Raw genomic sequence first — 55,421 nt, 5'->3', positions numbered from 1 at the left:
TAACGCTGTAGAATTCGCCTCCCGCTAACGAGAGATCGGAAGCGCAAGTGGTTGAAGTTGTTGAAGAATTCTTCGAAAACTTCTGAAAATAATCACTTGACAGCAAATGAGGCTGCTGTAGAATGCGCGCCTCGGTTGAGACGAAAGATCTTAACCAACCGCTCTTTAACAACTGAATCAAGCAATTCGTGTGGGTGCTTGTGGAGTCAGACTGATAGTCAACAAGATTATCAGCATCACAAGTTACTCCGCGAGAAATCAAAGATGTAACCAACGATTGCTGAGCCAAGTTTAGGGTTTCTTAAAAACCCAAAGATGTTTGAACTGAAGAGTTTGATCATGGCTCAGATTGAACGCTGGCGGCAGGCCTAACACATGCAAGTCGAGCGGTAGAGAGAAGCTTGCTTCTCTTGAGAGCGGCGGACGGGTGAGTAATGCCTAGGAATCTGCCTGGTAGTGGGGGATAACGTTCGGAAACGGACGCTAATACCGCATACGTCCTACGGGAGAAAGCAGGGGACCTTCGGGCCTTGCGCTATCAGATGAGCCTAGGTCGGATTAGCTAGTTGGTGAGGTAATGGCTCACCAAGGCGACGATCCGTAACTGGTCTGAGAGGATGATCAGTCACACTGGAACTGAGACACGGTCCAGACTCCTACGGGAGGCAGCAGTGGGGAATATTGGACAATGGGCGAAAGCCTGATCCAGCCATGCCGCGTGTGTGAAGAAGGTCTTCGGATTGTAAAGCACTTTAAGTTGGGAGGAAGGGCAGTTACCTAATACGTGATTGTTTTGACGTTACCGACAGAATAAGCACCGGCTAACTCTGTGCCAGCAGCCGCGGTAATACAGAGGGTGCAAGCGTTAATCGGAATTACTGGGCGTAAAGCGCGCGTAGGTGGTTTGTTAAGTTGGATGTGAAATCCCCGGGCTCAACCTGGGAACTGCATTCAAAACTGACTGACTAGAGTATGGTAGAGGGTGGTGGAATTTCCTGTGTAGCGGTGAAATGCGTAGATATAGGAAGGAACACCAGTGGCGAAGGCGACCACCTGGACTAATACTGACACTGAGGTGCGAAAGCGTGGGGAGCAAACAGGATTAGATACCCTGGTAGTCCACGCCGTAAACGATGTCAACTAGCCGTTGGAAGCCTTGAGCTTTTAGTGGCGCAGCTAACGCATTAAGTTGACCGCCTGGGGAGTACGGCCGCAAGGTTAAAACTCAAATGAATTGACGGGGGCCCGCACAAGCGGTGGAGCATGTGGTTTAATTCGAAGCAACGCGAAGAACCTTACCAGGCCTTGACATCCAATGAACTTTCTAGAGATAGATTGGTGCCTTCGGGAACATTGAGACAGGTGCTGCATGGCTGTCGTCAGCTCGTGTCGTGAGATGTTGGGTTAAGTCCCGTAACGAGCGCAACCCTTGTCCTTAGTTACCAGCACATAATGGTGGGCACTCTAAGGAGACTGCCGGTGACAAACCGGAGGAAGGTGGGGATGACGTCAAGTCATCATGGCCCTTACGGCCTGGGCTACACACGTGCTACAATGGTCGGTACAGAGGGTTGCCAAGCCGCGAGGTGGAGCTAATCCCAGAAAACCGATCGTAGTCCGGATCGCAGTCTGCAACTCGACTGCGTGAAGTCGGAATCGCTAGTAATCGCGAATCAGAATGTCGCGGTGAATACGTTCCCGGGCCTTGTACACACCGCCCGTCACACCATGGGAGTGGGTTGCACCAGAAGTAGCTAGTCTAACCTTCGGGAGGACGGTTACCACGGTGTGATTCATGACTGGGGTGAAGTCGTAACAAGGTAGCCGTAGGGGAACCTGCGGCTGGATCACCTCCTTAATCGACGACATCAGCTGCTCCATAAGTTCCCACACGAATTGCTTGATTCATTGAAGAAGACGATAAGAAGCAGCCCGAAATTGGGTCTGTAGCTCAGTTGGTTAGAGCGCACCCCTGATAAGGGTGAGGTCGGCAGTTCGAATCTGCCCAGACCCACCAATTTTGTGTGGGAAACGCCTGTAGAAATACGGGGCCATAGCTCAGCTGGGAGAGCGCCTGCCTTGCACGCAGGAGGTCAACGGTTCGATCCCGTTTGGCTCCACCACTACTGCTTCTACGTTATGAAAGCTTAGAAATGAGCATTCCATCGTTATGATGGTGAATGTTGATTTCTAGTCTTTGATTAGATCGTTCTTTAAAAATTTGGGTATGTGATAGAAAGATAGACTGAACGTTACTTTCACTGGTAACGGATCAGGCTAAGGTAAAATTTGTGAGTTACTCAGTTTTGAGTATTATCGAATTTTCGGCGAATGTTGTCTTCACAGTATAACCAGATTGCTTGGGGTTATATGGTCAAGTGAAGAAGCGCATACGGTGGATGCCTTGGCAGTCAGAGGCGATGAAAGACGTGGTAGCCTGCGAAAAGCTTCGGGGAGTCGGCAAACAGACTTTGATCCGGAGATGTCTGAATGGGGGAACCCAGCCATCATAAGATGGTTACCTTACACTGAATACATAGGTGTATGGAGCGAACCAGGGGAACTGAAACATCTAAGTACCCTGAGGAAAAGAAATCAACCGAGATTCCCTTAGTAGTGGCGAGCGAACGGGGACTAGCCCTTAAGTGGCTTTGAGATTAGCGGAACGCTCTGGAAAGTGCGGCCATAGTGGGTGATAGCCCTGTACGCGAAAATCTCTTAGTCATGAAATCGAGTAGGACGGAGCACGAGAAACTTTGTCTGAATATGGGGGGACCATCCTCCAAGGCTAAATACTACTGACTGACCGATAGTGAACTAGTACCGTGAGGGAAAGGCGAAAAGAACCCCGGAGAGGGGAGTGAAATAGATCCTGAAACCGTATGCGTACAAGCAGTGGGAGCCCACTTTGTTGGGTGACTGCGTACCTTTTGTATAATGGGTCAGCGACTTATTTTCAGTGGCGAGCTTAACCGAATAGGGGAGGCGTAGCGAAAGCGAGTCTTAATAGGGCGTCTAGTCGCTGGGAATAGACCCGAAACCGGGCGATCTATCCATGGGCAGGTTGAAGGTTGGGTAACACTAACTGGAGGACCGAACCGACTACCGTTGAAAAGTTAGCGGATGACCTGTGGATCGGAGTGAAAGGCTAATCAAGCTCGGAGATAGCTGGTTCTCCTCGAAAGCTATTTAGGTAGCGCCTCATGTATCACTGTAGGGGGTAGAGCACTGTTTCGGCTAGGGGGTCATCCCGACTTACCAAACCGATGCAAACTCCGAATACCTACAAGTGCCGAGCATGGGAGACACACGGCGGGTGCTAACGTCCGTCGTGAAAAGGGAAACAACCCAGACCGTCAGCTAAGGTCCCAAAGTTATGGTTAAGTGGGAAACGATGTGGGAAGGCTTAGACAGCTAGGAGGTTGGCTTAGAAGCAGCCACCCTTTAAAGAAAGCGTAATAGCTCACTAGTCGAGTCGGCCTGCGCGGAAGATGTAACGGGGCTCAAACCATACACCGAAGCTACGGGTATCACGTAAGTGATGCGGTAGAGGAGCGTTCTGTAAGCCTGTGAAGGTGAGTTGAGAAGCTTGCTGGAGGTATCAGAAGTGCGAATGCTGACATGAGTAACGACAATGGGTGTGAAAAACACCCACGCCGAAAGACCAAGGTTTCCTGCGCAACGTTAATCGACGCAGGGTTAGTCGGTCCCTAAGGCGAGGCTGAAAAGCGTAGTCGATGGAAAACAGGTTAATATTCCTGTACTTCTGGTTATTGCGATGGAGGGACGGAGAAGGCTAGGCCAGCTTGGCGTTGGTTGTCCAAGTTTAAGGTGGTAGGCTGAGATCTTAGGTAAATCCGGGATCTTAAGGCCGAGAGCTGATGACGAGCTAACTTTTAGTTAGCGAAGTGGTTGATGCCATGCTTCCAAGAAAAGCTTCTAAGCTTCAGGTAACCAGGAACCGTACCCCAAACCGACACAGGTGGTTGGGTAGAGAATACCAAGGCGCTTGAGAGAACTCGGGTGAAGGAACTAGGCAAAATGGCACCGTAACTTCGGGAGAAGGTGCGCCGGTGAGGGTGAAGGACTTGCTCCGTAAGCTCATGCCGGTCGAAGATACCAGGCCGCTGCGACTGTTTATTAAAAACACAGCACTCTGCAAACACGAAAGTGGACGTATAGGGTGTGACGCCTGCCCGGTGCCGGAAGGTTAATTGATGGGGTTAGCTAACGCGAAGCTCTTGATCGAAGCCCCGGTAAACGGCGGCCGTAACTATAACGGTCCTAAGGTAGCGAAATTCCTTGTCGGGTAAGTTCCGACCTGCACGAATGGCGTAACGATGGCGGCGCTGTCTCCACCCGAGACTCAGTGAAATTGAAATCGCTGTGAAGATGCAGTGTATCCGCGGCTAGACGGAAAGACCCCGTGAACCTTTACTATAGCTTTGCACTGGACTTTGAATTTGCTTGTGTAGGATAGGTGGGAGGCTTTGAAGCGTGGACGCCAGTCTGCGTGGAGCCAACCTTGAAATACCACCCTGGCAACTTTGAGGTTCTAACTCAGGTCCGTTATCCGGATCGAGGACAGTGTATGGTGGGTAGTTTGACTGGGGCGGTCTCCTCCTAAAGAGTAACGGAGGAGTACGAAGGTGCGCTCAGACCGGTCGGAAATCGGTCGTAGAGTATAAAGGCAAAAGCGCGCTTGACTGCGAGACAGACACGTCGAGCAGGTACGAAAGTAGGTCTTAGTGATCCGGTGGTTCTGTATGGAAGGGCCATCGCTCAACGGATAAAAGGTACTCCGGGGATAACAGGCTGATACCGCCCAAGAGTTCATATCGACGGCGGTGTTTGGCACCTCGATGTCGGCTCATCACATCCTGGGGCTGAAGCCGGTCCCAAGGGTATGGCTGTTCGCCATTTAAAGTGGTACGCGAGCTGGGTTTAGAACGTCGTGAGACAGTTCGGTCCCTATCTGCCGTGGACGTTTGAGATTTGAGAGGGGCTGCTCCTAGTACGAGAGGACCGGAGTGGACGAACCTCTGGTGTTCCGGTTGTCACGCCAGTGGCATTGCCGGGTAGCTATGTTCGGAATAGATAACCGCTGAAAGCATCTAAGCGGGAAACTAGCCTCAAGATGAGATCTCACTGGGACCTTGAGTCCCCTGAAGGGCCGTCGAAGACTACGACGTTGATAGGTTGGGTGTGTAAGCGCTGTGAGGCGTTGAGCTAACCAATACTAATTGCCCGTGAGGCTTGACCATATAACACCCAAGCAATTTGACTACTCTAACGAGCATCAGATTGCGGTGTGTGAAGACGATAGAACCGAAAGTTCGATCTCACGAAAACACCGAAAGCTGTCACATACCCAATTTGCTGAAGCGAGGCCATCTGGCCACGACTCAGTACCCGAATTTCTTGACGACCATAGAGCATTGGAACCACCTGATCCCATCCCGAACTCAGTAGTGAAACGATGCATCGCCGATGGTAGTGTGGGGTTTCCCCATGTGAGAGTAGGTCATCGTCAAGATTAAATTCCAGAACCCCTGTTTGCTAACGCGAACAGGGGTTTTGTTTATGTAGAAGTCCATGAATTTCACTGGTACGTTGCTAACACAACGGTCTGGTACACAGAATTTCTTGACGACCATAGAGCATTGGAACCACCTGATCCCATCCCGAACTCAGCAGTGAAACGATGCATCGCCGATGGTAGTGTGGGGTTTCCCCATGTGAGAGTAGGTCATCGTCAAGATTGAATTCCGAAACCCCTGTCTGTTAACGCAGACAGGGGTTTTGTCGTTTAGATCAGCAATTTTGTATTGCTGACAGACCTGATTGATCACCGGGCATCCAGCCCGTAACTCGCTACATGATTGGTTGGTTTCATTTTCTATCGCAGGACCTAGACCAAGGTGCCTAAGCGCTCAAAGCGTTCGTTATCCAATCCTCGTACGACAACCACCGGTCGGTTTCCTACGAAAAATGGCGATCCGTCTTACATTTTCCTAAGTTTTGCCTCGGCTTGGCCGAAAGCCTGACGAGCCATGCGTGCACCGAAATAGAGCGGCCCAAGAGTCCGCCTATAACGTTACATGGAATGTTCCACTCGGCACGCTAACCCCCCTTTGGCAAAAGAAGTCGATGAAATGAATCTCAAGTTCAGTCATAAAATTCTGTTGGCCGCGTCAGGCGTTGTGGTTCTGGCCTTCGCGTTATTTACCCTCTACAACGACTACCTGCAGCGCAGTACCATCAAGCAGAACCTAGAGTCGTCCATCGAGCAATCAGGTGAGCTCACCGCCAGCAGTGTGCAGAACTGGCTTAGCGGACGAATACTGGTGCTCGAAAGCCTCACGCAAAACGTCGCCCATCAAGGCGGTGCTGCCGACCTCCCTGGTCTGGTCGATCAACCGGCGTTCACCTCAAACTTCCAGTTCACCTATGTTGGCCAAACCAACGGCGTGTTTACGCAACGTCCGGACGCGAAAATGCCCGACGGCTACGACCCCCGTCAGCGCCCTTGGTACAAACAGGCAGTGGCTGCGGACAAGCCCATGCTTACACCACCGTATATGGCCGCAGTGGGTGGGCAGATCGTGACCATCGCGATGCCGGTGAAAAAGAACGGTGAATTGCTCGGCGTAGTCGGCGGTGACCTGAGCCTGCAGACCTTGGTGAAAATCATCAACTCGGTAGACTTCGGCGGCATCGGCCATGCGTTCCTAGTCAGCGGCGACGGCCAAGTCATCGTCAGTCCTGATCAAGGGCAGGTGATGAAAAACCTCAAAGACATCTACCCCGGCACTCAGTTACGCATCGAGAAGGTCAGTCAGGAGGTCGTTCTCAACGGCCAGGACCGCATCCTGTCATTTACCCCGATCAGCGGCTTGCCCGGCGCAGATTGGTATATCGGTCTGTCGATTGATAAAGACAAAGCCTACGCAGCATTGGGTAAGTTCCGTACTTCCGCGCTGATTGCCATGTTGATCGCCGTGGTTGCGATTGCCGTGCTCCTGAGTGTGCTCATCCAAGTGCTGCTGCGGCCTCTGACCACCATGGGGGTGGCGATGCAGGACATTGCGCAGGGCGAAGGTGATCTGACCCGTCGCCTGGCTGTCACCAGCAAGGACGAGTTCGGCGAAGTCGGCAGCGCGTTCAATCAATTCGTAGAACGCATCCACGCATCGATTTCGGAAGTGTCTTCGGCAACGCGCCAGGTGCACGACTTGTCCCAGCGTGTGATGGCCTCGTCCAATGCCTCTATCATCGGTTCCGACGAGCAAAGCGCGCGCACCAACAGCGTGGCCGCTGCGATCAACGAACTGGGCGCCGCCACCCAGGAAATCGCGCGTAACGCCGCCGATGCCTCGCAGCACGCCAGCGGAGCCAGTGAGCAGGCCGATGATGGGCGCAAAGTGGTGGAGCAAACCATCCTTGCAATGTCGGCACTGTCGCAGAAGATCAGCCTGTCCTGCACACAGATCGAAACCCTGAACGCCAGTACTGACAACATTGGTCACATCCTTGATGTGATCAAGGGTATTTCTCAGCAAACCAACCTGCTCGCACTCAACGCCGCCATTGAAGCGGCACGTGCCGGTGAGGCTGGTCGAGGTTTTGCGGTGGTCGCCGACGAGGTGCGCAACCTGGCTCACCGCACCCAGGAGTCCGCCGAAGAGATCCACAAAATGATCACCTCACTGCAAGTGGGCTCGCGTGAAGCTGTTACCACTATGAATGCCAGCCAGGCCTCCAGTGAAGAAAGCGTCGAGGTCGCCAACCAGGCGGGTGAGCGCCTGGTCAGCGTGACGCAGCGGATCGTCGAGATCGACGGCATGAACCAGTCCGTCGCCGCCGCTACCGAAGAGCAGACAGCCGTGGTGGAAACGCTCAACGTCGACATCAACCAGATCAACCTGCTGAATCAGCAGGGCGTGGCCAATCTCAATGAGACCCTGAAGGATTGCGATGCACTGTCGCAGCAGGCCAATCGATTGAAGCAACTGGTCGATAGTTTCAAGATTTGACCTGCTGATTGATCGGGCAGGGGCGAGTAGCCTCGCTCCTGCCGCTCAGCCAAGCAACCGACGGACATTGTCCAGGGCGCTGTTGGCGAAGTCCTGCACAAACTGTTCAAACCCTGCGTTTGCCTCATCCATGGGCTGCGCAATAATCGTCCATGTCACCCTGGAACACTCCACTCCTAGTGCTTCAACGCCGATCGCCGCCCATAACCTGGCCACGCCCAAGGTGTTATAGATTGTGGTCCAGGTCATATGCATGGTCTGCTCGTCCCGGCTATTGAGCTGCTCCACCACACAGTTGCCATCGCGGAAAAATTTTGTACGCAAGGCGCCTACACCTGTGCCTGTCATTTCGATATGCGTCAGGTCAGGAATGAACACATCGAAGCCTGAAAAATTCCCGACCATGTTCCACAGACGGGAGGCATGGCAGTCGACCACGACCGACGCGACTATCGGCAGGCCGTCCGGGTTGCGAATTAACGTATCGGGTTGCAGTGGTTTCATGAGGTTGTCCTGAGGCGTTCAAAGAAAGCCAATGGCCTTGAGGTAATTGCAGCCTTTGCTCAACAGCGCCGAATCTTTTTCGGGGTAGTGTGCCCCCATCTGCTGGACGCCCTGTCGCGCGTTGTCGTGGCGGATCATTGAGGTGTCGCCGATGTCTTCGTCGAGGCGCTCGAGATAAAAACCAAGCACGCCAAACAGTGCGTTGTTCTGGCTGACCGTTCGTAGCGCCTGTTGCCAATGTGCAATGCTCACCCGCCTGAACCGGTGACCCGCTCGGCTGAAAGCATCCAGGTAATGCGCCCAGCTCAACGGTTGTGGGTTATGCAGGTTGAACACACTGCGATTGGCTTGAAAGCCGGCGCAGTGGAATGCAATGAAACGAGCCAGGAAGTCCACCGGCATCAGGTCGAAATTCAACGCCAGCCGCGGTACCAGGCCAAGTTGAAGTGAGCCCTTGAGCATCAGCATCAGCCGATTTTTCTGCGGCTGGCAGACCCCCGTGCGGCTGTGGAAACTGATATTGCCGGGGCGATGGATGTTCACCCAGGCTCCGCGCTCCACCGCACGTCCCAGTTGCCGCTCGGCGACCCATTTGGACAGGTTATAGCCATTCTTGATGTACAGCGGCAGCGTGGTCGCGGCGGGTGCCTCAAGGACATAGCCCTGGGTGTCCAAGCTGCTTGAGGCTGACAGCGTCGAGATAAAGTTGAAGACCTTCTTGCAGTGCGTCTCGCACAGGCGCAGGCATTCGAAGATGGGGTCAACGTTGTCCCTGGCCAGTGATGCGTAGTCCATCACATGGTTGACCCGTGCCGCGTTGTGCACCAGCACACCGAAGTCCCGAGTGAGCGTGTCGTAAGCGTCGTTGGCCAACCCCAATCGAGGCAGGCTGATATCGGCGGCGAATACCTGCACCCGGCTCAGGTCCAGATGATCCAGGCGGTACTCGCGCAACGCTTGGGTAAACCGCATCATCGCCGAATGCCCCGGCTCCTCACGCACCAGGCATGCCACCTGGGTTGCATGACCGGCCAGCAACGCCTCGACGATATGCACACCAACAAAGCTGTTGGCCCCTGTCACGATCACTTTGTGCGGGTCGCCTGCGCGGTTCTCGGGAAGGATGTTGAGTGACCACTCCTGTTGTGCGTCGCGAACCGCCTGACTAGAGGGCGCATCGGGTCCTTCCCCGTCCTCCACCCATGTTGCGAGGGTACGAATAGTCGGCGCCTCAATGAAGTGGCTCAACGAGAAGCTGCGGCCGAATTGTTCGCGAAAACGCAATAAGAGTGTCGACAGCAAAATCGAATGGCCGCCGAGTTCAAAGAAACTCTCATCGATGGACAATTCATCCACGGGCAACGCCAGCAGCTCGATCCACAAGCGGGTCAATCGAATCTGAAGTGGGGTTTGCGCCGCGTTGCTGGGAGTCTGCAAAACGGATTGAGCCGGTAATGCGAGCAATGCTGCCCGGTCGACCTTGCCGTTGCTGGAACATGGCATGTGCGGCAACAGGCTCCAGAAACCGGGGTGCATGTAATCCGGCAGCCACTGTCGCGCGTGTTGCTGCAGGGCCGCCAAGGTGGCCCCCGGTTCGGGTTGAGCGACAAAGCTACGGATCCTGCGGTCATGGTCGATCACCACTGCGACCTGGCGATACAGCCGGCTATTGCGCAAGCACTGCTCTATCTCTTGGGGTTCGACCCGAAAGCCGCGGATTTTCACCTGATCATCACGCCGCCCCCCCAGCACGATCCCGTCGGCGGTCCACTGTGCCAGGTCGCCGCTGCGGTAAGCCCGCAGCGGCTGGCCCCCTGGCATTGCCAGTTCCACGAAAGGGCTGGCAAGCTGTTGCAGCGCGTTCACATACCCCAGGCTCACCCCAGGGCCGATGATATAGACCTCGCCTATGACCTGTTCATCTACCGGCTGCAGGTTCTCGTCAAGGATCAGCACCTGGCTGTTGGCGATGGGGCTTCCGACGTTGCGGTTGCTATCACCGGGGAGCAGCGTGCGATGGGTGACCAGCACCGTGGCCTCCGTGGGCCCATAGAGGTTGTGAAACTGGCAGTGCCCCGCGAGGCGTTCGATCACATGGGGCTCGCACACATCGCCGCCGGTAAGCAGGTGCGTCAGGCCCAGCGGTTGATCGAGCGGCAGAATGCTCAGCAGCGCAGGCGGCAGGAAGGCGTGGGTGACGCGCTGCCGTTGAAGCAGATCCAGCAGTTGCTGAGGGTCCTGTCGTTGCTCTGCGCTGGGGACAATCAACTCGGCCCCTGCTAACAAGCTGGGGAAAATATCGATCAGCGAAGCGTCAACGCTCAATGGCGAAAATTGCAGGACGCGGCTCAGCTCATCCAGGCTCATACAGGACCTGAACCAGGCCGTGAAATGCGCCAGGTTGGTCTGGCTGAGCAGCACACCCTTGGGTTGACCGGTGGTGCCTGATGTAAAGAGCGTCATGCAAGGACCGTCGGGGCGCGGGCGAGTCTGCACCAACGGACGCATGACGTCGGCGCTCCGCGGGTCGACCTTGCTGACATCCAGTGCAGTGAAGCGTCCCCGCAAGGGATGCTGACCCGCGTCAAGCAATACCCTGGCTTGCGCGCTCTCAAGCATGGCCTGATGGCGTTGAACCGGGTGGTCCGGACCCATCGGCAGATACACGGCTGCGCAGCCCATCACCGCAAGAATGCTGGCGTACAACTCGATGGATTTTTCCAGGCACACGCCGACCACCGTTGGCGCCTGCCCAGTCGCCAGCAACGGCTGTAGTTGTTGCTGGATCGCCAAGGCGTGAAGCTGCAATTGACGATAGATCACTGTGTTGCCGGCGATGTTCAGCGCCGGCCGATCGGCGAAGGTGCGAAGGCTGGCCTGCAACTGTTCGATCACGGGCACCTGGGCTTCCCGCATGACAACAGGGTCTTCTGTGCGGTTGAATCGATGGACAAATGCCAGCGCGTCAAGCGCGTCCAAGCCTTGCTCGGGCCATTCATTGGCGGCCGCGCTCACAGAAAAATATCCAGTGTCCCGCGAGAATCCACTGACGTGCAGCGCGACCCACTCCACCAAGGCATGGGTTACCTGCTGGCGCAGCCGTTGGCCGTTGCCACTGGGTTCTTCGGTGATGCCAAGCACAGCCGATAATCGCCCGTTGGGCCCATAGGCGCGCAGTTGCAGCGCGGGTAGCCCGCATTCGGTTACCGGGCCAACACCCAGGCGCAGGCTGAACACCGGGAGTTGATCTGCTGGGTCCCGCAGCGACTGACTGCCGTCATCGATCAACAAGTCGATGCCTTCATCACTCAAGGCATGCCCATACTGTTCCAGCGCTTGCCTGATGGCGCCCAAGGCGCTGCTGGTGCCAGCAAACCCGATGGTCAGGCGCCTCATGTCAGCCTCCCGGACACCGGCAAGTAATTGCCCAACGCTTGCGCCACACTCGGCGTTTGCAGCAAGCCGCTGTGTTGCAGGAAACCCAGAATGTTGTCCATCAGCGGGTGCCGACGGGTGATCGGGAACGCCAGTGCCGTCACTTCATCGCGCAATGCGCTGCGCAGGCCTTCGCTGGCATCGAGGTGTTCGATCAAGTGCAGGTCGAAGTTTTTTTGCAGGTCGTTCGTCAGGTACTGAGCCAGGAATATCGGCAGCACCTGAGCGATGCTGTCGCGGTCTTCCGCGCTCGCCGTGTGCCAATACAGGCGTACGAGCCGTGTCCAGAATTGCGCATGGCGGCCCTCATCAAACAGGTGATCGGCCATCAAGCCACGGATCGACGCTTTAACACTGGTGTCCTTGGCGAACGCCGCCACATCGTGGGTCACGGTGTTTTCGGCAATGGCCACGCCAATCAGTGCTATTGCATCGCGCAGGTGGGCTGGCGCCTTGGCCTGGGCCGCAGGCAACGCACGGCTCAATTCAATTTCCCTTGGCGGTTGCAACGGTTGTATGCCGGTCATGGCTACGGTTTGCTGCAGGAAATCCAACGCAACCAGTGCGTGGTAGTCCTCGTCCACGACAACGGTCATCGCATCTACGCGGCAGGCAAGCGGGAAGGGCACCGAGAAGCGATTCTTGGCAATGCTGCGCGCAGTCTTGTCGACGATCTCAGTCTCGAAGATCACCACGTCGTTGATGAATTTGTAGAAGCTTTGCACCAGCACGAAATCGCGCCATTGCGGGCAGTGTTCGAGGAAGGTTGCACAGAGCACCAAGGGCTGGCGGCACATCGGGTAGATGAGCTTGTCATCGTCTTCCAGCAAACGGCGAGGGCGTGTGCGGATGGTTGCGCGGCGCTCCCAGTCGTCGGCAATGGCGTGGTAGTCGGCTGCGCTCATGGGTGCACCTCCAGCAGCGAGGCCTGAACCTCATCCCAGAATGCAATACGGCTTTGCACGGCCGCGAGGGCGGCATTGTTGGCCTGTTGCGGGTACGCCGGGTCTGCACTGACAAGGTGTTGGAGCAACTGCTCTGCTGCTGGGCCATGATCCTGGGCGTCCAATTCGATGTGACGCTTGAGGTAAGCGCACAGTGTCGGCGCGTGGCGATGGATAAGCTCATCAGATTGCAGGATGCGCTCGAATATCGTCGGGATGACATGCTCGCGACCGTGCAGGAATGTTGCCGCCACACAATGGGTAGGCGCGTTCAGCGCGAGATGCAATGTGTCGCTGACGAAGCGGGCCACGCCGGGAAGAATCTCTACCTCACGCAAGGCGGCAGTCGCTTCCATGCCTTGGCGTTGCAGCGCAACAAAGCGTTTGATCGGCGAGGTGCTGGCGCCCACTTCGGCCATGGCCTCCAGATAGAGTTCGAAGTGGCTGCAATAGCCTCCCTCGGGATGCTCGTCTGACTCCTCACTCAGCACGACCTCATTGATCAGGCGCGCGGCTTGCGTGTCGGCAGGTGGCAGCCAGGGCAGACGCGTGCAGGTCAGGTCCCGTTGCAGACGTTTGGCGAGGGTCATGAAGTCCCAGACGGCAAATATGTGGCTTTCCATAAAAAGTTGTAACTTGCGCAGGGAAGTTATTTCTGGAAATAACGAATGGCTGCATAACTGCAATTTTGCTGTTTCAAGTAACGGTTGATGCATGGTTGGTGCCTATAAGTTATTGCGTCTGCTGTGAAAAAACAGCGATGAGTTCTTGTAGTTGGCAAGAAGTGAATAGGTATGGACCAGCCGTACGCGTGCAAGGCGCTTCTAATGAGGCGACTGCAGCATCGAGTGAAGTGTCTGGTTTAGTAATAAAAGATGATAAGCGGGTTAAACAATTTGGCGAGCATACAAATGTGTTAGAAGTTTTTCTAAATAATATGGGCTGTAAGTTAGTGTCTTTATTGAAAGTGGGAAGTTTCGTGGGGCGGGGTACTAACCGTTAGTTAGGGAACCCCGCAACACTGCAAGATCGAGACAGGAAAGCTGGAAGGCTTATTACGTGCCTTTTTTGTCGCCGGCATCCAGGCCATTGAGGTATGCCGTGATTACCTCCATGCCTCGCATCAAGTGATTGCGCAGCGTCAGGATGCTTTCTTCGATTTTTTTCTGTGCCACCAGGCTCAGCAGTTCGCGGTGATCCTCCTGGGACGTCTGGCCCAACCCCATGGCCTCAAGGTTGTAACGCAGGAAACGTTCTTCCTCGTTCAAACCGTGCTCCACCAATTTGAGCAGCCGCTGGTTCGGGGCCTTGCCATACAAGGCCATGTGAAACAGCCGGTTGAGGCGACCAATCTCGGTGTAGTCTTTTTCCTGCTCCAAGGCGACGATGATGGCGTCCGCCTCGGCGATATCGGTTTCGGTGAGCAAAGGGATGGACGAGCGCAGCGCTTCAGACTCCAGCAGCATCCGCAGTTCATAGGTTTCGGCCGAATTATCCTCGATCAAGGGTGCGACGACAGCACCCTTGTGGGTCACCACATGCAGCAGTGACTGGGCTTCCAGCTGGCGCAAGGCTTCGCGCACCGGCATGCGGCTGACCCCGAACAGGCTGGCCAATTCCTGTTGGCGCATGGCGGTACCGCAGGGCAACCGACCGTCCAAGATGGCGTTGCGCAAGGTTTCTTCAATCACGGAGCGAGCGAGATGGGCGGGGATCGTTCCGCTGATCTTGATGCTGTTCAAAGGGGTCGGCTTCTGCGTCACGGTTACGTTATGCTCCTTATTAGAATGGGCATGGCTAATTGGATCCAATGCACACTAGAGACTGACCATAGGCTTGTCAAACGCGCACAGTTTCGGCTTGTAAGCGCTTCAACATAACGCTCTGAGCACCCACAGCCAGCCTCTATCGGGTCTTACGCATTCAGGTTCAACTCGCCTGCTATCGAGCGGGAAATTGCAGTACAGGCAGCTAAGCGCTCGTCACTTCGACACTGCAGTTTATTCCCTTGGCGCCAAGCGCGCGGGGTTTGGTCACCACATTCCCGTATATCGATATTCACTAACGGTATTTAAAATGCCGTTCTTATATCTATAAAGTCATTTCCCTGTCTGACCGGGAGTGACCTCATGTCCGCCACCTCTACTGTTCCAACAGCGACCGCAACCGCCCAAACGTTCGAGATTCGTCCATTTCCCGGTAGCGTTGGCGCCGAGATCATCGGCCTGGACCTGTCGCGCCCGGTCAACGATCAGGATTTCTCGCGTATTCACCGTGCGCACCTGGACCATCACGTCGTGGTGTTTCGCGATCAGCGCATCACCCCCCAACAACAGATCGCCTTCAGCCGTCGCTTTGGCGTGTTGCAAATCCATGTGCTCAAACAGTTCTTGCTGGCTGACCATCCGGAAATCCTGATCGTCTCCAACATTATCGAAAACGGCCAATCCATCGGCCTGGGGGATGCGGGCAAGTTCTGGCATTCGGACCTGTCCTATAAGGAGCTGCCCAGCCTGGGCTCGATGCTTCACGCCCAAGAGTTGCCTTCAGAAGGCGGCGACACCTTGTTTGCTGACATGCACAAAGCCTGGGACCAATTGCCGGAACACCTGCGCAAAGCCGTCGAAGGCCGCAGCGCCGCCCATTCCTACACGGCGCGTTACAGCGAAACCAAATTCGAAGGCAACTGGCGCCCCACGTTGACCCCTGAGCAGCTGGCCCAGGTGGCGGAAGTCGTACACCCCATCGTGCGCACCCACCCGGAAAACGGCCGCAAGGCGCTGTTCGTCAGTGAAGGTTTCACCACCCGTATCGTCGGCCTGCCGGAAGACGAAAGCCGCGACCTGCTGGCCCAGCTCTACGCCCACAGCGTGCTGCCCCACACCATCTACCGCCACCAATGGCAGCCCCACGACCTGGTGTTTTGGGACAACCGCTCGCTGATCCACCTGGCCGCCGGGTGCCCGAGCCACCTGCGCCGCAAGCTGTTTCGCACCACCATCCAGGGCGACGCGCCTTTCTGATACGGAGCATGACCATGTCCAGGAAACTTCCATTTGCACGGCTGGCCGCGACCGTCGGTCTGGGCGTCAGCCTGCTGGCTGGCGGCCTTGTTGCACCGGCGGCTGCGCAGGCTGAAGGCGAGATCCGCATCGCCGAGCAGTTCGGCATCGTTTACCTGTTGCTCAATGTGGTTCGTGATCAGAACCTGATCGAAAAATACGGTAAGCAGGAAGGTATCGACATCAAGGTCGACTGGACCCAATTGTCCGGTGGTGCAGCCGTCAATGATGCATTGCTCTCCGGCTCCATCGATATCGCGGGTGCCGGTGTCGGCCCGCTGTTGACCATCTGGGACCGCACCCACGGCAAGCAGAACGTCAAGGCGGTCGCTTCCCTGGGCAACTTTCCGTACTACCTGGTGAGCAACAATCCCCAGGTCAAGACCATTGCCGATTTCACCGAAAAAGATCGCATCGCTGTACCGGCAGTAGGCGTGTCGGTGCAGTCGCGCTTCCTGCAATACGCCGCCGCCAAACAATGGGGCGATAAAGCATTCAATCGCCTCGATAAGTACACCGTCGCTGTCCCGCACCCGGATGCCACCGCGGCACTGATTGCTGGCGGTACCGAGCTGACTGGGCACTTCTCCAACCCGCCGTTCCAGGACCAGGCCCTGGCCAACCCGAACGTGCATGTGGTGCTCAACACCTACGACCTGCTCGGCCCGAACTCGCCGACGGTGCTGTTCGCCACCGAGAAATTCCGCAATGACAACCCGAAAACCTACAGGGCGTTCGTCGAAGCATTGACCGAAGCGGCGCAGTTCGCCCAGAACAATAAAGGCGCCGCAGCCGACACTTACATCCGCGTGACCAAGGCCAAGATCGACCGTGCCGCGCTGTTGAAAATTATCGATAACCCGCAGTTCGAATTCAGCGTCACGCCGAAAAATACCTATCCGCTGGCGGAATTCCTCTACCGCGTCGGCGCCATCAAGAACAAGCCTGAATCGTGGAAGGACTACTTCTTCCAGGACGCCAAGCCCCTGCAAGGAAGTTGAGATGAACGCACCCTTGCAAGGCCACACGGCCAGCAACCTGCATACCACCGCCCCGTTACTGGCGGTGGATAACGTCAGCCTGGAATACCGCACGCCTGAGCGCGTGGTGCGGGCTACTCACCAGGTGAGTTTCGAGATCGACCCGGCCGACCGCTACGTGCTGCTCGGGCCTTCGGGCTGCGGCAAATCCACCTTGCTCAAGTCCATCGCCGGGTTTATCAAGCCTTGCGAAGGCGAGATCCGCCTGTTGGGCCAAAAGGTCGAACAACCTGGTCCGGATCGCATCGTGGTGTTCCAGGAATTCGACCAACTGCCGCCGTGGAAAACCGTCAAACAGAACGTGATGTTTCCACTGCTTGCGTCGAAAACCTTGAAGCGGCCTGAAGCCGAAGAACGTGCGTTGCATTATCTCGACAAAGTCGGCCTCACGGCCTTTGCCGATGCCTACCCACACACCCTGTCCGGCGGCATGAAAGCCCGTGTCGCCATCGCCCGTGCCTTGGCCATGCAGCCGAAAATCCTGCTGATGGACGAGCCCTTCGCCGCCCTCGACGCGCTGACCCGGCGCAAGATGCAGGAGGAGTTGCTGCTGCTCTGGGAGGAGGTGCGCTTCACCCTGTTGTTTGTCACCCACTCCATCGAAGAAGCGCTGGTGGTGGGCAATCGCATCCTGCTGTTGTCGCCCCATCCCGGGCGTGTGCGCGCGGAAATCCACAGCCATCAATACGACCTGCACAGCCTCGGTGGCGTGGCGTTCCAGGCGTCGGCGCGGCGGATTCATCGCTTGTTGTTCGATGAAGCGCCCGAAGCCGAACGTGAGTTGGGTTTTGCCGATATTCGCATCGCTTACTGAAGGGTCAACCCAATGCGCCAGGAATACGAAATTACCCTAGAACCGCTGCTCAGCATTCCCGTGGAACGCGAGCTGCCCCTGCGCCAACGCCTGTGGCAACAAGGCTGGCTGCGCAAGGGGTTGATCTTGATCGTGCTCGCGATCCTCTGGGAAGCCGTTGCGCGCTACCAGAACAACGACCTGCTGCTACCGAGCTTCCTGCAGACCTTTCATGCGCTTTACGACGGCCTGCTCAGTGGTGAATTGCTCAGCAAAGTCAGCATCTCGCTGGTGGTGCTGATCAAGGGCTACCTGATCGGCATCGTGCTGGCGTTTGCCCTGACCACCTTGGCGGTGTCGACCCAACTGGGCCGCGACCTGCTAAGTACACTGACCTCGATGTTCAACCCGCTGCCGGCCATCGCGCTGTTGCCGCTGGCGCTGCTGTGGTTTGGCCTGGGGCAGAACAGCCTGATTTTCGTGCTGGTGCATTCGGTGCTGTGGGCGTTGGCGCTCAACACGTACTCGGGGTTCCTCGGCGTGTCCGAGACCCTGCGCATGGCCGGCCGCAACTATGGCCTCAAGGGCATGCGCTTTGTGCTGTTCATCCTGATCCCGGCGGCACTGCCGTCGATCCTCGCGGGCCTCAAGATCGGCTGGGCGTTTGCCTGGCGCACGCTGATCGCCGCCGAGCTGGTATTCGGTGCAACAAGCGGCAAGGGTGGTCTGGGCTGGTACATCTTCCAGAACCGCAACGAGCTGTACACCGACAAGGTGTTTGCTGGCTTGGCGGTGGTGATCCTGATCGGGTTGCTGGTGGAAAACCTGGTGTTTGACACGTTTGAGCGGCTGACGGTGAAACGCTGGGGCATGCAACGCTGAATACGCTACGATTGCGCCAAGTTCACTCCCCACTGATCACGAGTGCCTGGCATGCAGCTACCGGACATGAACCTGTTGGTCGCCCTCGACGCCTTGCTTGATGAGGGCAGTGTGGTCGGCGCCGCACGGCGGATGAACCTCAGCCCGGCCGCGATGAGCCGCACCCTCACTCGGATTCGCGAAGCGGTGGGCGACCCGATTCTGGTACGCGCCGGTCGCGGCCTGGTGCCGACGCCCAAGGCGCTTCAGTTGCAGGGCCAGGTGCGCAATGTGGTGGAGCAGGCGGCGCTGCTGTTCCGCTCGGCGGACCAGGTTGACCTGAGCACCTTGCGCCGCCGCTTCAGCGTGCGCGCCAATGACTTTTTTATCGGCGTGTATGGCGGTCGCCTGTTCGACACCATGGAGCGCATGGCACCGCTGTGCGAGCTGTGCTTTGTGCCCGAAGGCGACACCGACGACGAGGCCCTGCGCGAAGGGCGGCTGGATTTGCGCGTGAGCAACACCACGCCGACCAGCCCCGAAGTGAAGGTGCAAAACCTGTTTTCCACGACCTTCGTCGGCCTGGCGCGGGAAGACCACCCGTTGTTCGACGAGGAAATCACCGCGGCACGCTTCGCCAGCTATTCCCATATCAGCATCTCGCGGCGCGGCATTGCCCGTGGGCCGATCGACACCGCGCTGAACGCCCAGGGCCTTGAGCGCCGGGTGGCGATGATCGCTCCGGGCTTTCACGGCGCGATGTTCATGCTGCCCGATTCCGACCTGATCCTGCCGGTGCCCAAGGAAGCGTTGTTGAGCGCCAATCGCCTGAAACTGCCACTGCGCGCGTTCGCCTTGCCGATCTCGCTGCCCACGCTGGTATTGGCGCAATCCTGGCACCCGCGATTCGACAAAGACCCCGCCCATAAATGGCTGCGCGAAACCATGCGCGAAAGCTGCCACGCCACTTGGCTCGAAGCCCAACCCACTTGAATCTAAAGCGAGCACGGTCCATGTGGGAGCTGGCTTGCCTGCGATAGCGGTGGGTCAATTAACCAGTGTGTATCAGACAGCCCGCCATCGCAGGCAAGCCAGCTCCCACAGGAGTTTGCGCAGATTTTTAGGATTGCGTCTGGCGCACTTATAACCTGCCAACAAGTAACTTTTTGTCATATGTGTGCCTGATTAAACTGCTCGGGTATTGACCATTCCGAGTTACCTGTTCATGACTTCCCTCGCTGCCCCCACCCTTGCGGCCGCAGCCAAGCCCACTGCCATCACCCCGCCCGTATTCGGCCCGCGCATCATCATCGGCCTGGTCGGCGTGTTGTTGGCGGTGCTGGTCTCCGGTCTCAACGAGATGGTCACCAAGGTGGCCCTCGCAGATATTCGCGGCGCTCTATACATCGGGTTTGACGAAGGCACCTGGCTGGTTGCGGCCTACACCGCCACCTCCGTGTCGGCCATGGCCTTTGCGCCCTGGTGTTCGGTGACTTTTTCGCTGCGGCGTTTCACCCTGTGCGCCATCGGCCTGTTCACCGTGCTCGGCATTTTGTGTCCGTTCGCGCCGAATTACGAAAGCCTGTTGGTGCTGCGCACCGTGCAAGGCCTGGCGGGCGGTGCATTACCGCCGATGTTGATGACCGTGGCGCTGCGCTTCCTGCCAGCCAGCGTCAAGTTGTACGGGCTGGCCGGTTATGCGCTCACCGCTACCTTCGGTCCCAGCCTGGGCACACCGTTGGCGGCGCTGTGGACCGAATATGTCGGCTGGCAGTGGGCGTTCTGGCAGATCGTCGGGCCATGCCTGTTGGCGATGGCCGCCGTGGCCTACGGCCTGCCGCAAGACCCGCTGCGCCTGGAGCGCTTCAAGCAATTCAACTGGCGTGGCTTGCTGCTGGGCTTCCCGGCGATCTGCATGCTGGTGATCGGCATCCTGCAAGGCAACCGTTTGGGCTGGTTCGAGTCGGGGCTGATCACGTTCCTGCTGAGCGGCGGCGGCGTGTTGCTGGTGCTGTTCATGGTCAATGAATGGTCGCACCCGATGCCGTTTTTCAAGCTGCAGATGCTTGGCCTGCGCAACCTGGCGTTCGCCTTGATCGTGCTGGCAGGCGTGCTGATGGTGCTGACCTCGGTGATCATCATCCCGTCGAGTTTCCTCGCCCAGGTCCAGGGTTACCGGCCCCTGCAAACTGCGCCGGTGATGTTGCTGATGGCGCTGCCGCAGTTGATTGCACTGCCGTTGGTGGCGGCGCTGTGCAACCTGCGGTGGGTCGATTGCCGCTGGGTGCTGGGCATTGGCCTCGGCATGTTGGTGCTGTGCTGCATAGGCAGCGCGCACCTGACCTCGGAATGGATTCGCGACGATTTTTACGGCCTGTACCTGCTGCAAATCTTCGGGCAACCGATGGCCGTGTTGCCGCTGCTGATGCTTTCCACCGGCAGCATCCAGCCAATGGACGGGCCGTTCGCCTCCGCCTGGTTCAACACCGTCAAGGGCTTGGCCGCCGTGATTGCCACGGGCGTGCTCGATGCGCTGACCACCCAGCGCCTGCACTTTCACTCGACGATGTTGGTGGACCGCCTGGGCAACTCGCCCCTGGTCGATGGCGACGCGTCGGGCCTGGCGCACCGCCTGCACGAGCAGGCGGTGGTGCTGACCTCTTCGGATCTCTATTACGTCATGGCCGCGGTCGCGGTGGCGTTGATCCTGCTGATTTTCTGGATGCCCACGCGGATCTTTCCGCCCCGCGCTCCGACTTGATTGAAAGGACTGTTCATGAAACGCAAAGACAAAATTGCCGTCTCCGTTATCGCCGTGTTTGCCGTTGGTGTGCTGGTGTACCTGGCCGCGCCGGGCCTGCTGGGCAGCAAGCGCCAGACCACCAACGACGCCTTCGTCGCCGCTGATTTCACCTTGGTGGCACCGCGCGTGGCGGGCTTTATCAAGGAGGTGCTGGTGGAAGACAACCAGCGCGTCAAGGCCGGGCAACTGCTGGCGCTGATCGACGACCGCGATTTCCGCGCCGCCGCCCAGGCGGCTGACGCCGACACGCTCGTCGCCCAAGCCCAACTGAAAAACGCCACCGCCACCCTCGAACGCCAAAGCTCAGTCATCGCCCAGGCCCAGGCCACTGTCGCGGCGGATCGCGCCGAAGTGGCCTTCGCCGAACACGAGTTGAACCGCTACAACCACCTCGCCGGTGTGGGCGCCGGCACCGTACAGAACGCCCAGCAGGCCAAGACCCGCATCGACCAGGCCACCGCGCGCCTGGCCAGTGCTACGGCGGTGCTGGCGGCTGAACGCAAGCAAGTGGAAATCCTCACGGCCCAGCGCGATGCCGCGGAAGGTGGGCTCAAACGCGCCCAGGCCGCGCTGGAATTGGCCAGTTACCAACTGTCGTACACGCGCATCGTCGCGCCAGTGGATGGCATGGTCGGCGAGCGTGCGGTGCGGGTCGGCGCCTATGTGACGCCGGGCAGCAAGATCCTCGCGGTCGTGCCGCTGGAACAGGCCTACGTGGTGGCCAATTTCCAGGAAACCCAGCTTTCCCATATGCACGCCGGCCAAGCCGTGCAGGTGCGCGTCGACAGCCTCGACGGTGAACTGCTCAACGGGCATCTGGAAAGCCTGGCGCCTGCGACTGGGGTGACGTTCGCTTCGGTCAAACCCGACAACGCCACTGGCAACTTCACCAAGGTGGTGCAGCGGATTCCCGTGAAGATCGTCCTCGAACCGGGTCAGGCGCTGACCGAGCGCCTGCGGGTCGGCATGTCGGTGGAAGCCAGCGTCGACACTCAGCCGGTCGCGCAGCAGCGTGAGGTGGCCCAGCAATGAAACAAATTGCCTGGCTCACGTTGAGCATCATCAGCCTGAGTGCCTGCACCGTCGGCCCGGACTTTCAGAAACCCCAGAGCCCGCAAGTGGCGCAATGGAGCGAACCCCAGGGCCGCAAGGCGGCCAGCCGCGCCGTCAGCGACCCGCTGCAGGAACGCTGGTGGGATGTGTTCCACGACGAGCAACTCTCGGCCCTCACGCGTCGCGCGCTCACCGATAACCTCGACTTGAAACTGGCCAGCAGCCGCCTGCAACAAAGCCGCGCCGTACGCCAAGTGACCACTGCCGAGCGCTATCCCAACGTCAATGCCACCGGTGACTACCAACGCCAACGCAACAGTGGCAAAGGCCTGAGCGACCCGTCCGGCAACAACGGCCGTTCGGCCTTCAATCAATGGGACATGGGCTTCTCCGCCTCCTGGGAGCTGGATTTCTGGGGCCGCGTCAAACGTGAAACCGAAGCCGCCGACGCCACCCTGCAAGTGGCTGAAAACGACCGTCGCGCTGTGCTGCTGTCAGTGTTGGCCGAGACCGCCCAGGACTACATCCAACTGCGCGGCGTACAGAACACCCGCGCCGTCACTGAGCAAAACCTCGACGTCGCCCGCCACAGCCTCAAGCTTTCGCAGTTGCGCTTGGCTGACGGCGTGGCGACAGATTTGGATGTGGCCGAAGCCGCTGCCCAAGTCGCCGCCATCGAAGCGCGCCTGCCAGATTTGCAACAGCGTCAGGACCAACTGATCAACGCCCTCAGCCTGCTGATGGGCGAGCCGCCGCAAGCCTTGCACGCGCAGTTGTCCAAGGACGCCGCCGTGCCGCAAACCCAGCGCCAGGTTGCAATTGGCTTGCCGTCGGAGTTGGCCGAGCGTCGCCCGGATATCCGCCAGGCCGAGGCCCGGCTGCACGCTGCCACCGCGAGCATCGGCGTAGCCAAGGGCGATTTTTACCCGCGCATCACCTTGTCCGGCAGCCTCGGTTCCCAGGCCATGCAACTCTCGGATTTCGGTTCCTGGGGCTCACGCGCGTTTGCCTTCGGCCCGCAGTTCAGCCTGCCGCTGTTCAATGGCGGGCGTTTGCAAGGCATGCTGAACCTGCGCGAAGCCCAGCAACAGGAAGCGGCGCTTGCCTACCAGCAAACCGTACTGCGCGCCTGGCATGAGATCGACGACCAGCTGACCCGCTACAACGCCAGCCAACTGCGGCGCGACAGCCTCGCTGAAGCCGTGCGCCAGAACCAGATCGCCCTGACCACCGCGCAGCATCAGTACGTTGAAGGGGTGGTGGATTTCGTCAACGTGCTGACCGTGCAAAGCGCGCTGCTGGCCACGCAAGAGCAGTGGGTGGAAAGCTCCACCGGTGTGTCCCTGGCGATGGTTGGCCTGTACAAAGCCTTGGGTGGCGGCTGGGAATCGGTGTACCCGCTGCAAGCCGCTGGGCGCTGAGTTACAAAGAGTTTTTGTCAGTCGCGAAATAAGGTGTAATGATAATTGCTCTCAATAGTGTATCTGAGCTTTTCATGGACACCGCGACTGACGGCCAGCAACAGCTTCATCTTTTGTACCGCGATCATCACGGCTGGCTCCAAGGCTGGCTGCGCAAGCGCCTGGGCGATCGCGAACACGCCGCCGATATCGCGCAAGACACCTTCCTGCGCCTGCTGGTGTCGGGACGCTTCCCCGGCGATAAGGAAAGCCGCAGCTACCTGGCGCAGATCGCACGCAACCTGGTGATCGACCAATGGCGGCGCCTGCGCATTGAGCGCGCCTATTTGGAAAGCATCGCGCACTTGCCCGAGCCGGAGTCGCCGTCCCTGGAAACCCGCGCGCTGATCCTCGAAACCCTGATGCGGATCGACGCCATGCTCGACCGCATGCCTGACAACGTGCGCCGCGCATTCCTGCTGTCGCAGTTCGAAGGCTTGAGCTATGCACAGATCGCCGAGCGTTTGGGCGTCACCGTCAGCTCGGTGCAGAAATACATGACCCGTGCGATTGTGGCTTGCTACCAAGTAGCTTACGAAGAATGAAACATGACGCGCCTATTGCCCAGGCCATTGTCGAGCAAGCCAGCGAGTGGCTGATGCTGCAATGGGGCGGCGACCTGCAAGGCGAACAACGCCAGGCCTTTGCCCGCTGGCAGGCCGCCGACCCGGAACACCGGCGTGCCTGGCAGCGTTTGCAGCACTTGCAACACACCCTTGGGACCGTACCCGCCGACAGCGCCCGCGCAGTGTTGCGCGACACACCGGACACCCAGCGCCGCGCGGCGCTAAAGCTGCTGGGCGTGTTGTTGATGGCCGGCGGCAGTGGTTACTTGGTGCAACGCAGCGAACCCTGGCAAGCCGCGTTCGCCGAATATCGCACCCACACCGGTGAGATTCGTCACGTCACCCTGAGCGATGGCACGCGCCTGGACCTCAACAGCGACAGTGCGGTGGACCTGCGTTTCAGCAGCACTGAGCGGCGTATCCGCCTGATCCGGGGTGAGATCTTGCTGACCAGCGGGCACGACCCGGTTCGACCTTTAATCGTCGAAACCCCAGCGGGTGATGTGCAGGCGCTGGGCACGCGCTTTGCCGTGCGCGAGCTGCCCGACGGCAGCCGTGTCGACCTGTTCGAAGGTCGCGTGCGCGTCACCCCGTTGCATGGCGCAGCCGTGCAGATGAATGCGGGCGACAGCCTATGGTTCAACCAGCGCCAAAGCTCGGCGCTGGCGGCGGTGAGCGCCAATGCCAGCAGTTGGACCGAACACCGCCTGATCGCCGAGCGCCAACCGCTGGGTGAGTTTGTCGCGCAACTGAGCCGTTATCGTCCGGGGTTATTACGGTGTGATCAGGCGGTGGCGGGCTTGTTGCTCACCGGCGTGTTTCCGCTGAACGATACCGACGCCATTCTCGCCGCGTTGGAGCGTTCGTTGCCGGTACAGGTGCAGGCGGTCACGCGCTATTGGGTGACGATCAAGGCGCGGGTCTGAACATTTTTTCAGGCGTGCTTGTCGGTTTTTGCGTCCCGCTCGGGATACCTCTTGAAAGCCAATCAAGAAGCGTTCTCACGGGGAGTCCTGCAATGCCGCACCACCCAATCCAACCCTTGGCCCGCGCCCTGCGCCGTGGCTTGTTTGTCAGCCTGTTGGCGACGGTGCCGATGGTACCGACTTTCGCTCATGCCGAAGAAAGCGCCGAGACGCTGCGCAGCTACAACATTCCGGCTGGCAGCCTCGACCAGGCGCTGAATCGCTTTGCCAGTGCCTCGGGCATCTTGCTGTCGGTGGACGCCACGCTCACCGAAGGCAAGCGCAGTGCCGGTTTGCAGGGGCGCTTCGGGGTCGGGTCCGGCCTGGAACGGCTGCTGGCGGGCAGCGGTTTGTCGGCGGTGCAATCCCAGGGTGGTTGGTCGTTGCAGGCGGTTCCCAATGGCGGGCCTTTGCAGCTTGGCGCCACCCAGATCAGCGGCCAGCAAGCGCAGGAAAGTGCCTGGGGCCCGGTGGATGGCATCGTGGCAACGCGCAGTGCGTCCGGCAGCAAGACAGACTCATCGCTGGTGGAAATCCCCCAAACGATCAACGTGATCACCGCCGCCGAAATCAAGGCGCGTGGCGCCCAGAGCGTCACCCAGGCGTTGCTCTACACCCCTGGCATGAGCGCTGGCGGCTTCGCCGACCGGGTCAAGTTGTTCGATGAGCCGACTTCCCGGGGCTTCTCGCCCACGCCGCTTTACCTCGATGGTTTGCACCTGCCCTACGGCGGCGGCAGTACCGGGGGCGCGTTGCAGATCGAGCCGTATTCCCTGGAGCGCATCGAAGTGCTCAAGGGCCCGGCCTCGGTGCTTTATGGGCAGAACCAGCCCGGCGGCATCGTCAATATGGTCAGCAAGCGACCCAGCGCAGCCCCGATACACCAAGTGGTACTGGAAGCCGGCACCTACGAGCATAAAAGCGCGGCCATCGACCTGAGCGGCCCGCTGGATGAGCAGGGGCAATTTCTGTATCGCCTCACCGGCCTGGCCAACGATGGGCAGGACGAAGTCAATTACGTCGAAAACAAACGCCAGTTCATCGCGCCCAGCCTCACCTGGCGGCCCAACGATGACACCAACGTGACGCTGTTCGCGCAGTACCAGAAAGACAAAGGCGTGCCCGAAGCCCAAGGCTTGCCGGCGTCCGGCACCTTGTGGGACAACCCCAACGGCAAGATCAAGCGCGACCTGTTCATAGGTGAACCGGGCGTCAACCAGTACAACCGCGAGCAATACGTGCTGGGCTACGAGGTTTCCCACCGCCTCAACGACACTTGGACCCTCAAGCAGAACGCACGCTACGCCGAGGTCGACGACCGCTACACCGCACCGTTGCACGGCTACCGTTTTGTCGCCAACCCGGTCACCGGCGTGCAGGACCAACGCTACCTGCAACGCTTCGGTGTGGACTGGGCGCAGAACAACAAAGTGTTTGGCGTGGACAGCATCGCCCAGGCCGAATTCGACACGGGTGCGTTCTCCCACACCATGATCTTCGGCCTGGATTACTACCATTCCAACTCGCAGTTCCATGGTTTGTACGATCGCAACCCGCCGATCATCGACCTGTTCAAGCCGGTCTATGGCCAGCGCTTGAACTTTGGCCAGCCGTATCGCTGGGACCGCACCATCACTCAGACCGGCCTCTACGTGCAGGACCAGATCAAGTGGGACAAATGGGCGTTGGTCCTCGGCGGTCGCTACGACTGGGCCAACGTGGTCAATAAAGAACCCCTGACCGATACCCGCTTCGCCAGCAAAGACCAGGCGTTCACTGGGCGTGCGGGACTGGTGTACCTGTTCGATAACGGCCTGGCACCCTTCGTCAGTTATACGGAATCCTTCCTGCCGTTGGCGGGCACCGATGCGAACCAAAAGCCGTTCGAGCCGTCCACCGGCAACCAATACGAAGTCGGCGTGAAGTACCAGCCGCCCGGCCAGAAGAGTTTCGTGCAGGTTTCGGTCTACCAACTGGACCAGGAAAATGTGCTCACCACCAATCCCGTGGACACCACCTTCAGCACCCAAAGCGGCGCCATGCGTTCACGCGGAGTGGAGCTGGAAGCCAAGGCTGCGCTTAGCGACGCTTGGGACATCGTCGCATCGGCGTCGCGCAACGACATCAAATACACCAAGGACAACGACGGCCGCCAAGGCCGCCACCCTGCCGGCATCTCGCCGCTCACCGCATCGATGTGGGTCAATTACACCGTGCTCGGCGACACTCCACTGGCCGGCCTCGGCGCAGGCCTGGGCGTACGCTACGCGCGCCAAAGCCTGGGCGACTACTACGAAGGCGCCTTCAACGTGCCGTCCTACAGCGTCTACGACGCCAGCCTGAGCTACGACCTGAGCCGTTCGCCGCTCAAGCTCAAAGGCGTGAAACTGGCGATGAACGTGCAGAACCTCACTAACAAAACCTACGTGTCGCAGTGCACCAGTAATCTGGATTGCTACTACGGGGAAGGGCGCACGGTGGTGTCGAGCCTGACCTACGACTGGTAGGTAATCGGTTGTAGGAGGCCTCCTGATTGAGTGGGGTGTGAACTTTGAACGTCTCGCGAGCGTTAGCTTCGGCTGGCAACCCTCGCGAGATACTGCCCATGTCCATCGCCGAAAATCCCTATGCCACACCGCGCTCCAGCCTGAGCTGGATGCCGGTTCGTGAACCGATGTTTCTGGTCGTGGCCCCGCGCAAATTCCTCGTCATGATGCTGCTGACGCTGGGCGGCTACTTCGTCTACTGGCTCTACCGACAATGGACGTTTTATCAGCGGGCCACGGGCAAGAGGCTATGGCCCTGGGTTCGGGTGCTATTTCCGGCGTGCTATTTCTGTTCGCTGATCCTCAGCGTGATGCGTGAACTGGAGCAGGGCGAGTCCGCCTACCACTGGTGGCCACGTTGCCTGGCGGTGGCGATTTTTGTGTGCGGGTGTTTGCCCTTCACGGTGTTGTGGCTGCTTTCACCGTTCGCCGCACTCGCTGTAGCTGCCTGCATCGCAATGTTGCAGGTCGCGCTGGCGTTGCAGTTGCAAGATGCGATTAATCATTTGGAGCATGACCCCGACGGGGCGAGAAACACGCATCTCACGAGCGCCAATTGGGTTGCAATAGTGGTTGGGCTGCTGGGATGGGGGTGGGTTGTGACAGGCGTGGTGTGGGGCGCCGGTTGAGGGGGAGTGTTTCAAGGGTTCTGCAAAAATACCACATACCCCCGAAACCACTCACTCCGCTGCAAATACCCAGGTTCCTCCCACGTCCCGCCTTGAATCAGCCCGATCTTGAACGGCAACCCCAGCCTATTCATTCGTGGCAGGTACGCCGCGTAATCCGGAATGCTGTGCCGCCCTTGATAGGTCTGCACTACCACTTCATCCACCACGCCTTTGAGCTGCGCAATGGCGGCCGGGTCGGCGTTGCTGCTCCAATCCATCAGGCCAGTGATGCTCAAGCGCAGGTCGGCCGGCAGGCGTTGGCGCAGGTCGCGCAGGAAGTCGGCGTATTCGTGCAGGTATTGGGTGCGGGCGTCGAAGTCGATCTGGATCCCGACGACCGGGTTGCCCGCTTCACGCCAGCGTTGCACCTGGCCGAGCAGTTGACGGTAGACCTGTTCTGGCCAGCGCAGGGTGTGGGCGCGGTAGACGATCCAGATTTCACCCTGAGTGATGCGCGGCACGCTGATGCCCTGCGCGATCATCTGCACGCCGCGCCCTGGCGCGCGGCGGGTGGCGTTGATCTGGCCCTGAAGGATGTACAGGGTTTTGGCCTGCTTGAGCACCGGTTGTGTGGTGACGCCGCTCCACAGCCAAAAGGCGTCATAGTTGCGGGCGTCGACGGCGCCGAAGGCCGGGCTTGCCAGTAACAGCAAGCCTAGCCACAGGTGTTTCACCAGTAGTACTGCAGCGACTTGCCCCACTGGGTGTCGGCAAAGCTGCTTTTCAACTGGCGGAACCAGGCTTTGCGCACGGCGGGCTCAACGTCTTGCCCGCCGCAGCTGTTGTAGCCGGACGGCCCATAGCAGTTGATGGCGCGGAACAGCGCGTAGGCCCTGTCATTCTTCGGCGCCTTGGTATTGCCGATCACCTGTTTGTAGCCGTCCAGGCGCGAGAAGGTTTCGCCCTTGAAGTCCGATGCGGTGCTGCCCAGGCTGCCGGCGGCGCGCGCCTGCTCCAATGGCATGCCGTCCAGGCCGTTACGCAGGATGAATTCACCCAGGCAGTTCAGGCCCTGTGGATTCTTCGCGTCATTTTGCAGGACGGCGGCGGTTTGCGTGATGGCTGGGCAGGCGTAGCCGGATTCGGCTTTATCGCCATTCCACTGGAACAGCTTCAAGGTCTGGCTGGCGCTGTAGACGTAGCCCAAGCTGGTACCCAGCTTATCTTCAGGGGCAGCGACCGGCAGTTGCTTGAGGTCCTCGGCGAATGTCGCGTACTGGCCGCGCAGCAGGTCTTTGTAGAGCAGCACGAATTGCGCGGTCTGGCGTTCCAGCGGGTCGCTGGCCTGGGCGATCTGCTGGCGCAGCAGCTCAGGGCCTGCAACGTTGCGCAGCAGAATGTAGCGCACCTGCTTGGCGCTGATCGGCGAATCGGCGGCGAACACTTTGGCCAACTGGCCGCTGCGCTCGTAGTTCATCGCCAACGCCAGCTCAAGCTGGTCGCGTTGCAGCGGCATTTTCGCCAGGGGCAGCAGTTGCAGCCATAGTGCTTCGGCGCCTTTCCAGTCTTGCTTGGCTTCCAGGGCCAGTGCGCGCAGGGTCTGTTGGCTGAAGGCGAAGTAGTTCAGGCTCGACGGCACGCTCTGGGGCAACTGCTTCAAGGCGGCGTCCGGTTGATGCTCGATGTACAACGCACACACCGCCAGCAAGTAGTCGTACAGCTCCGGCGCGCTGGCGAATGCGGCTTTTTGCTTCTCCAAGTCGGCGCGGGACAGGGCAGGCTGGTTGCCACCGCGCATCACCATCAGGTCGCTGACAAGCTGGATCATCGGCGTGGTGACGGTCTCGCTATTAACCATCAACAGCTTGAGGTCGGCTTCCTCCACCAGTTCGTCCACCGACACATTGCGCTGCGTATCAGTCGCCTGAGTCATCGCCCAGGCGTAGGCCTCGGCGAGCTTGGTGTTGTCACCCGCCAGCCAATACACGCGGCGCAACAGGCCACGGGCGGAGGCCACGTAATCGCCCTGTGGATAAGTTTTCAGGTAGTTGAGGAATCCTTCTTCGGCATCGCTCAGGGCGGACTTATCCACATGCTCAAGACGCGGCATGCCGTATTCGTCGAAGGCTTCAGCCTGGGCCTGGTTCAAAGAAGTGCGCGCCGTCATGTACAGCGCGGTTTCCTGCAGCCAAGGCACATTGCTACTGCTGGCAGCGGCAAAACCGCGTTCGGCGTCACTGAAACGACCGCTGTAGAAGTCGGCGGCGGCCTGCAGGTAAGTGCGAAACAGCTGGCCGTCGGCGGACTGGATCTGCTGGGCGTCCGCCACTTGGCCGTCCCAGGAGCAGGCGGTCAGCAACTGCAAACGCGCCTTCACCAGCACCTCGCGCTCGGCCGCCGGCATGTCAGCCTTGATCACCTGGCTGATAAATGCGGTGGCGCTGTCATCGTCATTGCTGCGGCAGCGGCTGCCCTCGCCATTGAGGAACGCTTCACCGGCGGTTTTGTACTCGTCGCGCTTGATGCCCAGAGCTTGGAGCAGCGTGTCGAGTTCGGCGGTGCGCGAGTCGTCCGGCTTGTTGTCGGGTTCTTCGTTTGTGCTGCGCATAGGCGCCAGTCGATAGACCGGGAAGGGCACCGGGCCAAAGCCCTGGACCAGGTCGTCTTCGCTCAAGGCATTGGGCGCCAGGGGCGCAGCCTTTTTGTCCGCCAGCAGCAGGCGCAGGTTGACGCGGCTGTCGTTGCCCGGGTTGAGGAAGGGTTGGTTGCTGCACGCGTCGAGACTGTCACGCGAGACCCGCCAATCGGGGTAGCACGAGTCGTCGGAGCTGGCCTGGGCCTGTTGGGTCATACCCGCGAGCAGTGCCAGTGCCAGGGGTGACAGAAAACCGATGCGCATGACGTGTCCTTGATCCTGAGTCCTTGGAGGAGGGCAATAATAGCGTGTTCCTACGGTCGCTTCGGAGAAGCCCTGCACAAATTGCCGATTTATCGGGTTATAGAAGCGAATCAGGGGCTTTTGTCCTAGAGTGGCGGTGTTTGCACTCAGGCAATCAAGGGCAGGGGAATCGAGGTGCGTCGGTCTGTGGTAGAGCAAAACGAAAAGGTCGGGACGTTACCCGCACTCAACCGCCTCTCTTGGGAAGGTGCCGGTTGGATCAGCCGACTCTGGTGGGTGCCGATTCTGGCGCTGGCCATGGCCCTGCGTTTTTACAACCTGACGGCGGCGGCGATCTGGGGCGACGAAGGCTCCAGCCTGTTGCTCAGCGAATACGCCGTGGCCGACCTGTGGTTCCACGCGGCGCATGATGTGCACCCGCCGCTGTATTTTTTTCTGCTGCGCGGCTGGATTGAGCTGTTCGGCGACAGCATCTGGTCGATTCGCAGCATGAGCGCCGTCCCCGGTGTGGTCGCCGTGGGCCTGGGCGTCTGGCTGACGCAGCAATTGTCCAGCCGTCGTGCGGCGGTGCTGGCGGGCATTTTGCTGGCGCTATTACCTACGGCGGTGCGCTACAGCCAGGAAGTGCGCATGTACTCGCTACTGGGCGTGTGGTTGCTGGGCGCCACGCTGGCGCTGGTGTATTGGGTGCGTCAACCCGAGCGCACGCGTTATCTGGCGGCCTATGTCGTGTTGATGAGTGCTGGTTTCTACACCCATTACTTCACGGCGCTGTGTGTGCTGGTGCATTGGGCCTATCTGGGTGTGCTTTGGGGTACGGCGCCGCGAGACCGGCGCCTGATCACCCGCCCGGCATGGTGGGCGGCTAACGCCGCGATTGTGCTGTTGTATCTGCCTTGGCTGCCTAACCTGTTGGACCTGGTGCAACACGTCGAACAGCTCAAGGTGGGCGGCGACATAGGCTGGGAAGAACCGGTCAGCCTGTTCTCCCTGCCTTCGATGATCTGGCAGTTCGTGCTCCAGGATGAAGGCGTTGGCTTCTGGCCGCCGTTGTTCTGGCTGTTTCCGCTGCTGCTGGTGACTGTTGTTGTGATCACCGCTTGGCGAGATCGCGAACGCTGCCGACCGGCCAGCCTGCTGGCGCTGCTTTTCCTGTTGCCACTGCTGCTGGTCTACGGCGTGTCATTTGTTTCCCCGGTGTTTATCGAGCGCTACCTGACGGTATACGCCTTGGGCTTGCCGGTTCTTGTGGCGATGGCTATCGACCGCCTGCCGTCGCGGTTTTCACTGCTGGGGGTGGCGCTGTTTGTGCTGTTTGTCGGCGTCGAACTGGTGGGGTTGAAGAACAACTTTGCCGTGGATGAACACGACCAGTTCAACGTGCCGGTGGAGTTCGTCAACCGCAACTACCAGGAAGACGACCGCATCGTCCTCAGCGACATGATGTGGTACCTCAGCTACGTGTATTACGACCAGACCGACGCCCAATTGCAGCTCTACACCCCGCCCAAACCGGACGGCACGCCTACTCGGCCGAATGCGTATGGCTTCGGTACCTTGGTAGACCAGGACGGCGGGCGCATCTATCTCGACCGCCTGTCAGCACTGCCCGCCGAGACCCGGCGCGTGTGGTTGATCAGCAGCAACGAAGCGCCGGATGAATTCGCGCCGCTGCCCGTCGGCTGGCGCGAACTCAGTCGCCAGGATGGCGGCGGTGCCAGGGCGCGGTTGTTTGTGTTGTGCAACGTACCGTCGGCGCAACCCGAGGGCTGTCGCTAGACTGGGTTAATTCTTTTCTTTCAGGAGCCCGTCATGGAATCGCCCGTGCATAGTTTGCCGTCATTGTTCAAACAGCTGGGTCTGGAGAATGACCCGGTGAGTATTGAGCGGTTCGTGGCGGTTCATTCGCCGCTCAAACCGGAGTTGAAATTGGCGGATGCGTTCTTTTGGACGGACAGCCAAAGGGCGTTTTTGCGCGAGGAGATTCTGGAGGATGCGGATTGGGCGGTGGTGGTGGATGAGTTGAATCTGATGTTGCGGGGTGGACGAGGGGTTTAAGCCAGACAGTAAGCTTGAAGCCAGCCCGGTCTAAACGTGGGAGCTGGCTTGCCTGCGATAGCGGAGTGTCAGTCGACATCTACCTCGACTTGATCAACGCCATCGCAGGCAAGCCAGCTCCCACATGTGTTTTGCAGCGACTCAAATGACTCGCCCGCGCTCAAGCCCGCTTTCTCCATCCCCAGCGCCCACCACCCATCCGCTAAATTGTTTCAAAACTTGACGATGGTGGCTTCATCTACCATATTGATAGTTAGCAAACTAACTGTATGCGAACTATCCAGTGCCTCAATCTCTCGAACAACTCCAGATGAACCTGAGCAGCAGCATGGTGGTGGGCGCCCGTCACTGGCGCAAAATCTGCCAGACCACGCTGGTGAGCTACGGCATCTCCGAAGCCTGCGCCGTGCCGCTCTTGATGATCGGCCGCTTGGGCGATGGCGTGCACCAGGTCAAAGTGGCCCAGGCCTCGGGCATGGAAAGCCCGTCGCTGGTGCGCCTGCTCGACCGGCTGTGCACAGACGGCTACGTGTGCCGCACAGAAGACGTCCACGACCGTCGCGCCAAGTCCTTGAGCCTCACCGAGCGCGGCCGTGAGCTGGTGCAAGCGGTGGAGGCGCAATTGGTGCGTCTGCGTAAGGACGTACTGGCGGATATCGCCCCCAACGATCTGGAAGCCGCGCTGCGGGTATTGCGCGCCTTCGAGGCGGCGACGCTTTGAACGGATTTTTTACCGGTTTCCCGCCCGCCCGTGACTGGTTCTATGGGGTGCGTACCTTCGCGGCGTCGATGATCGCGTTATACATCGCCATGCTTATGCAGATGCCGCGTCCGTATTGGGCGATGGCCACGGTGTATATCGTCTCCAGCCCGTTTGTCGGCCCTACCAGTTCCAAGGCGTTGTACCGCGCCATCGGCACCTTCATGGGCGCGGCGGCGGCGGTGATTTTCGTGCCGATGTTCGTGCAGTCGCCTTATATGTTGGTGGTGGTGATTGCCTTGTGGACGGGCACGTTGCTGTTTCTGTCCATGCACCTGCGCACCGCCAACAACTACGCGTTGATGCTGGCCGGCTACACCTTGCCGCTGATCGCCTTGCCGGTGGTGGATAACCCCCTGGCTGTGTGGGATGTGGCCGAAGCGCGTACCGAAGAAATCTTCCTCGGCATCGTCGTCGCGGCGTTAGTGGGCGCGATGTTCTGGCCGCGCCGTCTCATGCCGGTGTTCGATGGCTCGGTGACCAAGTGGTTTGCCGACGCCCAGGTTTATAGCCAGCGCTTTCTGGCCCGCAATGTTGAGCCTGAAGAAATCAGCACGCTGCGCGGCGGCATGGTCGCCACCTTCAACACCCTCGAACTGATGATCGGCCAGTTGCCCCACGAAGGCGCAAGGCCACAGACGGTGCGTAATACCAAAGAGCTGCGCGGGCGCATGATTCACCTGCTGCCAGTGGTGGATGCACTCGACGATGCGCTGTATGCCATCGAGCATCGCGCGCCGGAGTTCCTGGATAAAATCACGCCATTGCTGGAAGCGACCCGCCAATGGCTGGAAAACACCCAGGACAGCGCGCCGATGGACAGCTGGCGCGCCCTGCGTGACCAGGTCGACGCCCTGCAACCCCACGGCGAAGCGCTGGACGACCGCCACACGCTGCTGTTCTCCAACGCCCTTTACCGTTTGGGCGAATGGATCGACCTGTGGCAAGACTGCCGTAGCCTGCAAGCCGCTATCCAATGTGAAAGCCAGGACAGTTGGCGCGCCGTCTACCGCCACTGGCGCCTGGGACGCCTCACGCCCTTCCTCGACCGTGGCCTGATGTTCTACTCGGCGTTCTCCACCGTCAGCGCGATCATCGTTGCTTCGGTGCTGTGGATTTTGCTGGGTTGGACCGACGGCGGCAGCGCAGTGATCCTGGCTGCTGTCGCCTGCAGCTTCTTTGCAACGATGGATGACCCCGCACCGCAGATCTACCGGTTCTTTTTCTGGACCGCCATGTCGGTGTTGTTCGCCAGCCTCTATCTGTTTTTGGTGCTGCCCAACCTGCATGACTTCCCGATGCTGGTGCTGGCGTTTGCCGTGCCGTTTATCTGCATCGGCACGCTCACCGTGCAGCCGCGATTTTACCTGGGCATGCTGCTGACGCTGGTGAATACCTCGTCGTTTATCAGCATCCAGGGCGCCTATGACGCGGACTTCCTCAACTTCGCCAACGTCAACCTGGCTGGGCCGGTGGGCTTGCTGTTTGCCTTCGTGTGGACACTGATTGCACGGCCGTTCGGTGCTGAACTGGCGGCCAAGCGCCTGACGCGTTTCAGTTGGCGCGACATCGTCACGCTCACCGAGCCCGCGACCCTGGCCGAGCACCGGCACATGGCCGTGCAAATGCTCGACCGCCTGATGCAACACCTGCCGCGCCTGGCCCTGATCAACCAGGACACCGGCACCGCCTTGCGCGATTTGCGCGTGGCGCTGAACCTGCTCGACCTGCTGGCTTACTCACCGCGCATCCTCGGTGTGCCACGGGTGCTGCTCAATCAGGTGGTGGAAGGCGTGGGCGCTTACTTCAAGGCGTGCCTCAAGGCCGGTGAACGCTTGCCGGCGCCCAGCGGTCTGCTGATGACGCTGGACCGCACGCGTCGCGCCCTCAACGGCCAGGGTTTGCAAGACGAAGATGACACCCGCCTGCATCTGCTGCACGCGCTGGCTGGTTTGCGCCTGTCACTGCTGCCGGGCGTGGAATTCATTGGCGGCGCCGAGGTGCAAGCGCCGCTACCCGATGGAGCGCCTTTATGATCGGTGATCTGGATATCAGCGGGGTGTTCCTGCCCACGTTGCTGGTGCTGATGGGCATTACTTATGTGTTGTTTCTGGTGGTGCACGGGTTGTTGACCCGCGTCCACTTCTATCGCCTGGTCTGGCACCGGGCATTGTTCAACGTGGGACTCTACGCGCTGTTGCTGGGCGCGGTGGACTCACTCAGTCGATACCTGATGACATGAAAAAACCTTTTTTGACCATCGGCCGTGTCGTCCTGACGCTGTTGATCGTGACGTTTGCGGTCGTCGTTGTGTGGCGCATGGTTATGTACTACATGTTTGCCCCCTGGACCCGTGACGGCCACATCCGTGCCGACATTGTGCAGATCGCCCCGGACGTGTCCGGGCTGATCCAGCGCGTCGACGTGCGCGATAACCAGTTGGTAACCAAGGGCCAGGTGCTGTTCGCCGTCGATCAGGACCGTTTTAAGCTGGCCCTGCGCCAAGCCCAGGCCGCCGTGGCCGACCGCCAGGAAACCTTGGCCCAGGCCCAGCGCGAGTACAAGCGTAACCGTGGCCTCGGCAACCTGGTGCCCAGCGAGCAACTGGAAGAAAGCCAATCGCGCGTGGCCCGGGCCCAGTCTGCCCTGGCTGAAGCCCAGGTGACGGTGGACTCTGCCCAGCTCAACCTCGACCGCTCGGTGATCCGCAGCCCCGTGGACGGTTACGTCAACGACCGTGCGCCGCGTACCCAGGAGTTCGTCACCGCCGGGCGCCCGGTGCTGTCGGTGGTGGACAGCAATTCCTTCCATATCGATGGCTACTTCGAAGAAACCAAGCTCGACGGCATCCACGTCGGCATGAGCGTGGATATCCGCGTGATTGGCGACAACGCTCGTCTGCGTGGCCATGTGCAAAGCATCGTCGCCGGTATCGAAGACCGCGACCGCAGCAGCGGCTCCAACCTGTTGCCCAACGTCAACCCGGCGTTCAGTTGGGTGCGCCTGGCCCAGCGGATCCCGGTGCGCATTGCGTTTGACGATGTGCCAGCGGACTTCCGCATGATCGCCGGGCGTACGGCGACTGTCTCGATCATCGGCGATAAGGTTAAAGACGGAGACAAACCATGAAGCAGCTGTTGGCGACCGCCGCGCTGGGTTTGCTGCTGTCGGCCTGCCAAGTGGTGGGCCCGGATTACACACTGCCGGATAAAGCCGCCGTCAACCGTGGCGATCTGCAAGGGCAAATTGTTGGGGAGGGTAACAACGTGGTGTCGGCGCCGGTGCCGGCCGACTGGTGGAAACTGTACAAAGACCCGCGCCTGGATGAGCTGGTGCGCCAAGCGATGGCGTCGAACACCGACTTGCGCGTGGCGGCTGCGAACTTGCAGCGTGCGCGCTTTCAGACCCAGCAAGCGGAGTCCGCAGGCGGCTGGAGCTTCGGCGCGAAGGCTGAAGCCCAGCGTCTGCAAGAGTCTGGCGAAGCGTTTTTACTGACGGAAAAAGTCCCGGTGGGCAATATTGGCAGCGTGGGTATCACCACGTCCTACCAGTTCGATCTGTTCGGTACGCTGCAACGCGGCATCGAAAGCGCCCAGGCCAGTGCCGACGCGGCCCAGGCGGCTGCTGATATTGCGCGCATCACCCTGGTAGCCGATGTCGTGCGCTCCTATACCCAGGTCTGTGCCGCGAACGAAGAGCTGGCAATTGCCAATGAGTCCCTCGACCTGCAGGCCCAGAGCACTAAGCTCACCCAGCGTCTGCGTGACGCCGGGCGTGGCGATGAAACCCAGGTGACGCGCTCGCAAACCCAATACAAATCCTTGCGCGCCGACATGCCGCGCTACCAAGCATTGCGCCAGGCCGGGCTGTTCCGCCTGTCGATGCTGTTGGCCAAGCCGGTGGACCAACTGCCGGCGGGCACTGGCACCTGCGCCGAGCTGCCGCTCATCGCCCAACTGCTGCCGGTGGGCGATGGCGCGGCGTTGCTCAAGCGCCGTCCCGATGTGCGTCAGGCCGAACGTCAACTGGCCGCCGCCACCGCGAGGATCGGCGTGGCGACTGGCGCGCTTTACCCGGATATCAGCATTGGCGCCACCGTGGGCACCGTTGGCCTGCTCGAAAACCTTGGCCAGCCTGCGACCAACCGTTGGGGCTTTGGCCCAATGATCAGTTGGACAGTGCCGACCAACGGCGCCCGCGCGCGCGTTCACGAAGCCGAAGCCGCCACCCAGGGCGCTCTGGCGCACTTTGACGGCGTGGTGCTCAATGCCATCCGCGAAACCCAGACCGGCCTGGCGCAGTACACTGCGCAACTGCAACGCCGCGATGCATTGGCCGAAGCCGGCGAATCGGCCAAGGAAGCAGCAGGGCAGACCCACCGCTTCTTCCAGGCCGGCCGCGCGTCGTTCCTGGCCGACCTGCAAGCCACCCGCACCTACACCGATGTGCGCGCGCAATTGGCGGCGGCCAACACCCAGGTTGCCATGAGCCAGATCGATCTGTTCCTGGCCCTGGGCGGCGGTTGGGAAAGCGGACGAACGCACGCGTCACAACCCGGCAAACCCTGAGCGAATAGCTATGCTTTGACAGGCGGACCGCCGTGACGATCCGCTTGTCACTGCTCGCGTTTGCTCATGGGGATTCCAATAATGAAAAACCCTTATGCTCCCGCTTTCTGGTGCGTGTGTTTCGCACTGGTGTTGTTATCGGCGACCTATTTCTACGGCGTGATGCTCGCCCATCAGCTCGACAAGGCGATGGTGTTTCTCGACAGTGCCTGCCTGGTGATCGGCACCCTGTCCATCGGCGTCGTGGCGTGGGCCTCTTACCAGAATCAACGGGTGAAGAAAAAACTCCTCGAACAAGGCAAGACCCGCGTGGCGATCTGGGACACCAAGGTCGCCCTGCGCCGGGTCGAGACCGTGTTCGACCGCTATTTCTGGGGCAGCTATTGGCAGCCGGGGCGGACCTTCCAGGAAGTCATGGGTGACCTCACCGGCACGCCTCTGGAGAAAAGCCTCGAAGTCCTGAAAAAACAGTGCGTGGCACTTGATCAGCAGGTTGCTGACGGTAGGCACTGGCTGAGTAACGCGCGGGAACTGTCCGACGTTGCCACGCAAATGGCCCGCGAGCGCTACCAGCTGGACTTCTGCGACCCCAAGTCGGACACCCCCGGCAATGCCGTCATACACCGCGAGTTTGAGGTGCTGGTGTACACCTGGACGGCACGCCTGAAGAGTTTCGACCACCAGTTGGATGAAATAGAACTGGAGTATTCGTGAACTAGTGCTGAACTGATCCCTCTGAAAGGCTGGGCCGTTTGTGGCCGCCAGTGCTAATCTTCCCCCGTTTTCGGCGGGCTTGAGCCAATCCCCTTCGGGGTTCAAGGAAGACAGCCCACTTCTCACAGGATTTGATCAGGTCACTTCATGAATAAGCCAGCCGTTGTTCTTTTGGGTTTCGTTGTCGCCGTTGGCGTCGTCAGTGCAGGCGGTGCCTGGTACACCGGTAAGCAGCTGGAGCCCGTGCTGCAAACGGCGGTGCAGGACGCCAACAAGGAACTGCAACGTTCCATGGCCGGCGTCGACGGCACTGTTGCCCTGGAGCTGGTGTCCTTGGACCGTGGCCTGTTCAGCAGCACCGCGCACTATCGCCTCAAGGGCCAGGGCTCGTTCTTCGGCGAGCAGAACCCGAACCCCGAGCTGCTGATTGTCGACCATATCGAACACGGCCCGCTGCCGTTCTCGCGCCTGGTATCGCTGAAATGGCTGCCGGTCATGGCGACCAGTCACTACGCGCTGGAAAAGAACGCCACCACTGAGAAATGGTTCGCCGCCGCCAAAGACGTGTCACCGCTCAAAGGCGTGGCCAATATCGGCTACAGCCGTTCGGTGAGCGGTAATCTGGAACTGCTGCCGCTGGAGTTCAAGGACGAGACGGCTTCGGTGAATTTCTCTGGCCTCAACCTGGATTTCGACAGCACCGCCGAGGGCAAGAAGGTCAAGGTCGACGGCTACATGAACAGCCTCAAACTGGCTGTGGTCGATGCCAATGGCGCACCCTTCGACGCTGAATTCGCCGGCCTGACCGTGGCCAGCAACCTGGAGAAATCCACCTTCGGCTTCTACACCGGGCAGAACACGATAGAGCTGACCGACACCAAGCTCACCTTCGGCCCACAGAAAGCCGTGATGACCCTCAAGGGCTTCGAGCAGAAAGACACCAGCGAAGTCAAAGACAACAACATGTCTGGCCGCGTCGACTACAAGATCGACGAGATCGGCTATCAGGGCAAACCCGTGGGCTCTGCCGCCATGGCCCTGAGCGTGAAGAACATCGATGTGCCCTCTGGCCTGCTGCTGACCAAGCTGTATCAGGACAAGATGCAGCCGGTGCAAGCTGCTGCCGCCGCCGGCCAACCGGTGCCGGAGCTGCAACTGACTGAAGCCGAGCAGGCCCTGGCTGAAGCCAACGTCGGCCAGTTGCTGGCCGCCAAGCCACACGTGGCGCTGGAAAACCTGTCGCTGAAAACCACCCACGGTGAAAGCAAGTTCAACCTGGTGCTGGACCTGGCCAAGCCGACCTCCATGGAATTGCCGCCGGTTGAGTTGGGCAAGCAAATGGTCGCGCTGCTGGACGCCAACCTGACCCTGTCCAAGCCAATGATCGCCGACGTTGCCGCCCTGCAAGCGCAGGTTGGCGGTGTGACCGATCCTAAAGCCATCGAGCAGCAATCCCAGATGGCCAGCGAAATGGTCAGCGGCATGGCCGTTGGCACACAACTGGCGACCCTGGTGGGCAGCGACGTGGTTTCCAAGCTGCATTACGCTAACAATGAAGTGACCTTCAACGGCCAGAAAATGACGGTCGAGCAGTTCATTGGTTTCGTTATGTCAAAAGTCGGTGCGGTCGGCGGCGCACAGTAAAAACTGGGTCATCGCCCAGAAATAAATAATGGGGGAGTGGGGTTGCCCGCGATAAGGGTCAACGGTCGGCACTCGTGCTGATGGGTTACCCGTTATCGCAGGCAAGTCTGCTCCCCCATTCATTTTCAGATTCACAGGGCAATTCTGAACAATTGTTATGCATTGTCCTTTTTCGTACCTGCGTCGGGGATAGTTCATACAGGAAAGCTAGGTCGGGTCACGAGACGCCGACACCCTGATGCAAATCGCTCAGGACCACCCATCGTTACAGCTTTCCGTGTGTAAGGAAGCTCACGATATGCTGCGAAATCTCCCACTCAGTGCCTCAGGCCGGTTACGGCTGCTCATCGGGGTAACCTTGTGCAGCCAGTTGCTGATGCCCACCTTTGCCATGGCCGACCCGGCCTACGACGCCCTGATCATCCAGGCGCGCAACGGCAACTTCACACCCGCCCTGACTCAACTGCGCCAATTGCCTGCCGAGCGCCAGACGCCAGGCCAGATCAGCGACCACGTGGTGATCGCTGGCTGGGCCGGCCAGGATGCCGAAGTGCTGAAGGTGTACGAGGCACAGGGTCAGAATCGCAACTTGACCGCCCAGGCGCTGGCCACGGTTGCGCGAACCTATCGCAACCAGAAGCAGTGGGCGCAGGCCGAGGCGGTCTATCGCAAAGCGCTGTTGCGTGAACCGAACAATGTCGACCTGCAACTGGGCCTGGCCCTTACCCAGGCTGACGGCGGCAAAACCAGCGAAGCCGTGCAACGCACCCGCGCGCTGGTAGCCGCCAAGCCCGATGACCCCAACCGGCGCATGGCTCTGGGCTACGCGCTGACCCGCGCCGATTTGAACTACGACGCGCTGTTTGAATTCGACCAGGCCTTTATCCGCGCCGGCGACAAACCTGAAGTCGCCCGCGAATACATCGTCGCCCTGCAAAAGGCTCGCCTGCCGGAAGCCGCCTTGCGTCTGTCGGCCAAGCGCCCGGGCCTGATCGATGCAGTCACGCAGCGCCGCCTCGAGGGCGACCTGGCCGCCGAGCGCGTGCGTATGGCCGAGTTCGCCACGCGTACCGAGAAAGAACGCTTTGTGATCGCCGACCGCGCACTTGAGGCCTACGACAAACTGCTCGCGCGCTGGACCCCCGACGCCAGCGCCAAGGGCGACGTGGTGGTCTGGCGCATCGACCGCCTCGGCGCGCTCAAGGCGCGGGCGCGCACCGCTGAGGTGATTCGTGAGTACGAAACGCTCAAGGCCGAAGGTGTGCAACTGCCGACCTATGCCGTGCGCTGGGTCGCTGCCGCCTACCTCGACCAGCGCTTGCCGGAAAAGGCCGCACCGCTGTATCGCCAGGCGTTGACAGCTGCGGATGCCGACCCCGGTGATCACGTTAAAGACAGTTCTGCCTTGTTCTACGCCTTGTTGGAAAACGACCAGGTGGCAGAGGCACGCGTTGTTGCCGATAAATTGGCCAGCACCGAGAAACCTCGGGTTGAACTCAAGGGCCTGCCCATCGGCAACCCTAACGACGAGTGGATGGACGCCCAACAATTGGCCGCCCAAGCCGGTACCTATGGCGATGACCTGAACGCCAGCGAAGCAAACCTGGAGGCTTTGGGAAATAAAGCCCCAGGCAGCATCGGTGTGCGTTTGGCGCAGGCGGAGATGTACCGTGCCCGTGAGTGGCCAAGACGCGCTGAAGATTCACTCAAGGAAACTGAAAACCAGAGCCCGCGTGACATCGGCGTGGAAATGTCCCAAGGCTTCACGGCGCTGGACCTGCAGGAGTGGCGCCAACTCGACATGCTCACCGACGACGTCGTCGCCCGTGCCCCGGAAAACCGCCAGGTACAGCGCCTCAATCGCCTGCGCAATGTGCACGACATGGCCGAAGTCCGCGTCGAGGCCTACACCGGTAAAAGCTACGGTGGCAGCAATAACGAGGAGGCCGGCGCGATAACGGGTAGCCGTGACTGGGGCATTGAAAGCGTGGTCTACACGCCGCCCATCGACGAAGACTGGCGCCTGTTCGCCGGTGTGGGCTACGGCACCGCCGACTTTACCGAAGGTACCGGCCATCACCGTTGGCAGCGCGTGGGTGTGGAGCGGCGTACCCGTGACATGACCCTTGAAGCCGAGGTGTCCAACCACTCCTACGGCTTTGGCTCCAAACAAGGCGCGCGCGTATCGATTGCCCGCGACATCAACGACCACTGGCAATACGGCGGCAGCCTCGACTACCTCTCGGCGACCACTCCGTTGCGCGCCCTGAATACCGATGTCACGGCCAACGGCGGCAGCGGTTTTATCCGCTGGCGTGCCAACGAAAGCCGCGAGTGGAAACTGGCCGTGAGCCCGTCGCATTTCAGCGATGGCAACGACCGCATCGAAGCCTTGCTCACTGGCCGCGAGGGCATTTACAGCTCACCCAAGGTGCAAGTGGAGTTGGGCCTGGAAGTCAGTGCCAGCCGCAATAGCAAGGAAGACACGCTGTACTTCAACCCGAAGTCGGATTTCGGCGTGATGCCCACCGTCAACGTCAACCATGTGCTTTATCACCGCTACGAGACCCAGTGGAGTCAGCAGTTCCAGATCGGTGCGGGTACTTATCGCCAACAGGATTACTCCGCCGGCGGTGTCGGTTTGATCGGTTACGGCCAGCGTATTCGCTGGAACGACGTACTGGAAGCCGGCGCCAACCTGAGCCTGGTCAGCCGAACGTATGACGGCGATCGCGAACGCGATCTGCGCCTGCTCGTCGACCTCACTTACCGTTTCTAGAAGAGCCTGATCATGACCCTCCTCAGCCGTTGTTTGTTGGTCCTGGGCGTATTGCTGGCCAGCGCCTGCGCCCAGCAACCCGCGCCATTCACGCCACCCGCCGAGCGCCCGATACTGGCCAATGAAGCGCCGTGGCCGAAAAACCATTTCCTGGGCATCGCCTACCACGACGTCAATGATACCGACCCCGACCAGGCGGTGGTGGCGGTGCGCACCGAGCGTTTGATCGAGCAGTTGGCTTGGCTGCGGGAGAACGGCTACCAGGCGGTCAGCGTGGATCAGGTCCTTGCCGCTCGCCGGGGTGGGCCGCCACTGCCAACCAAAGCCGTGATGCTCAGTTTCGACGATGGCTATTCCAGCTTCTACACCCGCGTGATGCCGATTTTGCGTGCCTATAACTGGCCGGCATTGCTCGCGCCGGTAGGCAGCTGGATCGATACGCCGTTGAACCAGCCGGTGGACTTCGCCGGTACGCCACGGCCACGGGGCGACTTCCTGACCTGGCAGCAGATTCGGGAAGTGTCCCGCTCCGGCCTGGTGGAAATCGCTGCCCATACCGACGCCAATCACAAGGGCATCCTGGCCAACCCCCAGGGAAACCTGGAGCCTGCCGCCACGACGCGGCGCTTTGATCCGGCGACCAATCGCTATGAAACCGAAGCGCAGTTCCAGGCGCGGATGCGGGCTGACGTGGCCGCGATATCAGACAAGATTCGTGCAGTCACCGGCAAGGCGCCCCGGGTGTGGGTATGGCCGTATGGCGCAGCCGACGGCACCTCGCTCGCGGTCGTAGGTGAGCACGGTTATGAGATGGCGCTGACCCTGGACGACGGTCTCGACGACTCGAACAAGTTGATGAACAGCCCGCGCTTTCTGGTGGACTCCGATCCAGACGGCGAGCACTTTGCCAGCAGTATCGTCTCGGTGCAGGCCAAGGCCCCGCTGCGCGTCCTGCATGTGGACCTGGACCACGTCTACGACCCCGACCCTGTGCAACAGGCGCGCAACCTCGATGTGCTGGTACAGCGTGTGGTGGATATGGGCTCCGTGACCGTATTCCTGCAAGCCTACGCCGACCCCAAGGGTGACGGCCTGGTGCATTCGCTGTACTTCCCCAACCGCCACCTGCCGATGCGTGCCGATCTATTCAACCGTGTCGCCTGGCAGTTGCACACCCGTGCCCGCGCCAGCGTGTTTGCCTGGATGCCGGTACTGAGTTTCGCCCTCGACTCCAAATTGCCGCGCGTGACGCGTTGGGACCCGGAAACCGGCAAGGTGAGCATCGATCCGGATCAATACCAGCGCCTGTCACCGTTCGATCCGAAGGTGCGGCAGATGATCGGCGAGATCTACCAGGACCTGGCGAGCACCGGCAACAGTGCTGTCGACGGCGTGCTGTACCACGATGATGCGCTGCTCAGCGACTTTGAAGACGCCAGCCCCGCAGCGCTAAAGGTGTACGCCGCCAACGGCCTGCCAAACACCATCGCCGCCCTGCGCGCCGACCCGGCAGTGATGCAACGCTGGACCCGCTTCAAGAGCCGCTACCTGATCGACTTCACCAACGAATTGACCGCCAAGTTCCGCGCCATCCGTGGTCCGCAGGTGTTGACCGCGCGCAATATCTTCGCCGAGCCGATGCTCAACCCCGGCAGCGAAGCCTGGTTTGCGCAAAACCTCGATGATTTCCTCCAGACCTACGACTGGACGGCGCCTATGGCCATGCCGCTGATGGAAGGCCAGACCTTGAAGAACTCCAACGCCTGGTTGGAAAAACTGGTGGCCACGGTCAAGGCTCGCCCCGGTGCGCTCGACCGGACCGTATTCGAACTGCAAGCCAAAGACTGGCGCACCAAGGCCGCGCCGGATATCAGCGCCACGCAGTTGGCTGAATGGATGGGCGTACTCAAGCGCCAGGGTGTTACGAGTTTTGGTTATTACCCGGACAACTTCCTGGAAAACTCCCCGGACCTGAAGACTGTGCGTCCGGCCCTTTCCAACCAATGGAACCCTTGACCATGTTCGACAGAATCCTGGCTTTATTCGTGCTGGCATTGGTATTGGGTGTGCCCCTGGGCCTGATCTTCCTGGTCACCGGGCAGTTCCTGATGGACTTTGTGTTTTTCTACCCGCTGTTCATGTCAGGGTTGTGGATTGCAGGCGGTTTGTATTTCTGGCTGCACTGGGAGCGCCACTGGCCCTGGCAAGAGGACACGCCGGCCCCAACGTTGGCCGGCGACCCGCTGATCTCGATCATCATCCCTTGCTACAACGAAGGGGAGAACGTCGCCGACACCATGGAGGCCGCGCTGGCCCAGGTGTACCCGAACATTGAAGTGATCGCCGTCAACGACGGTTCCTCGGATAACACCGCAGCGGTACTGGATGCCCTGGCCTTGCAGCATCCACGCTTGCGCGTGCTGCACCTGGCGCAGAACCAGGGCAAGGCGGTGGCCTTGCGCATGGGCGCCGTTGCCGCGCGCAGCGAATACCTGGTGTGCATTGACGGTGATGCGCTGTTGGATAAAAACGCGGCCGCCTACCTGGTCGCGCCGATGCTCGACAACCCACGCCTGGGCGCCGTGACCGGCAACCCACGCATCCGCACACGCTCGACCCTGATCGGCCGCGTGCAGGTCGGCGAGTTCTCTTCGATCATCGGCTTGATCAAGCGCACGCAGCGGGTAATCGGTCGGATCTTCACGGTGTCCGGTGTAGTGGTGGCGTTCCGTAAAAAGGCGCTGGACCGCATCGACTACTGGAGCACCGACATGATCACCGAAGACATCGATGTCAGTTGGAAGCTGCAACTCGATCACTGGAGCATCTTCTACGAGCCCCGTGCCCTGTGCTGGATCCTCATGCCCGAAACCGTCGGTGGCCTGTGGAAACAGCGTCTGCGCTGGGCCCAGGGCGGCGCCGAAGTGCTGTTCAAGAATATCCGCGGCATTTGGCAATGGCGTCACCGCTACCTGTGGCCACTGCTGTTCGAATACTGCCTGTCCACCGGCTGGGCCTTCACCTTTTTGCTGTCGGTGATCTTCTGGGGCGTGGGCAAATTCATCCCGCTGCCACAAGCGATTGCTGTCGAGTCGTTGATGCCGCCGGCGTTTACCGGGTTGGTGTTGGCGATGGTGTGCCTGCTGCAGTTTGCGGTGAGCATCCTGATTGACCGCCGCTACGAGAAAGACCTGTGGAAAACCCTGTTCTGGACAGTGTGGTACCCGATGGTGTTCTGGCTGGTCAGCCTGTTTACCACCCTGGTCAGTTTTCCAAAAGTGCTGTTCAACCAGCATCAGAAGCGTGCGCGCTGGGTCAGCCCGGACCGTGGTATCAAACCGCTCGAAAATGAGGAGGCGTGATCATGAAACTGGTCAGAACCCGCCAACGCTCCGTGATGTGGGTCATCGATGTACTGTTGACCCTGATGGCCTGGGCCGGCTTGATCTGGTTGTTGGCACGTGGGATTACGTCGATGCTGGAGACACATGGTGGCCCTCGATTCGAGGCGCCGATTTTCGCCGCGCTCAATACCCTGCAGATCTACCTGTGGATCGCCCTGTTCAACGCCGTCATCCTGATCAGTTGGGCGCGCTACCAACAACGCCGAGGTCGCAAGTTCGCCCAGCGCCGGGCCGAGGCCAAGGCGCTTACTGACAAAAACCTGAGCGAGAGCTTCAGCCTCGGCGAAGGTGACCTTGAGCAACTGCGTCGGCCTGGGGTGTTGGTGATCCATAACGACGAGGAAGGCGGTGTCGCGGAGGTGAAATCCCATGTCTCCCGTGATGTAGAAAAACCTGGGTTGACCCTGGTGCCAGGCAAGGATCAGAACAAAGACGCCAGCTAAGAAGAACGCTGGAAAATCGTTCCCATGCAACGTGGGAACGATTTTGGTAAATACCGATAAGTGGGATCCAATTCACAAAACCTCCGCGAACTTTTCTGACTTTTTCGGTACTAACTTATCTCGGCAAGAACTTGATGGCCAACTAGTGGCAATTATTAAGTTCTCCGGCGAAATCGTCATCAATACAGCTGCCGCTTGTCGGAATATAACTTCCAGTAATAAGTCGTATGTCTGTTTGATAGTTTTTAATTGTTAATAATCAATGAGTTGCGCGAACAGCTTGAATAATTATTCAACTCGCTCTGTTCTTTGAGTGAGCGGAAGTTCGATGTTAGTTTGCCGCCCTTGATTTTCGATGGATCGAACATGTCTTTGTTATCGCCACGGACTCGGTATCTGCTATGCACTTTCCTGCTCGCTTATTTGAGCTTGAACAGCGCCACGGCCGCCCCTACGCCTGGGGATCAAGACCTGATCCGCGACCGCCAGAATCGCCTTCTCGAAGAGCAGCGCCGACGCCTGGAAGAACTCCAGGACCTGCCCGGCAAAGATACCAAGCCCCAGGCCCCCGCACTGCCGGCGGATACCCGCTGCTTTCCCATCCAGGACATCGAACTCAAGGGCGCCGACAGCCTGTCCGGCGGCGACCGCACACTGCTGCTCAAACCCTATGTCGGCCAATGCCTGGGGGTGGCGCAGCTCAATGAACTGCTCAAAGTCATCACCGACTACTACATCGCCAAAGGCTGGGTCACCAGCCGTGCCTACTTGCCGCAACAAGACCTCTCCAGCGGTCATCTCCAGGTGCTGGTGGTGGAAGGCAAACTCGAAGGGCTGAAGGGCGCACAGGGCAGCAGCGTGACCGACCGCGAGCTGGCCATGGCGTTTCCCGGCAAGGTCGGCGAAGCACTCAACCTGCGCGAAGTCGAGCAGCTGGTGGACCAGCTCAGCCGCTTGCCGTCCAAGCAGGCGCAGATGGAATTGACCCCTGGCAGCCAAGTAGGCGGCAGTGAAGTGCTGGTCAAGAACGTGCCGCAAAAGCCCTGGCGCGCCAGCCTGTCGCGTAACAACGACGGCCAGCAAAGCACCGGCGAACAGCAGTGGGGCGCGGGACTTGAATGGGACAGCCCGTTGGGCCTGGCCGATCAACTGATCCTGCGCGGCGGCCACGACGCCATCAGCGACCATCAGAAAACCTCGAAAAGCAGCATGCTCTACTACAACCTGCCGTGGGGCTGGTGGAACTTCAGTTACACCTACAGCGAAAGCGAATACCGCACCTTCTTCATGCTGGATGACCTCAAACTCAAGCAGAACGGCGACAGCCAGAACCATCAGCTGCGTGCCGAACGCGTTATTCATCGCGACGATGTGAGCAAGACCTCGGTCAACGTCGGCCTGTCGCACCTGCGCACCAACAACTACCTGCTTGACTCGCGCCTGTCGACCAGCAGCAACCGCCTCAGCGAATTTCAAGTCGGCCTCACCCATGGCCGACGTATCGGCAATGCCTTCGTCAACCTGGACGTCGGCATGCAAAACGGCATTGGCGCCTTCGACGCGCAAAGCAATCAACAAGAGCGGGATGCCAACGGCAACCTCACGGCGACCCCGCGCTATCGCAAGTACACCGCCACGGTCAGCTACCTGCAGCCCTTCACGCTGTGGGGCGAGTCGCTGAGTTTTTCCAGCCTCGCCACCGGGCAGCGCAGTGAAGACGTGCTGTACCCGGCGCAACGCATGAGCCTGGGTGGTTCTTACTCGGTGCGCGGCTTCAAGGACCAGCAACTGAACGGCGACAGCGGCGGTTACTGGCGTAACGAAGTGCGCTGGGCGCGCCCGGTCACCCTCGACTGGATGCGCCCGGCCTTTGCCGAGTACGGCGCCAGCGTCGGTTATGACCAGGGCGTGATTCGCAACGATCGCTACAACGATGACGAGCATGGTCGCGTGTCGAGTAACTCCCTGGAGCTGTTCGCCCGCGGTAAAAACGTCAGCACCAGCGTGACCTTTGCCCATTCCCTTGAGCGACCTGGCGTGGTGACCGAGCGCGAAGCGCCGATCTATTTCCGCCTGGATTTTTTCCTGTAATCAACACCGCTGCCTTGAGATTTTGAATATGGACGCTCGCCCTGCTACCGCCCTGAAAAGCCTGACCCAACGCGGCCTGGCACTGATCCTGGCCAACGCGCTGTTCTGGCAGCCGCTGCTGGCCCAGGCCGACGGCATTGCGGTCAGCGGCCCGGGCACTACGGTTGGCCAGGCAGGGAATGGCGTGCCGGTGGTGAACATCGCCACACCCAATGGCAGCGGCCTGTCCCATAACCAGTTCAAGGACTATAACGTCGGCCCCAATGGCGTGATTCTCAACAATGCCACGGGCGCGGTGCAGAGCACCCAACTGGGCGGGATCATCGTCGGCAACCCCAACCTCAAGGGTGGCGCGGCGAACGTCATCCTCAACGAAGTCAACGGTGGCAGCCCCAGCCAGTTGCGTGGCTACACCGAAGTGGCGGGCCAGTCGGCCAAGGTCATCGTGGCCAACCCCTACGGTGTCAGCTGCAACGGCTGCGGGTTTATCAACACGCCCAACGTCACCCTGACCACCGGCAAACCCGTCATCGATAAAGTCGGCCGCCTGGATCACTACCAGGTCGATGGCGGTGCGGTGACCATCGACGGCCAGGGCTTGAACGCCAGCAACGTCGACCGTTTCGAGATCATCACCCGCACCGCCAAGATCAATGCAACGATCAACGCACGCCAGCTCACCGTGATTGCCGGGCGCAACGATGTCGACGCGCAAAGCCTGAAAACCACCGTGCGCGCCGATGACGGCAGCGCGAAACCGGAACTGGCGATTGACTCCTCGGCCCTGGGCGGCATGTACGCCGGCGCCATCAAGCTGGTGGGCACTGAAGCCGGCGTGGGCGTAAAGCTCGACGGTACGTTGGCCGCCAGTGGCGGCGATATTCAGCTCGACGCCAGCGGCCACTTGAGCATGGCCCAGGCGGCCGCCAGCGGCGCGGTGGATATCAAGGCCGCGAGCCTGGAGACCAAGGGCGCGGTCTATGCGGGCACCCGCCTCAAGGCGCAGACCAAGGGCACGCTGAAAAACAGCAAGACTCTCGCCGCTCGCGACAGCATCACCCTGGCCAGTAACGGCCAACTGACCAACACCGGCATCATTGAAGCCGGGGTCAACGCCGACAACACCCGCAATGCCGTTGGCGACGTCACGTTCGACAGCCAGCACATCAGCAACACTGGCACGGTGATCGCCAATCGCACCCTCACCGCGACCGCCGCTCAGGTGGACAACCAGGGCGGCACACTGAGTGCCAAACAGGCGCTCAACATCACCGCCGACAGCCTCGACAATCGCAAAGGCCAACTGCTCAGCGATGGCATTCAAACCCTCACCGTCAACGGCCTGCTGAATAACACTCAGGGCGGCATCATCGACAGCACCGGCGCGTTTACCCTGCACGGTAGCCGCCTCGACAACAGCGCCGGCAACCTCACCGGCGGTGGCTCGATCACCCTGGATTTGCTCGGCGACCTGATCAACCGCAACGGCAAGCTGGCGAGTGTCGGGCCGTTGCTGGTGCAACGCGCTGCCCACATCGACAACCAGGGCGGCAAGCTCGCCAGCCAGGGCCTGCTGACGCTGTTCGCAAACAGCATCGATAACCAGAACAAAGGCACCCTCGCCGCCAACGGCGGGGTGGCAATCACCACGACGGGCCTGCTGCAAAACGGCGCCGACGGCTTGATCCACAGCGAGCAGGGCGGCCTGAACATCACCGCCGGTACCCTCGATAACAACGGTGGGCGCATCGCCGCCAAAGCCGGTAACGCAGTGGTTGACGCGATCAACTTCAATAACGGCAACGGCACACTGTTCGCCGGCAGCGGTGTGAGTCTTACCGGGGTCAATGTCGACAACGGCGGCGAGATCGCCGGCAACCGGATCGACGTCAACCTGCGCGGTATCCTGACCAACCGCAGCTTGATCGAAAGCGCCACGACCCTCGATGTCGCGAGCGCCGGCCTGAACAACAGCGGCCAGATGCGCGCCCTGGGCAACACAGGTAAAACCCGCTACGCCATCGGCGGCCTGTTGAATAACAGCGGCAGCCTGGAAACCGCCAACGACCAGTTGAGCCTCGCTGCAAACACCTTCCAGAACACCGGCGGCAAGGTGTTGCACGTGGGCACCGGCGTGCTCGACCTGAGCGGCATCAGCCTGGATGACGTGGGCGGCAGCCTGGTCACCAACGGCGACCTGACCCTCGACAAAACCGATTGGACCAACAGCACGGCGATCCAGGCCGGGCGCCTGACCGTCAACGTCGACAACCTGAACCAGACCGCCACCGGCCAATTGCTCGGCACTCGCAGCCTGGCCGGCAAAGGCCTGGACTGGACCGTCGGCGGCACCGTCGCCAGCCAAGGCAACCTCGACCTGTCCGTAGACAACCTGCTCAATGACCACGGTTTGATCTTCAGCGGCGGCGACATGAACCTGCGCACCGACCGCCTGAAAAACCTCGGCGCCACGATTTACGCCATGGGCAACCTGCGCGTCGATCGCGACGGGCAAGGCGCGGCGGCCACCAGCATCATCAACAGTTCGGGGACGATCGAAAGCGAGCGCAACCTGATCCTGGCCGCCAGCACGATCGATAACATCCGTACCGTGCTGACCACCCAATCGGGCATCTACAGCGCTTCGATCACACCCACTGCCTGTATCTTTGGCGTGACCGGTGGCGACTGCGACGGCGGCAAGCAGAACCGACCGTTCCAGATCACCGTGCGTGATCACTTTATCGTCAGCGACGCGACCGCAAGTTCCAGCATCACCTCCGGCGGCGACATGCTGCTGAGCGGCGGCGACCTGCTAAACAGCAGCAGTAGCATTGCCGCCGGCGGCGCCATGACCGTGCGCGTCAATCAACTGAGCAACGTCGGCCTGGTGACTCACGACACCCAATACGACCGGGTCTTTACCTCCGAACGTGAGCGCAAGCCGGGTGGTTGGTACCGCGAAGCGGCTGCGTTCACCCAGCGCTATGCGGCGGGCCAGAACATGGACGGTGTCGAAGCCGGCCTGGCTTCGTTCATCGGTAAGATGCAAGACGAAAAGACCGCCCTGCGCAAAACCACCCAACTGATGGCGCCCGACCAAAACTACGCCGCCGTCATCCAGGCCGGTGGCGCCGCGGACGTAAAGGCCCAGGACGGCATCGATAACCGGGTCGTGAACCGTGGCTACACCTATGTCGGCAGCGGTGCCAACACCCATGCGCCCGGCTACTCGACCGAGGTGAAACTCAACCCGCAATTGCCGCCGGACCTCACCCAGCAACAGGTCAATCCCTTGAGCCTGCCGGGATTCGACCTGCCCACCGGGCAGAACAGCCTGTTCCACCTCAACGACGGCAAAGGCGCCAACGGCCTGCCCACCAGCCAGTTCGCGGCCAGCCCGCACAAGTACCTGATCGAAACCAACCCGCTGTTCACCGACATGCGCCAGTTCCTCGGCTCGGACTACATGCTGACCCGGCTCGGCTACGACCCCGAGACGGCACAACGTCGCCTCGGTGATGGCTTCTACGAACAGCGCCTGATCCAGCAAGCCGTCCTCGCCCGCACCGGCCAGCGTTTCATCGACGGCCAGACCAGCGACGCCGACCTGTTCAAGCACCTGATGGACAACGCCATCAGCAGCAAAACCGCGCTCAACCTGTCAGTGGGCGTCAGCCTCACCGCCGAACAAGTCGCGGCCCTGACCCACGACATCGTGTGGCTGGAAAACACCACCGTCGCCGGCCAACAAGTGCTGGTGCCGGTGCTGTACCTGGCCCAGGCAAACAACCGCCTGGCGCCCAATGGCGCGCTGATTTCCGGCAGTGACGTGAGCCTGATCACTGGCCGCAACCTCAATAACGCCGGCACCCTGCGCGCCACCGGCAGCCTGCTGGCGAACGTTGGCGGCGACCTCGCCAACAGCGGGTTGATGCAAGCGGGCGGCCGTCTCGATGTGCTGGCCGGCAACAACATAAGCAACCGTGCGGGCGGTGTGATCAGCGCGGGCAACGTCAACCTCGCCGCCGGCGCCGACCTGCTCAACGAACGCAGCGTCACCACCCACGAAAGCGCGAGCAGCTACCGCACCGAACGCAGCGACTTCGTCGACAGCGCCGCGCGCATCGAATCGGCCAACGATCTGGCCTTGAAAGCCGGTGGCAACATCAACAACGTCGGCGGCGTGCTCAAGAGCGGCGCTGACATGGCGGTCCAGGCCAAAGGCGACGTCAACATCACCGCCTCGAAGAGCCTCGACAGCGGCGCCATCGGCACCCGTTCCAACTTCACCACCATCGCCCAGCAAGGCTCCGTGGTCGAGGCTGGCCGCGACCTGCACGTGATCGCCGGGCGCGACATCAGCGCCGTGGCCAGCCAGGTCGAGGCCAAACGCGACGTCAACCTGATTGCCACCCGCGACCTCAACGCCATCGCGGCAGCCAACGAACAGCACTCGACCTACAACTCGAAAAAGATCAAAAGCATCGAAGACCACGTGCAGCAAGTCTCCAGCGTGATCAAGGCCGGCGGCGACGCCACCCTGAGCGCCGGGCAGAACCTGCAACTGGTCGCCAGCGTGATCAAGGCCGGCAACGAGGCGTACCTGGTATCCGGCAAAAACCTCGAGCTCAAAGCCGCCGAAAACCAGGACTACAGCTTCTACAGCAAGACCAAAAAAACTTCCCAGGGCAAGAAATTCCGCCTCGACGAAACCGACGCCATGAACAACGTCGGCAGCCTCGTCAGCGCCGGCAAAAACAGCACCGTCGTGGCCGGTGAAAACCTGCTGCTGGCCGGCAGCGCCGTTACCGCCGAAAAAGGCGCCACGCAACTTGCGGCCGGCCAGGACGTGAGCATCCTCGCCGTCACTAACTCAGACAGCGCCCGTCACGAACGCAAGGAAAGCAAAAGCAGCTGGGGCGGCCTCAAGTCGAGCAAAGTCCAAGACAAAGTCGACGAAAAACGCACCACCGCCCTGGGCAGCATGGTCTCCGGCGAAACCGTCACCGTCGCCGCCAAGCGCGATGCCATCGTCACCGGTTCCAACCTGGTCAGCACCGGCGACCTCGCCGTGCAGGCTGGCCGCGACCTGACCATCGACGCGGCGCAAAACACCTTCGCCCGCACCGACATGCACAAGGAGAAGAACCGCGACCTCACCGGCGTGTTGACCGGCAACAAGCTCGGTCTGGACGACATGACCGGCAACCAGAAGCTGTACATCAACAGCTCCAAACACAACGGCACAGCCAATGAAATGACCTTGACCGGCAGCACGATTGGCTCTAGCGCGGGCAACGTGTCGCTGACGGCGGGGCGTGAGTTGAAGGTGGTGGCCAGTGATTTGGTGAGCACCAAGAACATGGAGTTGAGCGGGGC

Annotated in this window: 35 protein-coding genes, 2 tRNA genes and 4 rRNA genes; 34 read left to right on the top strand and 7 right to left on the bottom strand. The window is 60.1% G+C overall.

All coding sequences use genetic code 11. The features are described from left to right. Positions 1 to 321: 321 nt before the first annotated feature. The 7 genes from BFP95_RS24325 (at position 322) to BFP95_RS24295 (ending at position 8,036) form a co-directional block, all read left to right on the top strand. Positions 322 to 1,858: ribosomal RNA gene (locus BFP95_RS24325) — 16S ribosomal RNA — on the top strand. A gap of 82 nt (positions 1,859 to 1,940) precedes the next feature. Beyond that, positions 1,941 to 2,017, top strand: a tRNA-Ile gene (locus BFP95_RS24320). A gap of 30 nt (positions 2,018 to 2,047) precedes the next feature. After that, positions 2,048 to 2,123, top strand: a tRNA-Ala gene (locus BFP95_RS24315). Between the two features lie 249 nt (positions 2,124 to 2,372). After that, positions 2,373 to 5,264 (top strand): 23S ribosomal RNA (locus BFP95_RS24310). Between the two features lie 156 nt (positions 5,265 to 5,420). Further along, positions 5,421 to 5,536: ribosomal RNA gene (gene rrf / locus BFP95_RS24305) — 5S ribosomal RNA — on the top strand. Between the two features lie 109 nt (positions 5,537 to 5,645). Next, a 5S ribosomal RNA gene (gene rrf / locus BFP95_RS24300) occupies positions 5,646 to 5,761 on the top strand. Together the 16S, 23S and 5S rRNA genes with 2 tRNA genes alongside form the textbook arrangement of a ribosomal RNA operon. Before the next feature lie 394 nt (positions 5,762 to 6,155). After that, a complete protein-coding gene (locus BFP95_RS24295; RefSeq protein WP_065872836.1) occupies positions 6,156 to 8,036 on the top strand; it encodes a methyl-accepting chemotaxis protein in 1,881 nt (626 codons plus the stop codon). 45 nt (positions 8,037 to 8,081) lie between these two features. On the opposite strand, the gene BFP95_RS24290 is transcribed toward BFP95_RS24295, so the two are convergent. The 5 genes from BFP95_RS24290 to BFP95_RS24270 form a co-directional block, all read right to left on the bottom strand. Beyond that, positions 8,082 to 8,540, bottom strand: coding sequence for an SRPBCC family protein (locus tag BFP95_RS24290; protein ID WP_065872835.1), 459 nt, complete (start codon positions 8,538 to 8,540; stop codon positions 8,082 to 8,084). An 18-nt stretch (positions 8,541 to 8,558) separates the two neighbouring features. Next, positions 8,559 to 11,936 carry an amino acid adenylation domain-containing protein gene (locus BFP95_RS24285; RefSeq protein ID WP_065910836.1) on the bottom strand — a complete coding sequence of 1,126 codons (3,378 nt, stop codon included), beginning with the start codon at positions 11,934 to 11,936 and terminating at the stop codon, positions 8,559 to 8,561. Beyond that, positions 11,933 to 12,880 carry a diiron oxygenase gene (locus BFP95_RS24280; RefSeq protein WP_065872833.1) on the bottom strand — a complete coding sequence of 316 codons (948 nt, stop codon included), beginning with the start codon at positions 12,878 to 12,880 and terminating at the stop codon, positions 11,933 to 11,935. The genes BFP95_RS24285 and BFP95_RS24280 overlap by 4 nt, the downstream gene beginning before the upstream one ends. Continuing rightward, the gene (locus BFP95_RS24275; RefSeq protein WP_065872832.1) at positions 12,877 to 13,635 is read right to left on the bottom strand and encodes a DUF3050 domain-containing protein; all 759 of its coding nucleotides are present in this window, start codon (positions 13,633 to 13,635) and stop codon (positions 12,877 to 12,879) included. Before BFP95_RS24275 ends, BFP95_RS24280 begins: the two co-directional genes overlap by 4 nt. Positions 13,636 to 13,974: 339 nt before the next feature. Continuing rightward, complete coding sequence (locus tag BFP95_RS24270; protein WP_065872831.1) at positions 13,975 to 14,682, bottom strand: GntR family transcriptional regulator; 708 nt, start codon at positions 14,680 to 14,682, stop codon at positions 13,975 to 13,977. 366 nt (positions 14,683 to 15,048) lie between these two features. Between BFP95_RS24270 and BFP95_RS24265 the strand changes: the two genes are divergently transcribed. The 12 genes from BFP95_RS24265 (at position 15,049) to BFP95_RS24210 (ending at position 28,697) form a co-directional block, all read left to right on the top strand. Continuing rightward, positions 15,049 to 15,942 (top strand): TauD/TfdA dioxygenase family protein, encoded by an 894-nt coding sequence (locus tag BFP95_RS24265; RefSeq protein ID WP_065910835.1) that lies wholly within the window; start codon positions 15,049 to 15,051, stop codon positions 15,940 to 15,942. A 14-nt stretch (positions 15,943 to 15,956) separates the two neighbouring features. Then, on the top strand, positions 15,957 to 16,982 hold the full coding sequence (locus BFP95_RS24260; RefSeq protein ID WP_065910834.1) for an ABC transporter substrate-binding protein: 1,026 nt from the start codon (positions 15,957 to 15,959) through the stop codon (positions 16,980 to 16,982). Position 16,983: 1 nt separating this feature from the next. After that, on the top strand, positions 16,984 to 17,835 hold the full coding sequence (locus BFP95_RS24255; RefSeq protein ID WP_065872828.1) for an ABC transporter ATP-binding protein: 852 nt from the start codon (positions 16,984 to 16,986) through the stop codon (positions 17,833 to 17,835). A gap of 12 nt (positions 17,836 to 17,847) precedes the next feature. Next, on the top strand, positions 17,848 to 18,696 hold the full coding sequence (locus BFP95_RS24250) for an ABC transporter permease (protein WP_065872827.1): 849 nt from the start codon (positions 17,848 to 17,850) through the stop codon (positions 18,694 to 18,696). 51 nt (positions 18,697 to 18,747) lie between these two features. After that, a complete protein-coding gene (locus BFP95_RS24245; RefSeq protein WP_065872826.1) occupies positions 18,748 to 19,668 on the top strand; it encodes a LysR family transcriptional regulator in 921 nt (306 codons plus the stop codon). Between the two features lie 232 nt (positions 19,669 to 19,900). Then, complete coding sequence (locus BFP95_RS24240) at positions 19,901 to 21,436, top strand: MFS transporter (protein ID WP_065910833.1); 1,536 nt, start codon at positions 19,901 to 19,903, stop codon at positions 21,434 to 21,436. Positions 21,437 to 21,451: 15 nt separating this feature from the next. After that, a complete protein-coding gene (locus BFP95_RS24235) occupies positions 21,452 to 22,510 on the top strand; it encodes an HlyD family secretion protein (RefSeq protein ID WP_065872824.1) in 1,059 nt (352 codons plus the stop codon). Next, positions 22,507 to 23,952, top strand: coding sequence for an efflux transporter outer membrane subunit (locus BFP95_RS24230; protein ID WP_065910832.1), 1,446 nt, complete (start codon positions 22,507 to 22,509; stop codon positions 23,950 to 23,952). The genes BFP95_RS24235 and BFP95_RS24230 overlap by 4 nt, the downstream gene beginning before the upstream one ends. 74 nt (positions 23,953 to 24,026) lie before the next feature. After that, positions 24,027 to 24,536, top strand: coding sequence for a sigma-70 family RNA polymerase sigma factor (locus BFP95_RS24225; protein ID WP_065872822.1), 510 nt, complete (start codon positions 24,027 to 24,029; stop codon positions 24,534 to 24,536). Further along, the gene (locus tag BFP95_RS24220; protein ID WP_065872821.1) at positions 24,533 to 25,483 is read left to right on the top strand and encodes a FecR domain-containing protein; all 951 of its coding nucleotides are present in this window, start codon (positions 24,533 to 24,535) and stop codon (positions 25,481 to 25,483) included. Before BFP95_RS24225 ends, BFP95_RS24220 begins: the two co-directional genes overlap by 4 nt. Positions 25,484 to 25,575: 92 nt before the next feature. After that, positions 25,576 to 28,029, top strand: a complete 2,454-nt coding sequence (locus BFP95_RS24215; RefSeq protein WP_065879691.1) for a TonB-dependent siderophore receptor — start codon at positions 25,576 to 25,578, stop codon at positions 28,027 to 28,029. A gap of 98 nt (positions 28,030 to 28,127) precedes the next feature. Continuing rightward, on the top strand, positions 28,128 to 28,697 hold the full coding sequence (locus BFP95_RS24210) for a hypothetical protein (protein ID WP_065872819.1): 570 nt from the start codon (positions 28,128 to 28,130) through the stop codon (positions 28,695 to 28,697). Between the two features lie 11 nt (positions 28,698 to 28,708). Here the strand turns inward: BFP95_RS24210 and BFP95_RS24205 are convergent, their stop codons facing one another. Then, positions 28,709 to 29,413: a DUF3142 domain-containing protein gene (locus tag BFP95_RS24205; protein WP_065910831.1), complete on the bottom strand. Its 705-nt coding sequence runs from the start codon at positions 29,411 to 29,413 to the stop codon at positions 28,709 to 28,711. Beyond that, on the bottom strand, positions 29,410 to 31,578 hold the full coding sequence (locus BFP95_RS24200) for an outer membrane assembly lipoprotein YfiO (RefSeq protein ID WP_065910830.1): 2,169 nt from the start codon (positions 31,576 to 31,578) through the stop codon (positions 29,410 to 29,412). The genes BFP95_RS24205 and BFP95_RS24200 overlap by 4 nt, the downstream gene beginning before the upstream one ends. Before the next feature lie 174 nt (positions 31,579 to 31,752). Here BFP95_RS24200 and BFP95_RS24195 point away from each other — a divergent pair, with 174 nt between their 5' ends. The 15 genes from BFP95_RS24195 to BFP95_RS24125 all read left to right on the top strand — a co-directional run. Beyond that, complete coding sequence (locus BFP95_RS24195) at positions 31,753 to 33,357, top strand: glycosyltransferase family 39 protein (protein WP_065910829.1); 1,605 nt, start codon at positions 31,753 to 31,755, stop codon at positions 33,355 to 33,357. A gap of 33 nt (positions 33,358 to 33,390) precedes the next feature. Beyond that, complete coding sequence (locus tag BFP95_RS24190; RefSeq protein ID WP_049710692.1) at positions 33,391 to 33,636, top strand: DUF2789 domain-containing protein; 246 nt, start codon at positions 33,391 to 33,393, stop codon at positions 33,634 to 33,636. Between the two features lie 310 nt (positions 33,637 to 33,946). After that, the gene (locus BFP95_RS24185; RefSeq protein WP_065872815.1) at positions 33,947 to 34,357 is read left to right on the top strand and encodes a MarR family winged helix-turn-helix transcriptional regulator; all 411 of its coding nucleotides are present in this window, start codon (positions 33,947 to 33,949) and stop codon (positions 34,355 to 34,357) included. Then, positions 34,354 to 36,432 (top strand): FUSC family protein, encoded by a 2,079-nt coding sequence (locus BFP95_RS24180; protein ID WP_065910828.1) that lies wholly within the window; start codon positions 34,354 to 34,356, stop codon positions 36,430 to 36,432. Before BFP95_RS24185 ends, BFP95_RS24180 begins: the two co-directional genes overlap by 4 nt. Then, positions 36,429 to 36,638 (top strand): DUF1656 domain-containing protein, encoded by a 210-nt coding sequence (locus BFP95_RS24175; RefSeq protein WP_012721577.1) that lies wholly within the window; start codon positions 36,429 to 36,431, stop codon positions 36,636 to 36,638. Before BFP95_RS24180 ends, BFP95_RS24175 begins: the two co-directional genes overlap by 4 nt. After that, entirely contained in the window at positions 36,635 to 37,525 is an 891-nt protein-coding gene (locus BFP95_RS24170) for an efflux RND transporter periplasmic adaptor subunit (protein ID WP_049710689.1), read from the top strand. Before BFP95_RS24175 ends, BFP95_RS24170 begins: the two co-directional genes overlap by 4 nt. After that, the gene (locus tag BFP95_RS24165) at positions 37,522 to 38,964 is read left to right on the top strand and encodes an efflux transporter outer membrane subunit (RefSeq protein ID WP_065879698.1); all 1,443 of its coding nucleotides are present in this window, start codon (positions 37,522 to 37,524) and stop codon (positions 38,962 to 38,964) included. Before BFP95_RS24170 ends, BFP95_RS24165 begins: the two co-directional genes overlap by 4 nt. Before the next feature lie 81 nt (positions 38,965 to 39,045). Continuing rightward, the gene (locus tag BFP95_RS24160; protein WP_065872812.1) at positions 39,046 to 39,678 is read left to right on the top strand and encodes an NADH:ubiquinone oxidoreductase subunit N; all 633 of its coding nucleotides are present in this window, start codon (positions 39,046 to 39,048) and stop codon (positions 39,676 to 39,678) included. A gap of 147 nt (positions 39,679 to 39,825) precedes the next feature. Further along, positions 39,826 to 41,322 carry a YdgA family protein gene (locus BFP95_RS24155; protein WP_065872811.1) on the top strand — a complete coding sequence of 499 codons (1,497 nt, stop codon included), beginning with the start codon at positions 39,826 to 39,828 and terminating at the stop codon, positions 41,320 to 41,322. A 298-nt stretch (positions 41,323 to 41,620) separates the two neighbouring features. Further along, positions 41,621 to 44,101, top strand: a complete 2,481-nt coding sequence (pgaA, locus tag BFP95_RS24150) for a poly-beta-1,6 N-acetyl-D-glucosamine export porin PgaA (protein ID WP_065910827.1) — start codon at positions 41,621 to 41,623, stop codon at positions 44,099 to 44,101. Positions 44,102 to 44,113: 12 nt separating this feature from the next. Next, positions 44,114 to 46,117, top strand: coding sequence for a poly-beta-1,6-N-acetyl-D-glucosamine N-deacetylase PgaB (gene pgaB / locus BFP95_RS24145; RefSeq protein WP_065872809.1), 2,004 nt, complete (start codon positions 44,114 to 44,116; stop codon positions 46,115 to 46,117). A gap of 2 nt (positions 46,118 to 46,119) precedes the next feature. Next, the gene (gene pgaC, locus BFP95_RS24140) at positions 46,120 to 47,463 is read left to right on the top strand and encodes a poly-beta-1,6-N-acetyl-D-glucosamine synthase (protein ID WP_065872808.1); all 1,344 of its coding nucleotides are present in this window, start codon (positions 46,120 to 46,122) and stop codon (positions 47,461 to 47,463) included. A gap of 2 nt (positions 47,464 to 47,465) precedes the next feature. Then, positions 47,466 to 47,948, top strand: a complete 483-nt coding sequence (gene pgaD, locus BFP95_RS24135) for a poly-beta-1,6-N-acetyl-D-glucosamine biosynthesis protein PgaD (RefSeq protein WP_065872807.1) — start codon at positions 47,466 to 47,468, stop codon at positions 47,946 to 47,948. A gap of 366 nt (positions 47,949 to 48,314) precedes the next feature. After that, on the top strand, positions 48,315 to 50,039 hold the full coding sequence (locus BFP95_RS24130) for a ShlB/FhaC/HecB family hemolysin secretion/activation protein (RefSeq protein ID WP_065910826.1): 1,725 nt from the start codon (positions 48,315 to 48,317) through the stop codon (positions 50,037 to 50,039). 28 nt (positions 50,040 to 50,067) lie between these two features. Then, positions 50,068 to 55,421: two-partner secretion domain-containing protein (locus BFP95_RS24125; protein ID WP_139115328.1), on the top strand; the 5,354-nt coding region annotated here is incomplete at its 3' end.

The organism is Pseudomonas sp. 58 R 12, assembly GCF_900005865.1.
Lineage (GTDB): Bacteria > Pseudomonadota > Gammaproteobacteria > Pseudomonadales > Pseudomonadaceae > Aquipseudomonas > Aquipseudomonas tritici.
This window is presented reverse-complemented; position numbering and strand designations above follow the sequence as displayed.

What these genes read in the sequence shown, in the direction of transcription:
- BFP95_RS24295 (WP_065872836.1), top strand. Translation starts at nt 6,156, where the DNA reads ATGAATCTCAAGTTCAGTCATAAAATTCTGTTGGCCGCGTCAGGCGTT.
- BFP95_RS24290 (WP_065872835.1), bottom strand. Translation starts at nt 8,540, where the DNA reads ATGAAACCACTGCAACCCGATACGTTAATTCGCAACCCGGACGGCCTG.
- BFP95_RS24285 (WP_065910836.1), bottom strand. Translation starts at nt 11,936, where the DNA reads ATGAGGCGCCTGACCATCGGGTTTGCTGGCACCAGCAGCGCCTTGGGC.
- BFP95_RS24280 (WP_065872833.1), bottom strand. Translation starts at nt 12,880, where the DNA reads ATGAGCGCAGCCGACTACCACGCCATTGCCGACGACTGGGAGCGCCGC.
- BFP95_RS24275 (WP_065872832.1), bottom strand. Translation starts at nt 13,635, where the DNA reads ATGCATCAACCGTTACTTGAAACAGCAAAATTGCAGTTATGCAGCCAT.
- BFP95_RS24265 (WP_065910835.1), top strand. Translation starts at nt 15,049, where the DNA reads ATGTCCGCCACCTCTACTGTTCCAACAGCGACCGCAACCGCCCAAACG.
- BFP95_RS24260 (WP_065910834.1), top strand. Translation starts at nt 15,957, where the DNA reads ATGTCCAGGAAACTTCCATTTGCACGGCTGGCCGCGACCGTCGGTCTG.
- BFP95_RS24255 (WP_065872828.1), top strand. Translation starts at nt 16,984, where the DNA reads ATGAACGCACCCTTGCAAGGCCACACGGCCAGCAACCTGCATACCACC.
- BFP95_RS24250 (WP_065872827.1), top strand. Translation starts at nt 17,848, where the DNA reads ATGCGCCAGGAATACGAAATTACCCTAGAACCGCTGCTCAGCATTCCC.
- BFP95_RS24245 (WP_065872826.1), top strand. Translation starts at nt 18,748, where the DNA reads ATGCAGCTACCGGACATGAACCTGTTGGTCGCCCTCGACGCCTTGCTT.
- BFP95_RS24240 (WP_065910833.1), top strand. Translation starts at nt 19,901, where the DNA reads ATGACTTCCCTCGCTGCCCCCACCCTTGCGGCCGCAGCCAAGCCCACT.
- BFP95_RS24235 (WP_065872824.1), top strand. Translation starts at nt 21,452, where the DNA reads ATGAAACGCAAAGACAAAATTGCCGTCTCCGTTATCGCCGTGTTTGCC.
- BFP95_RS24230 (WP_065910832.1), top strand. Translation starts at nt 22,507, where the DNA reads ATGAAACAAATTGCCTGGCTCACGTTGAGCATCATCAGCCTGAGTGCC.
- BFP95_RS24225 (WP_065872822.1), top strand. Translation starts at nt 24,027, where the DNA reads ATGGACACCGCGACTGACGGCCAGCAACAGCTTCATCTTTTGTACCGC.
- BFP95_RS24220 (WP_065872821.1), top strand. Translation starts at nt 24,533, where the DNA reads ATGAAACATGACGCGCCTATTGCCCAGGCCATTGTCGAGCAAGCCAGC.
- BFP95_RS24215 (WP_065879691.1), top strand. Translation starts at nt 25,576, where the DNA reads ATGCCGCACCACCCAATCCAACCCTTGGCCCGCGCCCTGCGCCGTGGC.
- BFP95_RS24210 (WP_065872819.1), top strand. Translation starts at nt 28,128, where the DNA reads ATGTCCATCGCCGAAAATCCCTATGCCACACCGCGCTCCAGCCTGAGC.
- BFP95_RS24200 (WP_065910830.1), bottom strand. Translation starts at nt 31,578, where the DNA reads ATGCGCATCGGTTTTCTGTCACCCCTGGCACTGGCACTGCTCGCGGGT.
- BFP95_RS24190 (WP_049710692.1), top strand. Translation starts at nt 33,391, where the DNA reads ATGGAATCGCCCGTGCATAGTTTGCCGTCATTGTTCAAACAGCTGGGT.
- BFP95_RS24185 (WP_065872815.1), top strand. Translation starts at nt 33,947, where the DNA reads ATGAACCTGAGCAGCAGCATGGTGGTGGGCGCCCGTCACTGGCGCAAA.
- BFP95_RS24175 (WP_012721577.1), top strand. Translation starts at nt 36,429, where the DNA reads ATGATCGGTGATCTGGATATCAGCGGGGTGTTCCTGCCCACGTTGCTG.
- BFP95_RS24170 (WP_049710689.1), top strand. Translation starts at nt 36,635, where the DNA reads ATGAAAAAACCTTTTTTGACCATCGGCCGTGTCGTCCTGACGCTGTTG.
- BFP95_RS24165 (WP_065879698.1), top strand. Translation starts at nt 37,522, where the DNA reads ATGAAGCAGCTGTTGGCGACCGCCGCGCTGGGTTTGCTGCTGTCGGCC.
- BFP95_RS24160 (WP_065872812.1), top strand. Translation starts at nt 39,046, where the DNA reads ATGAAAAACCCTTATGCTCCCGCTTTCTGGTGCGTGTGTTTCGCACTG.
- BFP95_RS24155 (WP_065872811.1), top strand. Translation starts at nt 39,826, where the DNA reads ATGAATAAGCCAGCCGTTGTTCTTTTGGGTTTCGTTGTCGCCGTTGGC.
- pgaA (WP_065910827.1), top strand. Translation starts at nt 41,621, where the DNA reads ATGCTGCGAAATCTCCCACTCAGTGCCTCAGGCCGGTTACGGCTGCTC.
- pgaB (WP_065872809.1), top strand. Translation starts at nt 44,114, where the DNA reads ATGACCCTCCTCAGCCGTTGTTTGTTGGTCCTGGGCGTATTGCTGGCC.
- pgaC (WP_065872808.1), top strand. Translation starts at nt 46,120, where the DNA reads ATGTTCGACAGAATCCTGGCTTTATTCGTGCTGGCATTGGTATTGGGT.
- pgaD (WP_065872807.1), top strand. Translation starts at nt 47,466, where the DNA reads ATGAAACTGGTCAGAACCCGCCAACGCTCCGTGATGTGGGTCATCGAT.
- BFP95_RS24130 (WP_065910826.1), top strand. Translation starts at nt 48,315, where the DNA reads ATGTCTTTGTTATCGCCACGGACTCGGTATCTGCTATGCACTTTCCTG.